General features: G+C 67.3%; 54 protein-coding genes, 3 tRNA genes, 1 other RNA gene and 2 pseudogenes (1 of these 60 only partly in view). 24 read left to right on the forward strand and 36 right to left on the reverse strand.

Annotated elements, in window-relative coordinates; genetic code table 11:
- The 10 genes from DI624_RS10530 to folK form a co-directional block, all read right to left on the reverse strand.
- A partial coding sequence (locus DI624_RS10530; RefSeq protein WP_291538336.1) for a GTPase occupies positions 1 to 88 on the reverse strand: 88 nt, incomplete at its 3' end.
- Positions 85 to 795 carry a ribonuclease III gene (gene rnc, locus DI624_RS10535; RefSeq protein WP_291538107.1) on the reverse strand — a complete coding sequence of 237 codons (711 nt, stop codon included), beginning with the start codon at positions 793 to 795 and terminating at the stop codon, positions 85 to 87. The genes rnc and DI624_RS10530, both read right to left, overlap by 4 nt.
- The gene (lepB, locus tag DI624_RS10540) at positions 795 to 1688 is read right to left on the reverse strand and encodes a signal peptidase I (RefSeq protein ID WP_291538110.1); all 894 of its coding nucleotides are present in this window, start codon (positions 1686 to 1688) and stop codon (positions 795 to 797) included. Before lepB ends, rnc begins: the two co-directional genes overlap by 1 nt.
- A 55-nt stretch (positions 1689 to 1743) precedes the next feature.
- The gene (gene acpS, locus DI624_RS10545) at positions 1744 to 2145 is read right to left on the reverse strand and encodes a holo-ACP synthase (protein ID WP_291538113.1); all 402 of its coding nucleotides are present in this window, start codon (positions 2143 to 2145) and stop codon (positions 1744 to 1746) included.
- Complete coding sequence (locus tag DI624_RS10550; RefSeq protein WP_291538116.1) at positions 2142 to 2882, reverse strand: pyridoxine 5'-phosphate synthase; 741 nt, start codon at positions 2880 to 2882, stop codon at positions 2142 to 2144. The genes acpS and DI624_RS10550 overlap by 4 nt, the downstream gene beginning before the upstream one ends.
- Before the next feature lie 4 nt (positions 2883 to 2886).
- A complete protein-coding gene (gene pyrE / locus DI624_RS10555; protein ID WP_291538118.1) occupies positions 2887 to 3471 on the reverse strand; it encodes an orotate phosphoribosyltransferase in 585 nt (194 codons plus the stop codon).
- A gap of 50 nt (positions 3472 to 3521) precedes the next feature.
- Positions 3522 to 4280: a TIGR00730 family Rossman fold protein gene (locus DI624_RS10560; RefSeq protein WP_291538120.1), complete on the reverse strand. Its 759-nt coding sequence runs from the start codon at positions 4278 to 4280 to the stop codon at positions 3522 to 3524.
- The gene (locus tag DI624_RS10565) at positions 4277 to 6436 is read right to left on the reverse strand and encodes a bifunctional (p)ppGpp synthetase/guanosine-3',5'-bis(diphosphate) 3'-pyrophosphohydrolase (RefSeq protein ID WP_291538338.1); all 2160 of its coding nucleotides are present in this window, start codon (positions 6434 to 6436) and stop codon (positions 4277 to 4279) included. Before DI624_RS10565 ends, DI624_RS10560 begins: the two co-directional genes overlap by 4 nt.
- Before the next feature lie 131 nt (positions 6437 to 6567).
- Positions 6568 to 6927: a DNA-directed RNA polymerase subunit omega gene (gene rpoZ / locus DI624_RS10570; protein ID WP_291538123.1), complete on the reverse strand. Its 360-nt coding sequence runs from the start codon at positions 6925 to 6927 to the stop codon at positions 6568 to 6570.
- 101 nt (positions 6928 to 7028) lie between these two features.
- Entirely contained in the window at positions 7029 to 7604 is a 576-nt protein-coding gene (gene folK / locus DI624_RS10575) for a 2-amino-4-hydroxy-6-hydroxymethyldihydropteridine diphosphokinase (RefSeq protein WP_291538125.1), read from the reverse strand.
- Between folK and DI624_RS10580 the strand changes: the two genes are divergently transcribed.
- The gene (locus DI624_RS10580) at positions 7603 to 8139 is read left to right on the forward strand and encodes an NYN domain-containing protein (protein WP_291538127.1); all 537 of its coding nucleotides are present in this window, start codon (positions 7603 to 7605) and stop codon (positions 8137 to 8139) included. The two genes, folK and DI624_RS10580, sit on opposite strands and share 2 nt — an antisense overlap.
- Positions 8136 to 8774, forward strand: a complete 639-nt coding sequence (locus DI624_RS10585) for a uracil-DNA glycosylase (protein ID WP_291538128.1) — start codon at positions 8136 to 8138, stop codon at positions 8772 to 8774. Before DI624_RS10580 ends, DI624_RS10585 begins: the two co-directional genes overlap by 4 nt.
- 2 nt (positions 8775 to 8776) lie before the next feature.
- On the opposite strand, the gene smpB is transcribed toward DI624_RS10585, so the two are convergent.
- The gene (gene smpB, locus DI624_RS10590; protein ID WP_291538131.1) at positions 8777 to 9250 is read right to left on the reverse strand and encodes an SsrA-binding protein SmpB; all 474 of its coding nucleotides are present in this window, start codon (positions 9248 to 9250) and stop codon (positions 8777 to 8779) included.
- The gene (dapA, locus tag DI624_RS10595) at positions 9250 to 10134 is read right to left on the reverse strand and encodes a 4-hydroxy-tetrahydrodipicolinate synthase (RefSeq protein WP_291538136.1); all 885 of its coding nucleotides are present in this window, start codon (positions 10132 to 10134) and stop codon (positions 9250 to 9252) included. Before dapA ends, smpB begins: the two co-directional genes overlap by 1 nt.
- 125 nt (positions 10135 to 10259) lie before the next feature.
- Between dapA and DI624_RS10600 the strand changes: the two genes are divergently transcribed.
- The gene (locus DI624_RS10600) at positions 10260 to 12320 is read left to right on the forward strand and encodes a lytic transglycosylase domain-containing protein (RefSeq protein WP_291538139.1); all 2061 of its coding nucleotides are present in this window, start codon (positions 10260 to 10262) and stop codon (positions 12318 to 12320) included.
- A 40-nt stretch (positions 12321 to 12360) separates the two neighbouring features.
- On the opposite strand, the gene DI624_RS10605 is transcribed toward DI624_RS10600, so the two are convergent.
- Entirely contained in the window at positions 12361 to 12990 is a 630-nt protein-coding gene (locus DI624_RS10605; protein WP_291538141.1) for a TetR/AcrR family transcriptional regulator, read from the reverse strand.
- Between the two features lie 111 nt (positions 12991 to 13101).
- Between DI624_RS10605 and DI624_RS10610 the strand changes: the two genes are divergently transcribed.
- From DI624_RS10610 to DI624_RS10620, 3 genes are read left to right on the forward strand one after another with little or no spacing between them, the layout of a single operon-like run.
- Positions 13102 to 14526: a glycosyltransferase family 2 protein gene (locus tag DI624_RS10610; RefSeq protein ID WP_291538143.1), complete on the forward strand. Its 1425-nt coding sequence runs from the start codon at positions 13102 to 13104 to the stop codon at positions 14524 to 14526.
- 18 nt (positions 14527 to 14544) lie between these two features.
- Positions 14545 to 15456: a class I SAM-dependent methyltransferase gene (locus tag DI624_RS10615; protein WP_291538146.1), complete on the forward strand. Its 912-nt coding sequence runs from the start codon at positions 14545 to 14547 to the stop codon at positions 15454 to 15456.
- Positions 15453 to 16262, forward strand: coding sequence for an RNA methyltransferase (locus DI624_RS10620; RefSeq protein ID WP_291538147.1), 810 nt, complete (start codon positions 15453 to 15455; stop codon positions 16260 to 16262). The genes DI624_RS10615 and DI624_RS10620 overlap by 4 nt, the downstream gene beginning before the upstream one ends.
- Here the strand turns inward: DI624_RS10620 and DI624_RS10625 are convergent.
- Together DI624_RS10625 and hrpB are read right to left on the reverse strand one after the other, a co-directional pair.
- Positions 16259 to 17536: an MFS transporter gene (locus DI624_RS10625; RefSeq protein ID WP_291538149.1), complete on the reverse strand. Its 1278-nt coding sequence runs from the start codon at positions 17534 to 17536 to the stop codon at positions 16259 to 16261. The genes DI624_RS10620 and DI624_RS10625 overlap by 4 nt on opposite strands.
- 59 nt (positions 17537 to 17595) lie before the next feature.
- Positions 17596 to 20028 carry an ATP-dependent helicase HrpB gene (hrpB, locus tag DI624_RS10630; protein WP_291538152.1) on the reverse strand — a complete coding sequence of 811 codons (2433 nt, stop codon included), beginning with the start codon at positions 20026 to 20028 and terminating at the stop codon, positions 17596 to 17598.
- Positions 20029 to 20174: 146 nt separating this feature from the next.
- On the opposite strand from hrpB, the gene DI624_RS10635 reads away from it, so the two are divergent.
- Complete coding sequence (locus tag DI624_RS10635; protein ID WP_291538155.1) at positions 20175 to 21749, forward strand: amino acid permease; 1575 nt, start codon at positions 20175 to 20177, stop codon at positions 21747 to 21749.
- Positions 21750 to 21787: 38 nt separating this feature from the next.
- On the opposite strand, the gene DI624_RS10640 is transcribed toward DI624_RS10635, so the two are convergent.
- The 12 genes and pseudogenes from DI624_RS10640 to DI624_RS10690 all read right to left on the reverse strand — a co-directional run bounded on the left by DI624_RS10640 (position 21788) and on the right by DI624_RS10690 (position 35470).
- Positions 21788 to 21872: transfer RNA gene (locus tag DI624_RS10640), tRNA-Leu, on the reverse strand.
- Between the two features lie 48 nt (positions 21873 to 21920).
- On the reverse strand, positions 21921 to 22280 hold the full coding sequence (locus tag DI624_RS10645) for a hypothetical protein (protein ID WP_291538158.1): 360 nt from the start codon (positions 22278 to 22280) through the stop codon (positions 21921 to 21923).
- A gap of 74 nt (positions 22281 to 22354) precedes the next feature.
- A complete protein-coding gene (locus DI624_RS10650) occupies positions 22355 to 22870 on the reverse strand; it encodes a DNA starvation/stationary phase protection protein (RefSeq protein ID WP_291538161.1) in 516 nt (171 codons plus the stop codon).
- 167 nt (positions 22871 to 23037) lie between these two features.
- Positions 23038 to 26268, reverse strand: a complete 3231-nt coding sequence (locus DI624_RS10655; RefSeq protein ID WP_291538164.1) for a S41 family peptidase — start codon at positions 26266 to 26268, stop codon at positions 23038 to 23040.
- An 87-nt stretch (positions 26269 to 26355) separates the two neighbouring features.
- A complete protein-coding gene (locus DI624_RS10660) occupies positions 26356 to 28575 on the reverse strand; it encodes a TonB-dependent receptor (RefSeq protein WP_291538167.1) in 2220 nt (739 codons plus the stop codon).
- Between the two features lie 328 nt (positions 28576 to 28903).
- Entirely contained in the window at positions 28904 to 29611 is a 708-nt protein-coding gene (locus DI624_RS10665; protein ID WP_291538170.1) for a FecR family protein, read from the reverse strand.
- A gap of 159 nt (positions 29612 to 29770) precedes the next feature.
- Positions 29771 to 29899 (reverse strand): annotated as a pseudogene (locus DI624_RS16160) (FecR/PupR family sigma factor regulator); the annotation flags it as partial.
- A complete protein-coding gene (locus DI624_RS10670) occupies positions 29896 to 30471 on the reverse strand; it encodes an RNA polymerase sigma factor (protein WP_291538174.1) in 576 nt (191 codons plus the stop codon). The gene DI624_RS10670 and the pseudogene DI624_RS16160, both read right to left, overlap by 4 nt.
- Before the next feature lie 213 nt (positions 30472 to 30684).
- Positions 30685 to 32001, reverse strand: a pseudogene (locus DI624_RS10675) (amidohydrolase family protein); the annotation flags it as partial.
- Between the two features lie 12 nt (positions 32002 to 32013).
- Positions 32014 to 33021 carry an ornithine cyclodeaminase family protein gene (locus DI624_RS10680; protein ID WP_367142115.1) on the reverse strand — a complete coding sequence of 336 codons (1008 nt, stop codon included), beginning with the start codon at positions 33019 to 33021 and terminating at the stop codon, positions 32014 to 32016.
- Between the two features lie 8 nt (positions 33022 to 33029).
- A complete protein-coding gene (locus tag DI624_RS10685) occupies positions 33030 to 33944 on the reverse strand; it encodes an aminotransferase class IV (RefSeq protein WP_291538180.1) in 915 nt (304 codons plus the stop codon).
- Between the two features lie 83 nt (positions 33945 to 34027).
- Positions 34028 to 35470 (reverse strand): sodium:solute symporter, encoded by a 1443-nt coding sequence (locus DI624_RS10690; RefSeq protein ID WP_291538183.1) that lies wholly within the window; start codon positions 35468 to 35470, stop codon positions 34028 to 34030.
- Between the two features lie 563 nt (positions 35471 to 36033).
- On the opposite strand from DI624_RS10690, the gene DI624_RS10695 reads away from it, so the two are divergent.
- On the forward strand, positions 36034 to 36780 hold the full coding sequence (locus tag DI624_RS10695; RefSeq protein WP_291538185.1) for a TolC family protein: 747 nt from the start codon (positions 36034 to 36036) through the stop codon (positions 36778 to 36780).
- A 2-nt stretch (positions 36781 to 36782) separates the two neighbouring features.
- Positions 36783 to 37232 (forward strand): hypothetical protein, encoded by a 450-nt coding sequence (locus DI624_RS10700; protein WP_291538188.1) that lies wholly within the window; start codon positions 36783 to 36785, stop codon positions 37230 to 37232.
- 801 nt (positions 37233 to 38033) lie between these two features.
- Here the strand turns inward: DI624_RS10700 and DI624_RS10705 are convergent.
- Positions 38034 to 38107, reverse strand: a tRNA-Gln gene (locus tag DI624_RS10705).
- A 199-nt stretch (positions 38108 to 38306) separates the two neighbouring features.
- Here DI624_RS10705 and DI624_RS10710 point away from each other — a divergent pair.
- Positions 38307 to 38383 (forward strand) — tRNA-Pro (locus DI624_RS10710).
- A 49-nt stretch (positions 38384 to 38432) separates the two neighbouring features.
- On the opposite strand, the gene ilvC is transcribed toward DI624_RS10710, so the two are convergent.
- Positions 38433 to 39467, reverse strand: a complete 1035-nt coding sequence (gene ilvC / locus DI624_RS10715; RefSeq protein WP_291538192.1) for a ketol-acid reductoisomerase — start codon at positions 39465 to 39467, stop codon at positions 38433 to 38435.
- On the opposite strand from ilvC, the gene DI624_RS10720 reads away from it, so the two are divergent.
- The 5 genes from DI624_RS10720 (at position 39466) to DI624_RS10740 (ending at position 42784) form a co-directional block, all read left to right on the forward strand.
- Positions 39466 to 40008: a DUF924 family protein gene (locus tag DI624_RS10720; RefSeq protein ID WP_291538195.1), complete on the forward strand. Its 543-nt coding sequence runs from the start codon at positions 39466 to 39468 to the stop codon at positions 40006 to 40008. The two genes, ilvC and DI624_RS10720, sit on opposite strands and share 2 nt — an antisense overlap.
- Positions 40009 to 40743: 735 nt before the next feature.
- Positions 40744 to 41601 (forward strand): thymidylate synthase, encoded by an 858-nt coding sequence (locus DI624_RS10725; protein WP_291538341.1) that lies wholly within the window; start codon positions 40744 to 40746, stop codon positions 41599 to 41601.
- Positions 41601 to 41912, forward strand: a complete 312-nt coding sequence (locus DI624_RS10730) for a phosphoribosyl-ATP pyrophosphohydrolase (protein ID WP_291538198.1) — start codon at positions 41601 to 41603, stop codon at positions 41910 to 41912. Before DI624_RS10725 ends, DI624_RS10730 begins: the two co-directional genes overlap by 1 nt.
- A complete protein-coding gene (locus DI624_RS10735; protein WP_291538201.1) occupies positions 41909 to 42436 on the forward strand; it encodes a dihydrofolate reductase in 528 nt (175 codons plus the stop codon). Before DI624_RS10730 ends, DI624_RS10735 begins: the two co-directional genes overlap by 4 nt.
- A gap of 27 nt (positions 42437 to 42463) precedes the next feature.
- Positions 42464 to 42784: a YbjQ family protein gene (locus DI624_RS10740; RefSeq protein WP_291538203.1), complete on the forward strand. Its 321-nt coding sequence runs from the start codon at positions 42464 to 42466 to the stop codon at positions 42782 to 42784.
- A 35-nt stretch (positions 42785 to 42819) separates the two neighbouring features.
- Here DI624_RS10740 and DI624_RS10745 read toward each other — a convergent pair whose 3' ends face one another.
- Entirely contained in the window at positions 42820 to 43887 is a 1068-nt protein-coding gene (locus tag DI624_RS10745) for an Mrp/NBP35 family ATP-binding protein (protein ID WP_291538205.1), read from the reverse strand.
- 75 nt (positions 43888 to 43962) lie between these two features.
- Between DI624_RS10745 and miaA the strand changes: the two genes are divergently transcribed.
- The 3 genes from miaA (at position 43963) to DI624_RS10760 (ending at position 46134) form a co-directional block, all read left to right on the forward strand.
- On the forward strand, positions 43963 to 44847 hold the full coding sequence (gene miaA / locus DI624_RS10750; RefSeq protein ID WP_291538207.1) for a tRNA (adenosine(37)-N6)-dimethylallyltransferase MiaA: 885 nt from the start codon (positions 43963 to 43965) through the stop codon (positions 44845 to 44847).
- Between the two features lie 377 nt (positions 44848 to 45224).
- Positions 45225 to 45592, forward strand: a transfer-messenger RNA (tmRNA) gene (ssrA, locus tag DI624_RS10755).
- A gap of 68 nt (positions 45593 to 45660) precedes the next feature.
- Complete coding sequence (locus DI624_RS10760; RefSeq protein ID WP_291538209.1) at positions 45661 to 46134, forward strand: SspB family protein; 474 nt, start codon at positions 45661 to 45663, stop codon at positions 46132 to 46134.
- A gap of 3 nt (positions 46135 to 46137) precedes the next feature.
- On the opposite strand, the gene DI624_RS10765 is transcribed toward DI624_RS10760, so the two are convergent.
- A complete protein-coding gene (locus DI624_RS10765; RefSeq protein ID WP_291538343.1) occupies positions 46138 to 46509 on the reverse strand; it encodes a RusA family crossover junction endodeoxyribonuclease in 372 nt (123 codons plus the stop codon).
- Positions 46510 to 46602: 93 nt separating this feature from the next.
- Here DI624_RS10765 and fumC point away from each other — a divergent pair, with 93 nt between their 5' ends.
- Entirely contained in the window at positions 46603 to 47994 is a 1392-nt protein-coding gene (fumC, locus tag DI624_RS10770; protein ID WP_291538211.1) for a class II fumarate hydratase, read from the forward strand.
- An 85-nt stretch (positions 47995 to 48079) separates the two neighbouring features.
- On the opposite strand, the gene DI624_RS10775 is transcribed toward fumC, so the two are convergent.
- On the reverse strand, positions 48080 to 48319 hold the full coding sequence (locus DI624_RS10775; RefSeq protein WP_291538213.1) for a DUF2171 domain-containing protein: 240 nt from the start codon (positions 48317 to 48319) through the stop codon (positions 48080 to 48082).
- A gap of 72 nt (positions 48320 to 48391) precedes the next feature.
- Here DI624_RS10775 and DI624_RS10780 point away from each other — a divergent pair, with 72 nt between their 5' ends.
- The 4 genes from DI624_RS10780 to DI624_RS10795 all read left to right on the forward strand — a co-directional run bounded on the left by DI624_RS10780 (position 48392) and on the right by DI624_RS10795 (position 50637).
- Positions 48392 to 49729 (forward strand): patatin-like phospholipase family protein, encoded by a 1338-nt coding sequence (locus tag DI624_RS10780; RefSeq protein ID WP_291538216.1) that lies wholly within the window; start codon positions 48392 to 48394, stop codon positions 49727 to 49729.
- Between the two features lie 2 nt (positions 49730 to 49731).
- Positions 49732 to 49923, forward strand: coding sequence for a DUF4169 family protein (locus DI624_RS10785; protein ID WP_291538219.1), 192 nt, complete (start codon positions 49732 to 49734; stop codon positions 49921 to 49923).
- Between the two features lie 73 nt (positions 49924 to 49996).
- On the forward strand, positions 49997 to 50416 hold the full coding sequence (locus DI624_RS10790; RefSeq protein WP_291538221.1) for a YbaY family lipoprotein: 420 nt from the start codon (positions 49997 to 49999) through the stop codon (positions 50414 to 50416).
- A complete protein-coding gene (locus DI624_RS10795; protein ID WP_291538224.1) occupies positions 50413 to 50637 on the forward strand; it encodes a ribbon-helix-helix domain-containing protein in 225 nt (74 codons plus the stop codon). Before DI624_RS10790 ends, DI624_RS10795 begins: the two co-directional genes overlap by 4 nt.
- Before the next feature lie 41 nt (positions 50638 to 50678).
- Here DI624_RS10795 and DI624_RS10800 read toward each other — a convergent pair whose 3' ends face one another.
- Positions 50679 to 50912 carry a hypothetical protein gene (locus DI624_RS10800; protein ID WP_291538226.1) on the reverse strand — a complete coding sequence of 78 codons (234 nt, stop codon included), beginning with the start codon at positions 50910 to 50912 and terminating at the stop codon, positions 50679 to 50681.
- A 146-nt stretch (positions 50913 to 51058) separates the two neighbouring features.
- Between DI624_RS10800 and DI624_RS10805 the strand changes: the two genes are divergently transcribed.
- Complete coding sequence (locus DI624_RS10805; protein ID WP_291538228.1) at positions 51059 to 53416, forward strand: ATP-dependent helicase; 2358 nt, start codon at positions 51059 to 51061, stop codon at positions 53414 to 53416.
- 5 nt (positions 53417 to 53421) lie between these two features.
- Here DI624_RS10805 and DI624_RS10810 read toward each other — a convergent pair whose 3' ends face one another.
- The 3 genes from DI624_RS10810 to DI624_RS10820 form a co-directional block, all read right to left on the reverse strand.
- Positions 53422 to 54588: a low temperature requirement protein A gene (locus tag DI624_RS10810; RefSeq protein WP_291538230.1), complete on the reverse strand. Its 1167-nt coding sequence runs from the start codon at positions 54586 to 54588 to the stop codon at positions 53422 to 53424.
- 82 nt (positions 54589 to 54670) lie between these two features.
- Positions 54671 to 56029 carry a dihydrolipoyl dehydrogenase gene (gene lpdA / locus DI624_RS10815; RefSeq protein ID WP_291538232.1) on the reverse strand — a complete coding sequence of 453 codons (1359 nt, stop codon included), beginning with the start codon at positions 56027 to 56029 and terminating at the stop codon, positions 54671 to 54673.
- 2 nt (positions 56030 to 56031) lie between these two features.
- A protein-coding gene (locus DI624_RS10820) for a glutathione peroxidase (protein WP_291538236.1) crosses the window boundary here: on the reverse strand, positions 56032 to 56142 show its 3' end. It continues 369 nt past the right edge of the window; 111 of the gene's 480 nt are visible here — the last part of the coding sequence; its start codon lies off the right edge, out of view; the stop codon is at positions 56032 to 56034.

A 56142-nucleotide genomic window follows, 5' to 3' on the forward strand; every position in this document is an offset into this window, starting at 1 on the left:
TCAGCCGGTTGACCAGCGTGGACTTGCCGGCGTTCGGCGCGCCGATGATGGCGGCGAAGCCCGCGCGCTGGTTTTCGATATCGGTCAAATGACGCCTTCACGTTTGAGCAGGGCCGTCGCGGCCGCCTTCTCCGCCTCCTGACGCGAACGCCCTTGCGCGGTCAAGGGCTGCACGTCCTGCACGGAGACTTCGACGGTGAATGTCGGCGCATGATCCGAACCCGTCCGATCCGCCACGCGATAGGTCGGCAGCGGCCGACCCTGGCCCTGCGCCCATTCCTGCAGCGCAGATTTGGGATTGGTCACGGTGCGCGACGGCGGCGCCGACAACTCCTCGGCCCAGGCGTGCTGGAAAAAGGTCCGCGCCGCGTCCAGGCCGCCGTCCAGATAGACCGCCGCCAGCAGGGCCTCGACCGCATCGGCGATGACGCCGGCCTTGCGACGGCCGCCGGTCTTGGTCTCGCCCGGCGACAGCCGCAGCGCGGGGCCGACGCCCAGCGCCTCGCCCACCCGGGCGCAGGCGGCCTTGTCGACCAGGGCGTGAAGGCTGGACGACAACTGCCCCTCGTCGGCGATGGGATAGTCGCTGTACAGCCGCTCGGCCACCAGCAGGCCCAAAACGCGGTCGCCCAGGAACTCCAGCCGCTCGTTGTCCCGCGGGCCATGGACACCCGCCGGCGCCCCCTCGCCCACGCTGGCGTGGGTCAGGGCGCGCTCCAGCAGAGCCTTGTCCCTGAACGGATGGCCGATCCGGCGTTCGAGCGCGGCGACCGCCTCGGCCCGCAGATTGGCCATCAGTGCAGGACGTTGAAGAACCGGTCCAGACGCACGTTGAACCAGCTGACCGGGTTCCACAGCGACGAGCCGGGCTTCCACGAGAACAGGATGATCTGCGCCTTGCCGACCAGGTTCTCGGCGGGCACCATGCCCACGCCGCTGGACTGTTCGACGCGACTGTCGATGGAATTGTCGCGGTTGTCGCCCATCATGAAGTAATGACCGGCTGGCACCTCATAGACCGGGGTGTCGTCCAGGTCGTTCCCGGGTCCGAAGTCCTGGGTCATGAAGCTCTTGCCCTCGGGCAGGGTCTCGCGGACCTCCGTGACCGGACGCGGGCCGAAGACGTCCTCGATCTCGGTGCGGCTGACCACCACGTCCTGAACGGGCCTGTCGTTGATATACAGTTTGTTGGCGATCATCTGGATGCGGTCGCCGGGCAGGCCGATCACGCGCTTGATGAAGTCGGTCTTGTCGTCGCGCGGCAGTTTGAACACGACGATGTCGCCGCGCTTTGGCGCCGAACCCATGATCCGGCCGTCGAACAGCGGAGGGCTGAACGGGATCGAATGCTTCGAGAAGCCGTACGACCATTTCGACACGACGATATAGTCGCCTTCGTACAGGTTCGGCTCCATCGAGGCCGACGGAATGGTGAAGGGCTGGAACAGGAATATCCGCAGCACCATGGCGATCAGCAGGGCGAAGACGATGGTCTTGAAGATTTCACCCGTCTCGTTCGCCGCCGAGGTCTTCTTGGCGCGGCCGCCCGGCGTGTCGGCGTAGACCTTATGGTTCGCCGTCGTCGGCTCCTGGACCGCCTCCACCGAGGCGTCGGCTTCCGAGGCGGCGAAGCGTTCTTCGGGGGTGGCGTCGCGGTTGGCGTCGTCGGGCTTTTGGTCTTCGCTCATGCGATCCGGCATCCTCGCCGCATATGCGCGGCCATCGCGCACGCCTATAACCTGATTACGACTGCGGCAAGGCTTCGATCACCACGAAGGCCAGCGCATAAGGATGCTCGTCGCTCAGCGTCAGGTGGATTTTCGCGACGTGCCCCGGCGGGGTCAGACGCGCCAGATGCTCGGCCGCGTGGCCGGTCAGCGCCATCGTCGGCTGGCCGGATTTCAGGTTCACCACCCCCATGTCCCGCCAATAGACATCGGCCCGCATGCCGGTGCCCAGGGCCTTGGCGCAGGCCTCCTTGGCGGCGAACCGCTTGGCGTAGCTCCAGGCCGGGTCAGGCTTGCGGTCCGATCGCGTGCGTTCCAGGTCGGTGAAGCACCGCTGCTTGAACCGTTCGCCGAACCGATCCAGCGACGCCTGGATGCGCCGAATATCCGACAGATCCGCTCCGACCCCGATGATCATGCCGCCGCATCCATCACCGCGCGCATTCGGCGGATGGTGGCGTCCAGGCCGATGAAGATCGATTCGCCGATCAGGAAATGGCCGATGTTCAGTTCACGGATTTCCGGGATGGCCAGCATCCGCGGCGCGGTGTCGTAATCCAGTCCGTGCCCCGCATGAACCTCCAAGCCCAGGATGTCGGCCTGGGCGGCGACGGCGGCCAGGCGCTCGAACTCCGCCTCGCGCTCGGCCGGATCGGTCAGGTGGCAATAGCGACCCGTGTGAAGCTCCACCACCTGGGCCCCGACGACGGCGGCGGCCTCCACCTGATCCTCGGACGGCTCGATGAACAGGGACACGCGCACGCCGGCGTCCGACAGGGCCTTCACGACGGGGGCGACGCGCCCCTCGCAGCCGGCGACCGCCAGGCCGCCTTCGGTCGTGACCTCCTCGCGCCGCTCGGGCACCAGACAGGCGGCGTGCGGCCGATGCCGCAGGGCGATGGCCAGCATCTCCTGCGTCACCGCCATTTCCAGGTTCAGCGGCTTTCCAGCCCGCGCGCACAGGGCGCTCAGAACCTCGATGTCGGCGTCGGTGATGTGACGCCGATCCTCGCGCAAATGGGCGGTGATTCCGTCCGCCCCGGCCGCCAGCGCCGCCTCGGCCGCCCGCGCCGGATCGGGATGCGCCCCGCCGCGCGCGTTCCGCACCGTGGCGACGTGGTCGATGTTTACGCCCAGCCTGACCCGTTCGCGCATGGCTCTACTTCGCCAACCGCCGACTGCCGGGGTCTTCGACCGGCAGCGCCGCCAGTTCCGGCGGCAGGGCGTCGGCCGGATAGGCCGGCACGTCCAGCGAAGCCAGGGCGATCAGGGGCACGCCGACATCCGCCTTGCCGCCCGAACGATCCACGATGCAGGCCGCCGCGATCACCTCGCCGCCCGCCGCCTGGATGGCCGCGATGCATTCGCGCGAGGACAGGCCCGTGGTGACGATGTCCTCGACCATGACGACCTTCTCGCCCGGCTCGACCGAGAAGCCGCGACGCAGCCTGAAGGCGCCGCCCTCGCGCTCGACGTACATCGAACGGACTTTCAGGTGCTTGGCCGTCTCGTAGCCGGGGATAATGCCGCCGACGGCCGGCGAGATGGCGACATCGACCGGGCCGACCGTCGCCACGATCTTCTCGGCCAGCGCCTTGCACAACCGCTCGCAGCGCGCGCCGTCCATGAAGACCAGGTTCTTCTGCAGGAAGACCGGGCTGTGCAGTCCCGACGACAGGACGAAATGGCCTTCGCGCAGGGCGCCGGCGTCGCGGAACTCGTTGAGGACGTCTTCGGTGTTCATGCCGGGTTCTTAGACCCGGATCGCGCGCGGATGAACCCTTGGGCCGCGCTTCAGTCGATGTTTTCGTTCGGCCGCAGGCCGCGCGACAGCAGTTCGGCCCAGACGCCCTCGGCGTCCTCGGCGAAACCGATCAGGTTCAGGTCGGACGGGGCGATCATCCCGTGTTCGACCAGGGCCTGGAAACCGATCACCGAGGTCCAATAGGCCCTGTCCACCAGCACGACCGGAACCGGCGGCGCCTTGCCCGTCTGACGCAACGTCAGGATCTCGAACATCTCGTCGAAGGTGCCGAACCCGCCCGGAAACACCACAAGCGCATTGGCCCGCATCGCCAGGTGCATCTTGCGCATGGCGAAATAGTGGAACCGGAACGTCAGTTCGGGCGTGGAATAGGCGTTTGGCTCCTGCTCGTGCGGCAGGGTGATGTTGAAGCCGATGGAGGGCGCGCCGGCGTCGACCGCCCCGCGGTTGGCCGCCTCCATGATGCCCGGCCCGCCGCCGGTGGCGATGACGTTGTCGCGCGGCTGGCCCACCGATCCGCGCAGCGCCCCGCCGCGTTCGGAAGCCAGGCGGCCGAAGGCGCGCGCCTGCTGGTACCAGCGCTGATCCTCGCGCACCCGCGCGCTGCCGAACACCACGATGGTCGAGCGCACGCCCCAGGCCCGCAACGCCTCCTCGGGCTTGGCGTATTCCATGAGAAAGCGCACGCCGCGCATGGAATCGCCCAGCAGGAAGTCCTGGTCCATCGCCGCCATGCGATAGGACGGCGCCGCCATCTGGGCGGCGTTCGGCTTGATCGTCTCGGTCATTCGCCCCGCGCGCGCTCGACGGAATCGACGGACGGATTGGCGCGCAGGGCGGCCATGATCATGGTCGCGTGCTTGGCGTCCTCGACCTCGACATCGACGTCCACGTCGAAGAAGTCCTGCTGGCGGTGCGCCATCGACAGATTGATGATGTTGCCGCCGGCCTCGCCGATCAGGGTCGTGACCTGCCCCAGCACCCCCGGCGCATTGCGGATGGTGGCGCGGATGCGGGCGGCGGCCACGGCGTCCGTCTCCGCCTGGGGCGTCCACTGCAGGTCGTGCCAGACCGAATCGTCGTCGGCGAAGGCGGCCAGGGTCTGGCAGTCGATGGTGTGCACCGTCAGCCCGGCCTCCGGCTCCAATATGCCCACGATCCGGTCGCCCGGAACCGGGGTGCAGCATTGGCCGAAATGCACCGACACGCCGGGCGTCAGACCGCCGCCGCGCACGAACAGCCGCGCCTTGTCGCCCTCGATCCGCTGCTTCTCCGGCCCGGCCTTCAGCCGTCCCTTCAGCGCGGGGAACAGGATTTCCGCCGTCGCGGTCGGCGACAGCCGCCCCCGGCCCAGCCCTTCGAACAGGTCTTCCTCGCTGGCCGTGGCCAAGGTTTCAAGCACGGGTTTCAGCGACACGTCGGCCAGCGACTTTTCGATCCGGCCCAGCGTCTGGTCCAGTGCGACCCGGCCCAGCTTGATGAATTCCTCCCGCTCGGAGGTGCGGATATGACGGCGGATGGCGGACCGAGCGCGGCCCGTCACCGTCAGGCTGCGCCAGTCGGCGGGCACCTCCCGCTTGGAGCCGCGAATGATCTCGATCACGTCGCCGTTCTGCAGCGGCGTGCGCATCGGCTTCAGCTCGCCGTTGACCTTGACTCCGACGGCCGTGTCCCCGACCTCGGTATGGACCGCATAGGCGAAGTCCAGCGGCATCCCGCCGCGCGGCAGCGTCACCAGCTGACCTTTGGGCGTAAAGACGAACACCTGGTCCAGATACATTTCCAGCTTGGCGTGTTCGACCCAGTCCTCGCCGCCCTCGCCGTGTTCGATCACCTGAACCAGGTGGCGCAGGTTCTGCAGCGGGTCGCGCCCGCCGCCCTGCTCCATCGCCTCGCGATCGAAGCCGTAGGACTGGTTCTTGTAGCGCCAGTGGGCGGCGACCCCGTCTTCTGCGACGCGGTCCATCTCCTCGGTGCGGATCTGCATCTCGATGCGCAGGCCGCGCGGGCCGACGACGGTCGTGTGCAGCGAACGATAGTTGTTCGACTTGGGCGTGGAGATGAAGTCCTTGAACCGCTCGGGCACCATGGGCCATTCGCGGTGGATCACGCCCAGGGCGCGGTAACAGTCGTCCTCGGCCTCCACGATGACGCGGAAGCCATAGATGTCCGACAAGGAGGAAAAGCCGACCGACTTGCGCTGCAGCTTGCGCCAGATCGAATAGGGCGTCTTCTGCCGGCCATAGACCTTGGCCTTCAGGCCGGCCTCGGAAAGCACCCGCTCCACCTCGCCCGCCACGCCCTCGATGGCGCGGCCATGTTCCAGCTTCAGCGCCTCCAGCCGCCGCTCGATGGCGGTCTTGGCCGTCGGGTTCAGATAGGTGAAGGCCAGTTCTTCCAGCTCGGACGCGATGGAGTGGATGCCGATGGATCGGCCCAGCGGCGCATAGACTTCCAACGTCTCGCGGCTGATCCGCTCGCGCTTCTCGGGCTTCACATATTGAAGCGTGCGCATATTGTGCAGCCGGTCGGCCAGCTTGACCAACAGCACCCGCACGTCCCGGCTGATGGCCAGGATGAATTTGCGCAGATTCTCGGCCTGGCGCGTGTGTTCGGCCTGAAGTTCGAGCCGCGACAGCTTGGTCACGCCCTCGACCAGGACCGCCACCTCCTCTCCGAACATGCCGGCGATGTCGTCGCGCGTCGCGGAAGTGTCCTCGACCACGTCGTGCAACAGGGCCGTGACGATGGTGGCGGTGTCGAGCTTGTAGTCGGTCAGTATGCCCGCGACCTGGATCGGGTGGGCGAAATAGGGATCGCCCGAGGCCCGCAGCTGCGAGCCGTGCATCTTCATCGCATAGACATAGGCGCGGTTCAGCAGCGCTTCGTCGGCGGTGGGGTCATAGGCCTTTACGGCCTCGATCAGCTCGAACTGGCGCAGGATGGGCGCGCGCTTCGGCGGCGCCGATTCGGCCGGCGCCGGCTGGGGGTCGTTTTTGTTTGCAGCTTGGGGCGCCGGCGGAACCGTCTCGGTCCGCGCCGGCAGGATAGTGACGCCAGGGGCTCCTTCGGGCGTCAGTACCGCTCCTCCTGACCGCCGTCACGGTCGCTTTGCAGCGCGCGGATCAGTTCGGCCTCGGCCATGTTCATGTGCTGCGGTTCAGCCAGCAGGGCGACCGTTTCCGCCTCGTCCTCGGCTTCCGTGCGCTCGTCTACGCGCTGCAGCGTGGTGATGATGGTCTCGCGCAGTTCGTCCGGGGCGACGGTGTCTTCGGCGATCTCGCGCAAGGCGACGACCGGATTCTTGTCGTTGTCGCGGTCGATCGTCAGGGCGGCGCCGTTGGCGATGCTGCGGGCGCGATGGCCGGCCATCAGCACCAGGCCAAAGCGGTTCGGAACCTTCTCGATGCAGTCTTCGACGGTGACGCGGGCCATGAAATTCCTCGAACGCGGGGGAGAACCGCGTCAAATACAGATGGGGACTGTGTTTTGCAACGCCACAGGGGCGAAAGTGCGGCGCACTCGCTCTGTCCGCATCACCGCGCAGGCCGCGCGTCCGGCCCGATCGACGCCGACGCCGCCAGCTCCCGGGCCGTCCGCCCCCCCGTCGGATGCCTCCAATCCGGCGCGATCTCGGCCAGCGGCCCCATGACGAAGCGGCGTTCGGCCGCGCGGGGATGCGGCAGGATCAACCCCTCAAGATCGCCGCTCGACCGGCCGTAGGCGATCAGGTCCAGGTCGAGGGTGCGCGGGGCGTTGCGAACCGAGCGCCGGCGCCCGAAGGCGTCCTCGATCCGGCCCAGCGCCGCCATCAGGGCGTGCGGCTCGTGATCGGTCCGCACAATCACGACCCCGTTGAGGAACGGCGGATCGGACGGGTCCGGCCAGGCCAGCGACGACCACCAGCCGGATCGGGCGACCACGTCGATCCCTTCGCTTCGAAACCGCGCCAGCGCGGCCTCCAGCGCCTCTCGGCAAGACGTCCATGCCCCCTTGTCATTGCACCCCAGCGCAACGATGACTGCCTGTTCCAGGTCCAGCGTCTCTTCGATTCCCACGTCGACGCGCGCCGGCACGTCATTTTCTTCATTCCTTTTGTCGGCTTCGTCCATGTTTCATTCCACCGACCGTCTGGCGATCTTCATCGACGGGTCCAACCTCTATTCCGCCGCCCGCGCGCTTCAGCACGACATGGACTTTCGACGGATGCTGGACTGGTTCCGCGAGAAATCCGTCCTGACCCGCGCCTACTATTACACGGCCATCGTCGAGGGCGAAGAGTTCTCGCCTGTGAAGCCCCTGGTCGACTGGCTGGACTACAACGGCTTTTCGGTCGTGACCAAGCCGGTGAAGCGGTTCACGGACGGCGCCGGCCACAGCCGGATCAAGGGAAACATGGACATAGAGATCGCGGTCGACATGCTGGAACTGGCCCCGCACATCGACCATGCGGTCCTGTTCTCGGGCGATGGGGACTTCCGCCGCCTGGTCCAGGCGATACAGGCGAAGGGCGTGCGCGTCACCGTCGTCTCGACGCAAAAGACCCAGCCGCCCCACATCGCCGACGAACTGCGCCGCCAGGCCGACAGCTTCCTGGACCTGAACGAGTTGATGGCCGACTTCGGCCGCCCGAAGGCCGCGCAATGAGCCTGACGCCCGAACCGCCCCGCGACTGCCCCCTGTGCCCGCGCCTGGTCGAATACCGGCGGGAGAACGCGCGCCAGAACCCGGACTGGTGGAACGGGCCGGCCCCCTCGTTCGGCGACCCGAACGCCCGCCTGCTGATCGCGGGCCTGGCGCCGGGCCGAACCGGGGCGAACCGCACGGGCCGCCCCTTCACCGGCGATCACGCCGGCTGGCTGCTTTACGACACCCTCAGGAAGACCGGCTTCGCCCACGGCCATTACGATCCGAACGGCGACGACGACCTGACGCTGACCGATTGCATGATCACCAACGCGGTGCGTTGCGCCCCGCCGGGCAACAAGCCGCTGCCGATCGAGGAGACGACCTGCCGGCCCTTTCTGATCGACCGGCTGAAGCTGCTGCCCAATCTGAAGGTGATCGTGACCCTGGGCGACGTCTCGCGCCGCAACATCCTGAAGGCCTTCGGGCGGCCGGCCTCGGCCATGCCGGCAGGGCACGGCGCCCAGGGCGAGGCGGGCGGCTATGCCATCCTGAACAGCTATCACTGCTCGCGGCTGAACACCAACACCGGCCGCCTGACGCCCGACATGTTCGAGGACATCTTCGCGCGGGTCCGCCGACTGATCGAGGCCTGAGCCTATCCCCTGTCGCGCATCAGCCGGGCCTTGTCGCGCTGCCAGTCGCGCTCGGCCGAGGCTTCGCGCTTGTCGTGCAGCTTCTTGCCCTTGGCCAGCGCGATCTCAAGCTTGGCCTTGCCCGCGTCGTTCAGATAGAGCTTCAGCGGAATGATGGTCTGGCCGTCGCGCTGGACCGCCCCCATCAGCCGGTCGATCTGCTTTCTGTGCAGCAGCAGCTTACGCGGGCGGCGCGGCTCGTGGTTGAAGCGATAGGCCTGTTTGTAGGGCGGGATGTCGGCGTTGATCAGCACGATCTCGCGCCCCTCCACCGCCGCATAGCTTTCGGCGATGTTGGCCCGGCCGTCGCGCAGCGCCTTGATCTCGGTGCCCAGCAGCTGGATTCCGGCCTCGACATTGTCTTCCAGGAAATAGTCGAAGCGCGCGCGGCGGTTCTCGGCGATCACCTTAGACTTGGATTGAGGTCGCGGCGCCATCAGCCGACGCCCGCGTCCGCCATGGCGCGGTCGATCAGCGGCTTGACCACGTCCGACGTCGGCGACAGCGGCAGACGCGCCTCCTCGCTGCACAGGCCCAGCTTGGCCAGGGCGTATTTGGTCGGCGCCGGGGAATTGTCGAGGAACAGCGCCTTGCACAGGCCGATCAGCCGGTTCTGCCAGTCCCGGGCCGCAGCATAGTCGCCCGCCGCCGCCGCATTGTGCAGGGCGACCATGGCTTCGGGCGCCACATTGGACGCCACCGAGATCAGCCCCGCCCCGCCGCAGGCGTGATAGCCCAGATAGCTCGAATCATCGCCCGAGATCAGGTCGAACTGGCCGCCGATATTGGCGCGCATCCAGCTGACGCGGCCCATGTCGCCCGTGGCGTCCTTGACGCCGACGATGTTCGGATGCGCCGCCAGCCGCGCCACCGTCTCATTGGCCAGATCGGCCCCGGTTCGCGCCGGCACGTTGTAGAGCAGGATCGGCAGCTGGACGGCGTCGGCGACGGCTTCGAAATGCGCCGCCATGCCCGCCTGGGAGGGCCGGATGTAATAGGGGGTGACGATCAGCGCCCCGTCCGCGCCCACCGTCTTGGCGTGCCGGGTCAGGTCGATGGCTTCCTTGGTGTAGGGCGACCCCGTGCCGGCGATGACGCTCACGCGCCCGGCCACGAGCCGCACGCACAGTTCGATGACATGCTTGTGCTCGTCCAGGTCCATGCTGGCGCCCTCGCCCGTCGTGCCCATCGGCACGACGCCGTGAACGCCTGCGGCGATCTGACGCTCAAGCAGTTTGGCGAATGCGGCTTCGTCCACGTTTCCGTCACGAAGTGGTGTGATCAGGGCGGTGATCACGCCCTTGAACAAGGGGGCGTTCATGAGACTAAGCTGGCCTGCGTGGGGAGCGACGATGGACGGATGTTCATCGCCTTTGCAATGAGCGCGGGACGTTAGGTCGCCAGCGGCTCCGCCGCAACCAGGATTGAATGGGAACAGGACAGATCATGATCGTGACCAGTCTGGCGGCGGCCCTCGCCGTCCTTGCGCCGAACCCGCAGGACGCCCTGCCCACCCAGCCTGTTCCCTATGCCGCCGCCACATCGTCCGTGCCCGGTTATTCGCCGACCTATCAGGCGCGCGTGCTGAACGATCAGGACACGGCGCTGTTTCGCCAGGGCCTGGCCGCCGCCCGCGCGCGGGACGTCTTCGGCGCCCAGTCCGCCATCGCCCAGATCCGGGACGCCTCGGCGCGCAAGCTGGTCGAATGGGCGCTGATCGACACGTCCGGCGAACAATTGCCCTATGCCGACCTGGCGCGCGGTCAGACCGACCTGGCCGGCTGGCCGCGCGGCGAATCGCGACGCGCGGCGGCTGAAAAGATTCTGGACCGTTCGGGCCAGGGGCCGGATGCGGCCCTGTCGCTTATCTCCGACGGTCAGCCGACCACGATCGAAGGCGTCATCGCCTACGCCTCCGCGCTGGAACAACGCGGCCGCCAGGATCAGGCCCGCACGCTCGTCCGCGACTGGTGGCGCACCCGCGTGTTCGACGAGGCGCCGCAGTCGCGCATCCTGTCCCGCTGGGGCGGCTGGCTGACGCAGGCCGATCACGAGGCGCGGCTGAACGTGCTGCTGCTCGGCCCCCATGGTCCGGCGACGCGCGGCATGATCAATCTGGTCTCGCCCGAGCGGGCGGCGATCGCCAACGCCGTCATGACGCTGCGTTCGGCCTACAGTCCCGACGCCGTCGTCGCCGCCCTGACGCCGGCCCAGGCCGCCGATCCGGCCGTGGCGCTGGAGCGCGTGCGCATCCTGCGCTCCCAGAACCGCCAGGCGGAAGGCTTCGCCCTTCTGGCCAGCCTGCCGCCGGCGCCCGCTCATACGACCGGCGACAACACCCTGTGGACCGAGCGGCGCAACTATTATCTGGACGCCCTGCTACAAGGGAACTGGCGCGCCGCATACGAGGCGATGAACGGTCATGGCTTCGCCTCGGGCGATCGGATGGTGGACGCAGAGTTCTTCGCCGGTTGGGTCGCCCTGACCAAGCTGAACCAGCCCGAGGTCGCCGCCCGCCATTTCGAGGCGCTGCGCACCGCCTCTTCCACCCCCATCACCCAGGGCCGCGCCTACTACTGGCTGGGTCGGGCCGCCGAGGCGCGCGGCGAACGCGACGCCGCCCTCGCCTATTATCGCAACGGCGCCCAGCACTGGCAGACCTTCTATGGCCAGCTCGCCGCCGAAAAGGCGGGCATGACCACGCTTCGGCTGCCGGGCGAACCCGTGCCGTCGCCGTCGGACATCGCCCGTTTCGAAGCCAATGAAATGGTCCGCGCCGCCCGCATTCTGGGCGAGACCGGCGAAATGAGCCTGCTGCGGGTCTTCGCCTATCAGTTGGACAACGACCTGCCGACGATCGACGACCTGGCCCTGCTGATGGACCTGGCGCGCGGCTATGGCGAAGGCTTCACCGCGATGATGGTCGGTCGCGCCGCCAGCCAGCGCGGCTTCGTCATGCCCGAGCGGATGTATCCAGTGCGCGTCCCGCCCCAGGTCCCCGGCGCGGCGCCCCTGGAGTTCACCCAGGCCATCACCCGCCAGGAATCCAGCTTCGATCCCCGCGCCCGCTCCGGCGCCGACGCGCGCGGCATGATGCAGTTCCTGCCTGCGACCGCGGCGGGCGTGGCGCGTCGCCTCGGCATGGGCTTTTCGGCCGAACAGCTGTGGGACCCGGACTACAACATGACGCTGGGCAGCTACCATCTCGGCGAACTGATGGCGGCCAACAACGGCTCGATGCTGCTGGCCACGGTAGGCTACAACGCCGGCCCGGCGCGGCCGAACCAGTGGATCGCGCGCTGCGGCGACCCCCGCGGCGACGCCGTCAAGGCCATCGACTTCATCGAATGCGCGCCCTTCACCGAGACGCGCAACTACATGATGCGGGTGATGGAGAACATGGCGGTCTACAAGGCGCGGCTGAACGGCGGCGTGGCGCCCTTGACCCCTTCAGCCGACATCTCCCGCGGCGCCGCCGCCGGTCCCCGTCCCTACGCCGCCTACTGACGCAAGGTGTTCGCCGGGCGCGGACGACCGGCGCAGCCCGTCAGGCGCGCGTCAGCCCCGCGAACAGGGCGTCCAGCGTCATGTCGACCAAGGCCTGACGCTCCGCCCACGGAAAATAGGGCTTGGTGATCATCAACGACACGACGCCGTGCGCGGCGGCCCATATGGCCTGGGCGATGGCGCGCGGCTCGCCCTGCATCCGCCCGACCGCCACCGCGTCGCCCACCGTCGCCTCCAGCGCCCCGAACAGGCTGGCGCCCAGTTCCTGCGCCATGTCCTCCGCGCCCTCGCGCGCCTCGACCGGCCGGGTCAGATAGATCAGGCGATAGGCGTTGGGATTGGCGAAGCCGAAGTCGATATAGCCCTCGATCATCCGCCGCAGCCGCAGTTCCGGCGGGCTGTCCTCGTCGGCCACCGCCGCATTGGCGGCGATCAGCCGGCCGAAGGCGTCGCGGCAGATTTCCTGAAGGATCGCGCCCTTGTCCGGGAAATGCATGTAGAGCGCCGTCGACGACAGGCCGACCTCGTCCGCGATCTTGCGGATGGTGGCCCCTTCATAGCCATGCTCGACGAAGATTCGTTCGGCCGCAGCCAGGATTTCGCCGCGCCGCGAATGGCCCTCGCCCTTGGGCTTGCGGGTCGTGCGCGAGGATGTCGAGGCGTCGGACAAACGGCTGCTCCAGATCGGGCGTCCTGAATAGCGACAATCCGTCCACGGCGCCAATCGGCCACGGCGCCAATCGGCTTGCCGAGCAGGATCGTTTGCCATAGCGATTGCAGGTTGCAGGCTTGGGGGCTGGCGGTGGCGAAAGGCTGGACGCATCCGGGGGTCGCGCCGCGCAGCAGCGGAGCGTGGCGACGTGCGCCCAGCGGATTTCAGGTCCTGGCCGCGACCATGATCGTCGGCGGCTACGCCTTCGCGGTCGTCCGGTGGCCCGGCGCGGCCTTCCTGACGGGATTGGTCATGGTTCAGGCGGCCTTCGTCGTGTCCGCCCTGTGGAAGGCGGTGATCGTCCTCGCCAGCATGGGACGACCCAGGCCCGCGCCCCGCCCGATCGAATGGCCTCGCTACACCATACTGGCGGCCCTGCATGACGAGGCGGCCGTGGCGCCGGAACTGATCGCCAATCTGGCGCGCATCGACTATCCGGCCCATCGCCTCGAAGCCTTCATCGTGCTGGAGGCGCACGACGCCGCGACCCTTGCGGCGGTTCAGGCCGCGCCTAAGCCGTCTTGGCTGAAGACGCTGGTCGTGCCGCCCGGCCAGCCGCTGACCAAGCCCCGCGCCCTGAACCACGCCCTGGCCCATGCGCGCGGCGATCTGATCACCATCTATGACGCGGAGGACCGGCCCCATCCGCAGCAGTTGCGCCAGGCCGCCGCCCGCTTCGTCGCCCAACCCCGACTGGGATGCCTGCAGGCGCCGCTGCGCATCCGTCCTTCCAGCCGGACCGGTTCGACCTTCCTGGATCGCCAGTTCGCCTTCGAATACGCCGCCCTGTTCGAAGTGACCCTGCCCGGCATGGCCCGGCTGGGCCTGCCCTTTCCGCTCGGCGGCACCAGCAACCACATCCGCATGACGGCCCTGCGCGCCGCCGGCGGCTGGGACGCCCATAATGTCACGGAGGACGCGGACCTGGGCTTCCGGCTGTGGTCGATGGGCTGGAAGCTGGACGTGATCGACCGCCCGACGTGGGAGACGCCGCCTGGCGGTCTGGACCGCTGGCTGCCCCAGCGCACCCGTTGGCTGAAAGGCTATATGCAGACCTGGGGCGTCCACACCCGTCGTCCGCGCCGGCTGGGCCGTCGCGGGCTGCTGTCGCTGATCATGACCCTGGGGACGGCGATCCTGGCGGCGGGCGCCCATGCCCCGGCCCTGGCCTGGCTGGCCTCGGCGGTTCTGGCCGGGCTGCACGCCGGGATCGCGCCCGCGACGCCGCTGGCCTCGATGGCCGTCCTGGCGACGGGCGTCATCGCGGCCTGGATGGGCTGCGCCGTCGGGGCGCGGCGAGCCGGGCTGGTCTACAGGCTAGGCGACATGCTGGCGGCCCCTGCCTATTGGTCCCTGCTCAGCCTGGCCTTCGTCCACGCCGCCTGGCGTTTGATCGTCGAGCCCCATGTCTGGGACAAGACCCCTCATGACGGCGAGGCGCAACCGCTGGAACTGGTCGTGATCGCTGACGACGCTGGACGTGAGGCCGCCTGAGCGCCTATCAGCCCGGCGATGGCGCCCGTTCTCTCCAAGACCCCCGAAACCCTCGTGACCTGCGGCTGGTCGGACTACGCCCTGCTCGATTCCGGCGACGGCAGGAAGCTGGAACGCTATGGCCGCTACACCGTGGTCCGGCCCGAGCCGCAGTGCTTCTGGTCGCCGCGCGATCCGGCCGCCTTCGAGGCCGCCAACGCCGTCTTCGACCCCCAGCAGGAAGAAGAGGATTCCGGCCGCTGGCGGTTCGACGAGCATGGCCCCATCGACGCCTTCCCCTTGAAATGGCGCGACGTGAAATTCACGGGCCGCTTCACCCCCTTCCGTCACCTGGCCTTCTTTCCCGAACAGGCCGCCAACTGGGAATGGCTGGACGGCCGGGTGCGCGCCTCCGCGCCATCGGCCGGCCGCGCACCCAAGATCCTGAACCTGTTCGGCTATACCGGCGTGGCCAGCCTGGCCTGCGCCGCTGCCGGGGCCGAAGTCACCCACGTCGACGCCTCCAAGAAGTCGGTCGCCTACGCTCGGGAGAACGCCGAGCAATCGGGTCTGGCCGACCGTCCGATCCGCTGGATCGTCGAGGATGCGCGCAAATACGTCGCGCGAGAGGTGCGTCGCGGCTCCCGCTACGACGGCGTGATCCTGGACCCGCCCAAATACGGCCGGGGCCCGACAGGGGAGGTCTGGCGCCTGTTCGAGGACATGCCCGGCCTCCTCAAGGACTGCGCCGCCCTGCTGGCCGACGACGCCGACTTCCTGCTGCTGAACGCCTATGCGGCGCGCGTTTCCGGCCTGTCTCTGGCCTTTCTGATGGCCGAGGCGGCCAAGGATCGCGGCGGCCGCATCGACTGGGGCGAACTGGCCCTGTCCGAGGACGGGCCGGGCGCCCGCGCCATCGGCCTGTCCTTCTTCGCCCGGTGGTCGCGATGAGCGAACGCGCCGAATACCGCGTCATCACCTCGCTGACGAACGACACCGTCAAGGCCGTGCGCGCGCTTCACATGCGCAAGGAACGCGACCAGACCGGAACCTTCCTGGCCGAAGGGCTGAAGTTCATCGGCGAAGCGCTGGACCAGGGCCGCGCGCCTCGGATGCTGCTGGTCGGCGAGGACGCCCGCCCCCATCCCCTGCTGAATCGCGCCAAGGCGGAAACGCGCAAGGCGGGCGGCGACATCGTCGTCGTCACCCACGCCATCCTGGAAAAGATCAGCCGCCGCGACAATCCGCAGACTGTGCTGGGCGTGTTCGATCAGGCCTACGCCCCGCTGGAAAGCCTCATTCCCACCTCCGCCCCCTGCTGGGTCGCGCTGGAGCAGGTGCGCGATCCGGGCAATCTGGGCGCCATCATCCGCACCGCCGATGCGGCCGGCTGCGGCGGGGTGATCCTGATCGGCGACTGCGTCGACCCCTATTCGGTCGAGGCCGTGCGCGCCACGATGGGTTCGGTGTTCGCCGTCTCGATCACCAAGACCACGGCGGAGGCCTTCGTCGCCTGGCGCCGTTCCTGGCCCGGCAGCGTCGTCGGCACGCGCCTCGACGCCACGGTCAGCCACCGCTCCGCCGTGATGCAGAAGCCGGTTCTGGTCCTGATGGGCAATGAACAGGCCGGCCTGACCGACCAGTTGGCCGCCGCCTGCGACGTCAACGTCAAAATTCCCATGCGCGGCCGCGCCGACAGCCTGAACCTGGCCATCGCGACCGGCGTCATGGTCTATGCGGCGACGGACGACGTCTAGCGCTTTTCTTCCGGTGCCACCCGCCCCATGCCCCACAGGGCGGCGATGGTGATCAGGGCCGAGATCGCCAGATAGCCGCCGACCGCCGCCGGCCCGAACCGCTCGGCCAGCTTCAGCGCGATATAGGGCGCCAGCGACGCGCCCAGGATGCCGGCCAGGTTAAAGGCCATCGACGCGCCGGTATAGCGCACGGCCGTCGGGAAGGGCCGCGCCATCGCCGCGCCGATGGGGCCATAGGTGCAGCCCATCAGGGCGAACCCCAGCGCGAAAAACACCATCAGCCCGGTCAGCCCGCCCCCGAACAGCGGCGCGAACAGGGCGCCGAACACGCCGATCCCGACCGAGGAGGCGATCAGCACCCGCACCTGCCCGTACCGGTCCGCCAGCAGCGCCGTCACCGGAATGAAGGCGGCGAAGAACAGCACCCCGATCAGCTGGATCGGCAGGACGTCGGCGCGCGCCAGCCCCATGCCCGTCGTCGCCCAGCCCAGGGCGAAAACCGTCATCAGATAGAAGAGGGTGAAGGTCGTCACCCCGCTGAACGTGCCCAGCGCCAGCGCCGCCTTGTGGCGCGCGAACAGGGTCACGGCCGGCGCCCTGACCCGTTCGTCGCGGTCCACGGCCTTCTGGAACTCGGGCGTCTCGGTGATCTTCAGCCGGACCCAAAGGCCGACGAACACCAGGATCGCGCTGGCCAGGAACGGAATGCGCCAGCCCCAGCCCTGGAACGCCGCTTCGCTCAGGGTCGAGGTCAAGATGATGAAGGCGGCGGTGGACAGGACGAAGCCGATGGGCGCGCCCAGCTGCGGGAACATGCCGAACCAGGCCTTCTTCCCGGGCGGCGCGTTCTCGGTCGCCAACAGCACCGCCCCGCCCCATTCGCCGCCCAGGCCCAGTCCCTGGCCGAACCGGCAAAGGGCCAGCAGCAGCGGCGCCAACAGGCCCACCTGCTGGTGCGTCGGCAATAGGCCGATGGCCACGGTCGACAGGCCCATGGTCATCAGGGCCGCCACCAGCGTCGCCTTGCGCCCCACCCGGTCCCCGAAATGGCCGAAAGCCAAGGCGCCGATGGGCCGGGCGAAGAAGGCGATGGAAAAGGTGGCGAACGACGACAGCAGCGCCGTGCCGGAATCCTCGCCCGGAAAGAACAGCGTCGGAAACACCAGCACCGCCGCCGTGGCGTAGATGTAGAAGTCGAAGAATTCGATGGTCGTGCCGATCAGGCTGGCGAACAGCACGCGGCCGGTGGAGTTCTTCGGCAGGACTTCGGACATGGTTTCAGGCTCCCAGCAGCCGTTGCGATGCCCGTTAGCCGGGGGCGCCGTCAAGCGGCTCAGGTTCCGCGCGGCTTCGCCCGGTTCGTGGCCTGGGCCTCGGCCGGGTTTTCCGGCCAGGGATGGCGCGGATAGCGCCCGCGCATCTCGGCCCGGACCGCCGCCCACGACCCGGCCCAGAATCGCGGCAGGTCCTTCGTCACCTGCACCGGCCTGCGCGCCGGCGACAGCAGTGCCAGGGTCAGGGGCGCGCCGTTCGCCACCGTCGGGTGGGTCGTGACGCCGAACAACTCCTGCACCCGAATATCCACGCGCGGCCCGCCCTCGGCCGCATAATCGATGGCCGCCGATCCCAGGGGCGTCACCAGCCGGGTCGGCGCCAGTTCGTCCAGCCGTCGCTGCAGATCCCAGGGGATCAAGCCGCGCAGGGCCTCCGCCAGCCGTCCGTCCCCGATCCCGCTCAGCGACCTCGCCCCGTCCAGCAACGGCCAGAGCCAGGCCTCGCGCGCAGCCAGCAAGGCCTCGTCCGACACGTCGGGCCAGACGGGATCGCGGTCGTGAAGGAAGGCCAGCCGCGCCCTCAGTCCCGACGCCTGTTCGCCCCATGTCAGCGCGCCCAGCCCTTCGGCCTCCACCTCGGCCCGCAGGGCCGCGGTCAGCGTCTTCGCATCCGGCGCGCCGACGACCTTTTCGTCCAGCACGATGGCTCCGATCCGGCGCGAGCGCCGAATCACCGAACGGCCGGACGGCTCGCGCGTCAGCCGATCCTCGACCGTGATCATCCGCGTCAGGTCGCCATCCACCGCGCCGGCGTCCAGGCTGGCGGCCAGCCGCACCCGGTCGCGCGCGTCCCCGCCGCCCAGCTCCGCCACCGCCAGCCAGGGCGCGCGCGCCAGATGGTCGGACGCGTCCACCGCCGCCCCCCGCCCGCTGGCCAGCAGGAACTCGCCCGCCTTGCCCCGCGCCCTGGCGATCCTTTCGGGAAAGGCCTCGGCCAGCAACAGGCCCGGATCGACGCTTTCGCCAGAGCCGCCGCCCGCCGCCCTGGCCCAGCGGTCCGCCAGCTTCATCGCATCGCGCGCGCGGGGCGAGCGATCCCGCCCAAGCCCGTTCAGGCGATCGGCCAGATCGACGCCCGATCCGCCCAGCCCCGGCTCGCTCAGGACCGCAGCGATCCTCGCGCCGAGCAAGGCGTCGCCCCGGTCGGAGGCGACCGCGACCATATGCGCCAGTCTCGGCGACAGGGGAATTCCCGCCAGCCGCATCCCATGCCTGGACAGGCCGCCGTCCGCCTCCAGCGCCCCCAGCCGCACCAGCACCTTGCGCGCCTCGGCCATCGCCCCGGCCGGCGGCGGGTCCAGCAGGGCCAGCCCCTCGGCCGACCGCGCGCCCCACCGCGCCAGGTCCAGCGCCAGCCCGGTCAGATCGGCCTCCTGGATTTCCGGTCGCTGGTGCGGAACCAGGCCCCGCGTCTGCGCCTCGTCCCACAGGCGATAGCAGACGCCCGGCTCCGTCCGCCCCGCCCGCCCGCGCCGCTGTTCGGCGGACGAACGGCTGACCCTGACGGTCGCCAGCCGCGTCAGGCCGCTGGACGGTTCGAATCGCGGCACGCGAGACAGACCGCCGTCGATCACCACCCGCACCCCTTCGATGGTCAGGCTGGTTTCCGCGACCGAGGTGGCCAGCACCAGCTTGCGCCTCCCCGGCGCGGCCGGTTCGATGGCGCGATCCTGTTCGGCCCGGTCCAGCCCGCCGTACAGGGGCGCGACATCCACATTCGCCAATCTCAGCTGCTCGGCGACCAGTCGGGCGACGCGGTGGATTTCCCCCTGTCCCGGCAGGAAGGCCAGGACCGACCCCGCCTCTTCGCCCAGAGCGGTCAGGCAGGCGCGCGCCATCGCCTCTTCGAACCGCTCGGCCGGATTGCGCCCCAGATAGCGGGTCTCGACCGGGAAGGCCCGCCCTTGCGCCTCTATGACCGGCGCCGGGTCGAGCAGGCGGGACACGCCGACCACGTCCAGCGTCGCCGACATGACCAGCAGTCGCAGATCGTCGCGCAGCAGCCCTTGCGTCTCGCGCGCCAGGGCCAGACCCAGATCGGCGTCCAGGCTGCGCTCGTGGAACTCGTCGAACAGCACCGCCCCCACGCCCTCCAGCCCCGGATCGTCCAGGATCATGCGCGTGAAGACGCCTTCCGTGATCACCTCGATGCGGGTGCCCGGACCGATCCGACTCTGCAGCCGCGTACGATAGCCGACGGCTCCGCCCGCCGTCTGGCCCAGCATCGCCGCCATCCGGTCCGCCGCCGCCCGCGCCGCCAGCCGGCGCGGCTCCAGCACCAGCACCTTGCCGTCGCCCAGCCACGGCTGATCCAGCAGGGCCAGGGGGACGACCGTTGTCTTGCCCGCACCGGGCGGCGCCGCCAGCACGGCCGTGTTCCCCTGGCTCAGGGCGGCCTTCAGCGGCTCAAGAACGGCGTGTATCGGCAGCATGACCGGCCTGTAGCCGACTGCGGGGCGATCACGAAAGCGTCGTCTGGTCTTTACTGCGCCGTCATGCGCGTTGCGCGCCGCGTCATCCGCCGCTAGCGTCCGGCCAAACCCAGCCGAGGGCGGGTTGTAACGTGGGGGTACTATCTATGTGGCGCGTTAAGTCGCTCGACGCGATTCTTGCCACGGCCGAGAAGAAGTCGCTTCATCGGTCGCTTGGTCCTGTTCAACTGACGCTTCTGGGCATAGGCGCCATCATCGGCACCGGCATCTTCGTTCTTACGGCCTCCGCCGCCCAGAAGGCCGGCCCTGGCATGATGATCAGCTTCGTCATCGCCGGCGCCGTCTGCGCCGTGGCCGCGCTGTGTTATTCCGAACTGGCGGCCATGGCCCCCGTATCGGGCTCGGCCTACACCTACACCTATGCGGTGATGGGCGAGCTGCTGGCCTGGACGGTCGGCTGGGCGCTGATCCTGGAGTACGCCGTCGCCGCCTCGGCCGTGTCGGTGGGCTGGTCCGGCTATGTGTTGGGGCTGATAGAACAGGGGCTTGGTTTCGACTTCCCCGACCTCCTGTCCGCCGGACCGACCTGGTCGATGAACGGCTTCATCCCGACGCCCGATTTCTCGGCCGGCGTCGTCAACATTCCCGCCATCGTGGTCGCCCTGCTGGTGACGGCGCTGCTGATGGTCGGCACGACGGAATCGGCGCGCGTCAACGCCGTGCTGGTGGCGATCAAGGTCGTGGCCCTGACCGTCTTCATCATCATCACCTTGCCCGCGATCAAGTCCGCCAACCTTTCGCCCTTCGCTCCCAATGGACTGTTCGGACAGTATTCGGGCATGGGCGTCGTCGGCGCTGCCGCCTCGATCTTCTTCGCCTATGTCGGATTCGACGCCGTCTCGACCGCCGCCGAAGAAACCAAGAACCCGCAGCGCAACGTGCCCATCGGCCTAATCGGCTCCCTGGCCATCTGCACCGTCTTCTATCTGCTGGTCGCCCTGGGCGCCGCCGGCGCCATCGGCGCGCAACCGGTCCTGGGCGCCGCCGGCGAAGCGGTCCAGCCGGGCTCGCCGGCCTTCGTCGCCGCCTGCGCCCTGCCCGCAAACGCCGATCGCCTGGTCTGCTCCAACGAGGCCCTCGCCCATGTGCTGCGCGTCGTCGGCCATCCGCAGATCGGCAACGCCCTGGGCACCGCCGCCCTGCTGGCGCTGCCCTCGGTCATCCTGATGATGATCTATGGCCAGACCCGCATCTTCTTCGTCATGGCGCGCGACGGCCTGCTGCCGGAAGGCCTGACCAAGATCCACTCGAAGTGGAAGACGCCCTATATCGTGACCCTGGCGACGGGCATCGCGGTGGCCATCGCCGGCGCCCTGTTCCCCGTCGGTCAGCTAGCCGACATCTCCAACTCCGGCACCCTGTTCGCCTTCTTCATGGTGTCGATCGCGGTGTTGGTGCTGCGGGTGAAGGATCCGAACCGCAAACGGCCTTTCCGCACCCCGCTGATCTGGGTTTTCGCGCCGCTGTCGGCCTTCGGTTGCGCCTTCCTGTTCTGGAACCTGCCGCATGACGCCAAGATGGTGCTGCCGATCTGGGGCGGCGTCGGCCTGGTGATCTACTTCCTGTACGGCTACCGCAAGAGCCACCTCGGTCGTGGCCGGGTCGAGGTTCACGAGACCGACGCCGACGCGCCGCCGCCGCCGGTTCCGCCGATCAGCTAAGAAGAAAGGCCCCGGATCGCTCCGGGGCCTTTTTTGCTTGGTGCGGATGAGAGGACTCGAACCTCCACGCCTCGCGGCGCTGGAACCTAAATCCAGTGCGTCTACCAGTTCCGCCACATCCGCGTCGGGCAGGCCGTCGCCTCTAGAGGCTGGCGGCGGCCAGGGCAAGGGTCAACGACGTCCCGCCACCAGTTCGTTGCGGATCGTGCGGCCCAGAGGATCGCGCGCCCGCCATGTCTCGCCCACCTCGACCTGCACCATCCGACTGCAGAAGCGCGGCAGGATTTGGCGAGGGCTGAAGCCGCTCAGGCAAATCCGCCCGTCCTCGGCCGTCCAGCGCGCGCTCAGCCGCCGACCGTCGGAAAACTGCGACGTGTATCGGCCGTCCGGCTCGAAGAAATGCTTCACCCACTGGCCGTTGGGATAATGGGACACGATGGTATTGCCGAAGGCGTTGGACATGTCCGCGCTGGCGGGCCATGCCGCGGCCATCGTCGCGGCCAGGCCGGCGATCAGGAACCCCTTGTTCATTCATCCCTCTTGCGCCGCCTCGGCATCGACTATCGACGATACATAAGCCGGCGCAAGCGGGACGGTTCCGCGCCTCAGCCGTTTCCGCGACGACCCGTTTCGAACAGGAACCAGACGCGCTTCTCTGTCTCGTCGATCCAGTTCTCGAGCAGGCTGGCGGTGGCGACATCGTTGTGCTCGTCGCACAGGTCGTGGACTTCGCGCATCCGATTGATCAGGTCGTGATTGTCGTCGCGAAGCTCGGCCAGCATGTCCAGCGGATCGACATAATCGGCGTCATTGTCCAGCACGCGCGATTCCCGGGCGATCTGTCCGATGGAGCGCAGGGTCGCCCCGCCGATCTTGCGCGCCCGTTCGGCCATCGGATCGGTCATGGCCAGGATTTCGGCCGACTGCTCGTCCAGCAGCAGGTGATAGTCGCGGAAATGCGGCCCCGACACGTGCCAGTGGAAATTCTTGGTCTTGATGTACAGGGCGAAAGTGTCCGCCAGCAGGGTCGTCAGCGCGGCGGAAATGCCCCGCGTCGCCTCTTCCGACAGACTGGTGGGCGTCCTCAGCGGCGCCAGGCGCTTTTCACGGGCAGTGACCATGGTCGTTCTCCTCAGCAACGGTCCGCCGTCAAGCTAAGCGCGCCCACGCCCAAGCGAAAGCCCTGGCTGCGATCAATAATGCTGACTCAATACGGCTCGATCGCATGGCCCGAACGGGCGGCGGTGGCTGGGGAACCAGGACTCGAACCTCCGCGTGGGCGCCGAGTTCAAGGCGCCGGCGTCAGCCCGGAATTGGCGGAGTCCCCTTCGATCAAACGTCGCATGACCTCCGCAACTGCGGCTTCGAGCTGAACGTCGCGGCCCTGGGCCATGTCACGCAGCGTAAGATCGATTGGCAGCGTTGGCTGGACAGCCTGCCCCTCCAGGGCATAGGCGCCCTGAACGTCGGTCATTGTGTATTGAGGCACATTGATCAGGCCGCCGTCCAGCAGGGTGGGCGCGCCGCCGCCGCCTGAGACCCCGCCCCAAGTCGGTGTCCCGACGATCGGCCCGACATTCTGCGCCTTGAAATAATAGGCGTAGGTGTCGCAGCCCGAGCCGCAGTAGGCGTTGGTGATCAGGACCTTGGGGCCGCCGAGATGCGGCGCCGGCGTGGTGGAGCTGCGCCCCTGCGGCATTATCCAGCGACTGAGTTCGGGCGCGGTCAGAGTCTGGATAAGATAGTCGGCGGCCATGCCGCCGCCGTTGTAGCGGACATCGACCACAAACCCCTCGCGCTCGTGCTGGGCGTAACGCGCCGCGTTGAACTCGGCCATGCCGCTTTCCATCGTGTCGGACGAGTGCAGATAGCCGACCCGGCCGCCGCCCAATCGGTCGACGATGGCCTGCCGCTCGTCGAGCCAGGCGGCGAACCTCAGCGGCGCGTCGTTCTCGACTGGCTTTATCCTGGCGCAGCGCTCGTCGCCTTTCCGGCCGGACGCCGACAAGCACAGCTGCGTCGGCTTGCCCGCCGCATCCTGAAGATACTCGGCGAGATCGCGCTCGGCCGTCACCGGCTGTCCGGCGATGCTGACGATGACATCGCCGACGGCCGCCCCCAGATCCAGGTCGTCAAGCGGAGCCGCCGGGCCGTCGCCGAACATGGGCGCGGAGTAGATGCGTTTGAGCCGGTAGCGCCCATGCTCGATCTCGACATCCGCTGCAAGCGATCCGGGAGCCGGCCTGCGATCTCCGCCGTTGTCGGTGAACGAGGGTGCGACATCGGCGTGGCTGAGATGAAGCTCCCCCATCATGTCCTCGAGAAGATAGGTCAGGTCAGCGCGGCTTCGGACGCGCTCGCTCAAGGGCAGATAGAGGGCGCGCCAGGCGGCGTAATTCGGCGTCGGGTGGGTCGGATCATGCAGGAGGTATTCGACCTGTCGGATCGCGTCACCTGCCATCTGACGCCATTCCCGTCGTGGTTCCACGACCGCAACGGCCTGATCCAGCGCGAGGGTGCGCGTCCTGGCCACCGCCCCCTCAGAGAGATCAGCCACCTTCCAGTCGTCGCCCGTCCGATACAGGGCCTTGCTGCGGTTCCGCGACATCCGGAAACTGGTCGTGAACCGTTCGAACAGATCGCCGGGATAGAAGCCGCCGATGTCCGTGATGAGCTCGACCGGAGCGGCCTCTTCGGAGTCTGCGTCGATGGACAAAAGCGCCTGCGTCGACGTCATCGAGAACACCTGCATTCCGGCGGGATTGCGGGTCTCGAGCAAATAAAGGCTCCCGGGGGCTTCGCCGGCGTAAACGCCCTCGTATCGCCGGGCGGGGACGGCCGAGGCGCGTGGCCTGCTCCATCCTTGGCCTTGAGGCCGGACGGAGAAGACTTTCCGCGTCGCGGGCTTGCGCACCTGACCGGTCTGATCGAGGTAGCCGTGTCCGGGCGGCGTATTGTTGCTGGCGCTGAACCACAGTCTTTCGCCGTCAGCGTCCCAGGCCGGATCGCGGGCGTCGACCTCGGAAGGCGAGACCTGAACCGAGCGTCCATCGTGCGCGGACCAAACGAACACCGCCGACAGTCCGCTTGAAAGACTCCGGCTATAGGCTAGACGGTCGCCGTTCTTCGACCAGACCGCTCCCCATCGCGACCAGGCCATCCTCGGGGTCGCGCGAGCTTCTCGATCGATCTGCCTGGGCTCCCGCCCCGGTTCCGCGACCCAGACATTGGCCATCAGGTCCAGATAGACCACCCGCCGGCCGTCCGAAGACCACACGGGCGCCTGATAGTAGGCCGAGGTCTCGAACGGAAGAAGCGTAGCCACATCCTCTCCCTCTCCGCCGATCCGAACGAGTTGATTGTGGCCGACCGCGTCTGAAAAGACCGACACCTGACCTTCGCGGATGAAGGCGGGCGCGCGCTCGACGTGATCGGAATCGCCATGGACTCGCAGTTGACCTGCCGCATCGATCAACAAGGTGCGGCCGCGCGCCTCTATCGCAACCTCGCCGACATCCGAGACGTCCGCGTCGATGACGGATTTGGAGAGATCGACGGTCGTCGGCCGCGCCCCCGGGTCATCTCCCACCGGGCGAATGGGCAGCCGCGCAGCGGTCCCAGTGGTCGGGTCAAAGACGCTGATCCCGTTCAACTGGGCGAAGATGATGCCGCCGGGCCCGGCGGATGCGCTCTTGATGTCGAGCGTGCCGGGATCAAACACCCTCACGATCGCCTCTGTCGCCGGATCGTATCTGTAAAGGCCTGTGCGGCCGTCCCGGTCCGACAGAAAATAGAGCGCGCCATCGATCCACATCGGGTCGTGGTCGTTACCCAAGGGTCCCGGAAGATCCCGCTGCGCCATCGTTTGGGGATCGACGAGCAGGATGCGCCGCTGATCGCCCCCGCGATACTGTTTCCAACTGATGTTGATCAGTTGTTGCGGTTCGACGGCCACCCGCAGACCGTCCTCCGAATAGGCCACGTTATAAGCGAGTGGATAGTCGAGGGCGGCCGAGGGCCCGCCCTCGACCGGCACGGCGAACACGCGCGGCAGACCATACATGGGATAGAAGGTGTCGCGGGTGGAGCGGAACCGGATCGTCCGTCCGTCCGCGCTCCAGCCAACGACCTCCTCGGCTTGACCGGCGAACGTCAGCCGCCGCGCCGCGCCGCCCTCGACAGGCATCACATAGACATCGGCGTCGCCGCCATAGGCGGCGGAATAGGCGATCTGGGTTCCGTCGGGTGAAAAGGCCACGCCCCCTGTCGGCGTCACGCCGGCGCCCGTCGTGAGGCGGACGGCCGAGCCTCCGGTCCTGTCGGTCAACCAGACTTCCCCGCCCATGGCAAAGGCGACACGGTCGCGGCTCAGCGCCGGGCTATAGGCGACGATCGGCTCAGCCTGGACCGAAGACGCCGCCCCAGCGACGCCATTGACGGCCGCTGCGGCCTGAACGGCGGAACCGGCTGAGACAAGCACGGCGATCGCGACGCTGGAAAGAAGGGCACGAGCGAACATGGGCGACTAATCCTCAGGATCCGAGACGCAAAGAGCGGATGGGAGACAAAGGAAGGGCGCCGCTGCAGGACGGCGCCCTTCGAACGATCAGAAGCCGCGGAACCGCAAGGTCGCGCCGACTGTGCGAGGCCGTTCAATCGACCGCACAAAGGACTCCGCGTCCACGAAGCCGCCGGACGTCCCGCGCTCATCGAAGATGTTGTCGGCATAAAGGGTGAGATCAAGCGTCGGCCGGATCGCCAACTCCAGACGGGCGCCGAATTTCGAGTAATCACCCTGCGGCGTTCCCCCGGTGGCCTCGAAATCACTGTAGGATTCCGAAACATACTGATGGGTCAGGACAAGGGTCGGCGAAAGCGGAGCCGCGGTCCAGTCGTAGGAGAGGATGTTCGAGACCTTCCATTTCGCCGCGCCTGGCAAGGTTGTCCCACTCGGGACGGTCGGCGCGCCGGCGCCCGGCTCGAAGCCTTCCGTCAGGCTGGCGTCGAGATAGGTCACGGCGGTGCGCAGGGACAGACCTTCGAAGGGGAAGAGCACCGACGAGACCTCCACGCCCTTGTTTTCGGCCCCTGCGGCATTGGTCCCGTATGCAAGCCCTGTCGGCGTACCTAGGCGGAGCTGAATATCCGACCAGTCGATGTAGAAGAGGCTGGCGTCGAGAAGCCAGCGTCCGTCCAGCAGAGTGCTGCGCACGCCGACCTCGTAATTGATCAGCGAGTCCGACGAGAAGGTCGGCGGAATATTCTCGCCCGGCAGGCCGGCGTTTACGTTCGGTCCGCCGAACCGGAAGCCCTTCGACACGGTCGCATAGGCCATCAGGTGGTCGTCGGGTGTCCAACTCAGGCTGACTTTCGGATTGAAGCCGTCCTCAGACTGCGAGCCGTCGAGTTCTTGGGCCAGAACGTCGCCGGAGAACAACAGGAAGAAGCCGGAGCTACGCGACGTGGTTTCCGACTCGGTCTTGAACAGGCGCCCCCCCAACGTCAGTTTCAGTTCCGGCGTCAGCTTGTAGGAGGCCTCGCCGAAAACCGCGCTTTCCGTGCCAACGAACGGCAGGTCGGAGGTGAAGAACACATCCTCCGGGGCTGCGGCCGCGCCGATACCGGGGCCGAAGGTGTCCGCCCAGGCGGTTTCGATCGAGGCTGCCGCGCCCTCGCCGAGATAGCGGTCCGTGAACCGTTCACGGGTCCGGTCGTACATGACGCCGACCAGATACTCGAACCGCCCCGGTTTGGAGACCAGTCGCACTTCGAAGGTTTCGCCCTTGGAGCCGTAGTCTTGAGTGGCGAGAAGCGGCGAGACGCCGGGGACGAAGGCGCCGTATGCCGCCGTGATGTCGGTGACGGCGGCGAGCGCCTTCTCGTGATGGGTCGCCGTAGCCGTCAGCGTTCCGAAGCCCAGATCCTGATCGAGCCTCAGGCTGTGGATCCGGGTCGCGAACTTGCTGCGGTTCGGTACGACCGTAGAATTGGCGAGTTCGCCGTACAGGGTCGGTCGATCCGAACTCGTGCCTTCGCTTCTCTGGGTCTGATCCAGATAGAGATAGCTGACCGTCGTGCCTTCCGCAGGAGACCACAGCGCCTGAAAGCGTCCGCCTTGCGTCACGCCGCGGTTCTCATCGGGCGTTCCCGTGCCGAGATTATCGATATAGCCCGCATCTTCGCGGTAGACGTATGTCCCGCGGACCGCCAGCCGCCCGTCGATCACGGGCAGGTTCAGCGCCGCCTTCGCCGTTCCGCCTGTAGCGCCTTCATGGACGCTTTCGAGCGCGGTTTCGCCGTGAAACTCCAGGACGTCGAGCTTGGGTGTCGCAGCCTTGTAGTTGATAGCGCCGCCGAGCGAGGCCGATCCGAACAGCGTGCCTTGCGGTCCCCGGAGAACCGCGATGGATTCGACGTCGAAGCCGTCGATGTTGGGCACGCCGACGGAATAGTAGGGGTCTGTGAGCGGCACGTCGTTGATGAAATAGCCGGTCGAGCCCTGCCCCTGATCCAGGCCTGTGGTGGTCGAAACCCCGCGTATGGTGACGGTTGAACTCTGCCGGTTGAACGTCACGCCCGGCACGAAGCCGATATACTCGTCCAATTCGTCGGCGCCGATCTGTTCGAGGGCGGCGTTGTTGAGCGCCGTCACCGACCCTGCGATCTGTCGCACGTTCTCGGACCTTTTGGTCGCAGTGACCACGACGTCGTCGAGACGGCTGGTCTGAGCGCCCCCTTCCGCAGGCGCCGCAGATCGTACGATCGCGACTGCGCCGGAACGATCACGGCGCGCTTCGAAGCCGGTGCCCGACAGTACGGCGCCCAAGGCCGCATCAGGCGACAGGGAGCCGCGGGCTCCGTCCGAGCGCACGGCCTCTACCTCCGCGCTTCGGTAGAGGACAGGCTTCCCGGACTGACGCGAGAACCTATCCAGCGCCGTCGCCAGCGGTCCGGCGGGGATGTCGAAGACGCGCGCCGGCGTCTGGGCTTCGGGCGGTCTGGATTGCGCCATAACGGCGGCCGGCGCCGCCGCCAAGGCCAAGGCGGCCAAGGAAATACCTGCTCGTCTGATCATGCTTCGGTCCCCGCGCCGCGGCCCCCGCCGCGACCTCTGTTCAGTAGGACAATCGAGATGTCGCGAAGCCGTAACTTCCTTATTCAGAAATCGTCACCGAATCTTTGTGAAACTGGACATCGAGCCCGTAGGCGTCCTTGAGAAGCCGGGCGAAGGCATCCGGATCGTTCGCCGGGAAGGCGCCTCCGATTCGGATTCCGGCCACCTCGTCCTGGACCTTGAGGGGGCGCTCGTTGTAGCGGTTGAACTGCGCCGCGGCCTCTCCGAGAGCCGTGTTGTCGAAGCGCAGCAGGCCCACGCGCCAAGCCAGGGCGTCTTCCACCGCCATCGGCGGTCGGGCCGCCACCAGAATGGCGTCCCCTGTGGCGAGACCGACCCCTCCGCCCGAGACTATGGCCGAACGATCGGGTCGTCCCTCGATGTGGTCCGAAATCTGGACGCGCCCCTCCAGGACGGCGACGGACACGCGCCCCCTGTCTCGTCGGACCGAGAATTTGGTGCCGAGCACCGTGATAAGATGGTTCCCGGCGTGGATGCGAAAGGGCCGGCCAGCCATGTGGCGGACATCGAAGAAAACCTCCCCCGCGTCGAGCCAGACTTCGCGGCGATCGCCGCCGATATCGGTCCTGAGGACCGACGCCGTGTTCAGCACGGCGGCGCTTCCATCGGGCAAGGCCACCGACTGACGACCGCCGAGCGCCGTCTCGAACTGCGCCGCTTGCTGAGGCTCGACGGGGCGAAAGACTGCGGCCAACCCCGCAAGACCTAACACTACGCCCGCGAGCATCGCGGCCGCAGCAGCCGGTCGGGGTCGCAGGCTCCACCCCAACCGGCCCCGTCTGAAAGCGCTGCGCCCGCGTCGCGCCTGAGGCGAGGCGGCCCCGGCGAGATTCAGCGCCTTGAGACGGTCGGCCTGGCGCCAACCGTGCTTCAGCCGCCAATAGGCGGCGCGGTGTCCGTCGGAAGCTTCGAGCCAGGCCTCCAGCGCCTCGCGGTCGCCGACGCTGAACTCGCCGCAGTCCTCGCGCACGATCCAGGCCGCCGCCTGATTCTGGGTTTCCTGGGCGTTTCTCAAGACTCTGTTCCCGAGGTCTTGGTACGGCGGGACGGCTTCTGCCGCACGATCTTGCCGCTGCCGCCCAGCATGAAATCCGTGAGCGCCTTGACGCCCATGGCCAGTTGGCGCTCGACCGCATCGACGCCTATGCCCAGGCGATCAGCAGTTTCTCGCGTATTCAGCTCCTCCACCTTTCTGAGCAGGACGATTTCTCGGACCCGCGGCGAGAGGAGATCGACGCCCCTGCCGACGCGACGCAGCATGTCACGCGCTGTCAGATGACGTTCGGTCGCGTCGAAATCGATGTCGCCGCCTATCCCTTCCAGATCCGCGACCAGATCGAACGACACGATGCGCGCACGCTTGGCGCAGTTGATCAGGTGGTTCCGCGCGACGGTCAGGACGAAGGCGCGTGTGTGGGCGGGCACGCCCTTGCGCGCGGCGGCGATGACAAGAGCATAGATATCGTGACGCATATCCGGGACATCGTCCGCAACCCGCCAGTTTCGCCGGATGTAGCGCGTCAGCATGCCTTCGAGAGGCAGAACCTCGTTGCAGAACCAGGCCTCAAGGGCGTCATTGTCCACCATGTATCGCGACACCGATCGATGTTTGGCCACCGCTACAGAGAGAGACAACCGGAGCGGGTCTTTCCGTAATGCAGGCGCGGATTCCCCGTCAACCGACCGCCATCATGATCCAAACCGTGACCGTGAACCAGCCCTGCATGGCCGTACAGGGTCTTTGAACGCCGGTCCTACGGGAGCCAGCCCGCATTCGGGCGGGGGGCGGCCCAGATCGACGACCACGCCGTCTTTCATCACAAAGCCCACCCGCTCGAGCGTGGAGACGTCAGCAAGGGGATCGGCCGCGACCGCGATCAGATCCGCCGTCCGGCCCGGCGCGATGCGACCGGCCTGCGCCTCGAGACCCAAATGTTCCGCCGCCCCGACCGTCGCGGTCTGAACCGCTTCGAGCGGGGTAAGGCCCGCCTCCACCAGAAGCCGGAACTCGCGCGCATTGTCGCCGTGGGCGGACACGCCCGAGTCGGTGCCGAACGCGATCCGCACGCCCGCCGCATGTGCGCGACGGACCATCGCCTGCAGTCTCGGACCGGCGGCGAGAGCCTTGGCGGCTTGGGCCGGCGTGAGGAAGTTGTCGGGGCCCGCCGCGATCGAGACCACATAGTCGCCCGCCATCAAGGTCGGCACCAGCCACGCCTTGCGGGCCTTGAACAGGGCCAAGGATTGGTCGTCGAGAAAACTGCCATGTTCGATCGAGTCTCCGCCGGCGCGCAGAACGCCGTTGATCCCGTCGACGCCATGGGCGTGCGCGGTCACCCGGCGCCCCATGCTGTGGGCCGCGTCCATGATGGCGTCGATTTCCTCGCGCGAGAACTGTTGCGCCAGGCCAGCGGCCGTATCCGACAAGACGCCGCCCGTGGCGGTGATCTTGATAAGGTCGGCTCCCGCCTGAATCTGACGACGCACGGCGCGACGGCATTCATCGGCTCCGGAGCAGACGCTTGCGGGCTGGAGAAGACGATTGATGTCCGCCCGGTAGCCGTTCGCGTCGCCATGGCCGCCGTGCACCGAAATCGGCGATCCGGAGGCGAGCACATGGGGACCTTCCACGTCGCCGCGGGCGATGGCGTCGCGCAGCGCAAAGATCGAGTCGTTGCGACCGCCGAGATCGGCGACGGTGGTGAAGCCGGCGCGCAGGGTCTTTCGCGCATTGGCCGCGCCGATCAGGGCCTGATCGGCGTCCGACTGCACGACTTCATCCAAGGCGGAGTGGGCGCTCTGCTGACCCGTTAGATGAACGTGGCTGTCGATCAGTCCCGGGAGTACGAACCGTTCCCGCAGGTCGATCACCCGACCGAGGGACGGGTCTCCGACAAAGCCCGGCAGAAGCGCGGCGACCCGGCCGTCCTCGACGAGGATCGTCACTTCGCGCTCAACACGGCCAGATCCAGGATCGGCCAGCAACCGCCCCGCTTCGACGTAAATCCTCGCCGGCGTTTCCGCCGGATCGACCCCGCCTACGGCCGCTGCAGACGCCGCCCCGGCTTGGAAGGCGAGCAACAGGCAGAAAGCCACGATCAATCGCAAACGCCTCATCAATCACCCAGTTCAGACTTGAGAAACAACAGACGACACAGCGAACCCGCCCAGGTTCCGCGCGGCGTCCAGAACGGCGGCGGCGATGGCAATATCGGCCAAACCCAAGCCGACCGTCCTGAACAGAACCGGTCTCTCGCCGGTGGGCCGGTCGGCGCGTTTCGTCAACAACTCGGGCAAATCGCCCCTGATCCTTTCGACGGACCAATCTCCGGATGCCGATGCGAGAACCATTTCACCGGCGACCGAGGGACAGGTCGGGCGGTAATCGCAATACACGTCCATATCCTTCAGGACCGCCGGCGGCACCTCGTGCGCCTGCGGGGCATTCGTGCTGATCGACGCGACGAAGGCGACCCGGTCGAGTCGGGTCGGATCCAGCACCGTGCGGGCCGAGGAGGTGCACAGCAGGATGACGTCCGCATCTTGCGCGGCTTCAGCGACATCGGAGAACCATTGGATCGAAGGATCGGCAGCCCGCATGGCCGCCACCTCCGGGCGGTCTGCGCCTGACGGCGAGCAAAGACGAATGGAACGCCAGGGCCGCATGGACTTTGCCAGCCGCAAATGCGCCAGTCCGACGGGGCCCGCGCCGACGACACACAGAACGTCCGCCTGGCGCGGTGCGAGCAGGTCGAGCGCCAGCACCGTCGTGGCGGCCGTCCTCTCCGTGGTCAACGCCTTGGCGTCGCACAGCAACAGGGGCGCTCCCGTCTCCATCGACATCAGCACCGACCAGGCCGTGACGACGCCGCCCGCCTCTCCCGAAATATAGGGCGAGAGTTTCGCACCGAAGACGCCGCGCGAAGCCAGGCACCCGAGATAGGTGATGAAATCCCCATCCCCCTTTGGAAAGAGGGTCAGGGTCTGGGGCGGTTGAACCGCCTCGCCGCGCCCCAAGGCTTCGTAGGCCTGGCTTACGGCGTTCATCACGGACACCCGAGGCAGCAACCGTTGGACGTCTGCAGAGTCGAGAACGAGCGGAAGATCGGACATGGCGGCCTGCGGGCTGGGGAGCATGGCGCGTTTCAGGCGCCGTGGGTCGGAAAGGCCCGCCCGATGTGTCGGAAAGGTTGCGGGTGCAGCAGTGCGGGTGGGAAATGGTCTGACGGCGCCCGCACGGCCTGCTGATAGGCCGCATGGAGCTCGAGACTGACCGCGCCAGGCACGAAACAGATGCCGGCGATCTCGACCACGGTCGTGACCTCCGCTGCCGTTCCCGTCAGGAAACACTCGCTGAACCCGCGCAAATCTTCGGGCCGAATCTTGGTCTGATGAATCCGAATCCCGCGGTCCAGGGCAAGTTGGATCATGGTCTGACGCGTGACGCCGTCGAGGAAGTCCCCCCGTTCGGGCGTGAAGAGCTCTCCATCGCGAACAAAGAAGACGTTCGCGCCTGTCGCGTCGGCGATGTCTCCGTCCCCGTCAAGCATCAGGGCGTCGTCATATCCCTCCCGTTGGGCTTCGTCCTTCGCGAGGGAGGCGATCACATAGAGCCCCCCGGCCTTGGCGTCGACCGGCGCCGCCGATCTTGGCGGGCGACGCCAATGCGCCAGGGTCATGCGGATACCGACGCGGGGGTGGGGCGTGGGTTCGTCCCACGGCCAGGCCGCAATGGCGCAATGGACATCCGCGCCCTGCGTGGCCAGGTCCATCAGGCGGCTCCCCCGCCAAACCACCGGGCGGACATAGGCGTCCGAAAGCCCGCTGCGGGCGAGAGTTTCAGCCTTGGCCGCCTCCAGAGCGTCCACGTCGAAGGGAATGTCCATTACCAGACGCGCCGCCGAGTGAAGCAGTCTGCGGCTGTGATCCCTGGATCGGAAGATGCGCCCCTCATAGGCGCGCTCGCCTTCGAACACGCTTGCCCCGTAATGGAGGCCCTGAGTGAGAACGGGAAGGCGCACCCGTTTCCACGGCAGGAATTCGCCGTTAAGCCAGATCACGCCGGACCGATCACCGTAGTCTAGTATTGTGGTCCGGGCCCGACGCCTGCGGCTGGACCGGCCCGTCGCTTCAGCCGGCGCGTTCATTGATCCGCCCCCGCAGACAGGCGCGCATTCCAGGCGGCGAGGCGGTCGGCCGATGTCCTTGGCGTGAGCAGACTGACGACAACAAAGGCGGCGAAACTGGCCCCCACGCCGATCAAAAGCGGCGCGCTGGCGTAGATGTCTCCGCCGACCACCATGGCGATCACGGTGCAGGCGACGCCAGCCGCCATCGCCGCCAAGGCGCCGGCCAGCGTCGCGCGACGCCAGAGGATGCCACCGACGATGGCGACGAGCAGTCCGCCGACCAGTATGCCGTAGGCTATGGTCAGGGCCGCGATGATGTCTTGCACCACGAGGGCCAGGCCGATGCCGATCAAGCCGAGTACGAGCAGATAGATTCGATTGTCCGCGAGACTATGAGCCTTCGCGATCTGCGGATGCGTCGCCGGCCGGCGACGACGCTTGAGGAGATCGACGATGTCGCGTTGGGCGACCGTAGCGGCCGCGATCAGGGCGCCGCTGCAGGTCGACATGATCGCCGCGAGCGCGGCGGCGACGACGAGGCCGGACAGCCCCGGCGGCAGAGCCAGATGGACGATCGCCGGGAAGGCGTCGTCCCGATGGTTCAGATTCGGCAGGATGGCCTTGGCGCACATCCCGACAAGGGCTCCGGCGACGCCGTAGGCGATGCAATAGACGCCGGTGGCTATGCCGGCGGTCCGGGCGACGCGCTCGTTCCGCGCCGTGGCGATCCGTTGCCATATGTCCTGACCGATGACCAGGCCGAGGACATAGGTGACGAAGTAGGCGAGGATCGCGTCGCCGCCGACATGGGTGAGGGAAAAGGCGCTGGCGGGAAGGCGTTCGGCGAGACCTGAGAAGCCCCCGGCCTGAATCAGGGCCGCGGGGACCAGGATCAGGAAGATTCCGACCGTCTTGATCACGAACTGAACGATGTCGGTCAGGGTCACTGACCACATTCCCCCCATCATCGAATAGAGAAGGACGACCACGCCGCCGGCGCCCATGGCGGCGAATCGGCTGATGCCGAAGACGCTGGATAGGACCGCCCCGCAGGCGATGGTCGAGACGACGCAGATCAGCAGCGTATAGGCGCACATGACGAGGCCGGTCATCAGGCGAGCGTCGGCGCCGTAGCGGAGCTCGAGCATCTCCCCCACGGTATAGATGCGCAGCCGTCTGATTCGGGCGGCGAAGACCGCGCTGACCAGAATCACGCCGCACCCGATCGCCACGACCAACCACATGCCGGAGAGGCCATAGGCGTAGCCCAGGCCGACGCCCCCCACTGTAGAGGCGCCGCCGAGCACCACTGCGGCGAGGGTGCCGCCATACATCCAGAACCCGAGCCGGCGCCCCGCGACGGTGAAGTCCTCATCGTCGCCGACGCGGGATTTCGCGTACCAGCCGATCCCGATCTGAGCCAGGAAGTAGACGGCGATTACGACCACGTCGATCATGATCCGTACGCCCCGATCGACGCCGCCCCGCCCATGAGGCAGCCTGTCGCCCCCCTACCCCTCGTCCGCCCCATAACCTCGTCCCCTCGCCCGAAATCAGCATCCCGGAATTTGGTATGACAATCGGCAGGCGGGGCGCCGTAACGCCCTGGACCGGTTTTTCGGCCCGACCCGGCAAAAGACACAGGTCGCTGAATTGCCGCCCTCGAAGCCTCGACGGCAGCCTCTCGACGGGCGGTCTCGCGCAAGATGTCGGAGATCGTCATGCTCTCGACCGCCGCCGGCGCAAAAGGCGGCCACGCAACCTAGGGAGCGACCGGCCGCCCCCATCGCCGGCCAGGCCTCTCAAGGCCCTCGACCAAATTTACACACCCAAGGCCGTGTGCTCGAGAGGCGGCCCCTGGCGCGCCGCACGGCTTAGAGTTTTCCACCCGCGACCTCGGTGACGGCCATAGGCGCCCGGAATCGATGCGGAGCCGCCAACGGCGTGCATCCCGTGCCGCTGGCGCAATTCCGCGAATCTTGGGCGCCGCGCAGAGTCCGGATACGCCCCGCGATTGGAGTTGAGCCAGGCCGAGGCCGAATACCGCGCGACCGAGCAGTTGGTCCCACAGCTCGAACTCGCCGTTCGCCGCCAGGAGCATGGCTTGACCCTGCTGCTCGGCGTGTCTCCCGGCCCGGTCCCTCGCGGCGCGGCGCTGGCGGAGATGCGCCTGCCCGCCCTGTCCGCAGGCCTTCCCGCCGACCTGCTGAGGCGGCGCCCCGACATCGCCCAGGCCGAACAATCCCTGGCCGCCACGGACCATGCGCTCCAGGCCGCGCGGGCGGCCTTCATGCCCAGCGTGCAGCTCAACGCCGCCACGGGCTATGTCGGCTCCAGCCTGCTGGACGACCCCGTCAGCGTCTTCTCGATCGGGGCCAGCATCCTTGCGCCATTGTTCGACAGCGGTCGGCTCGACGCCCAGGCCCGGGGCGCCGCCGCCCGTCGGGACCAGGCCGCCTTCGCCTATCGCAAGGCGGTGCTGACGGCCTTTCGCGAGGTCGAGGACGGCCTGGCGGCGGTGGCCTGGACGACACGTCAGGAGGCCGCCCTCGACGCCCAGCACGACGCTCTGCAGCGGGTGTTCGACCAGGCCGCGCGGCGTCACGCCGAAGGCTATTCGCCCTATCTGGAGCAACTGGACGCGCAACGGACGCTGCTCCAGGCGGACCTGGCGCTGATCCAGATCCGCAACGATCGTCTGCTGGCCGTCGTCGCCCTCTATCAGGCGCTCGGCGGCGGCTGGAGCCTGTCCGAGAAGGGCGGCTGAGCATGGACGGCGCCTATCTCAGCGGTCTGATAGGCTTGGCCGGCGCGGCCATCGGCGGCCTCAGTTCTTTCGGCACCACATGGCTATCCCAGAGGTCTACGGCGCGCGAGACGCTGCGCAAGGAATCCCAGGCGGTGCGTCAGACCCTCTATACCGAATTCATCTCGGAGGCCTCGCGCCTGTTCGGCGATGCGATCAGCCATCAAAGAGAAGATGTCTGCAATCTGGTGACCCTCTACGCCCTGGTCGCCAGGATGCGCCTCGTCGCCTCCACGCCCGTGGTCGAAGCCGCCCAAGGCGTGATGAATTCGATCATCGCCATGTACGGCTCGCCGAACCGCTCCCTTCACGACCTCCATCTTTTCCATCGGGAAGGGCGCTTGGATCCCTTACTGGATTTCAGCGAGACCTGCCGTGAGGAACTGATCCGGATCGCGCGCTCGCTGAAGTAAGATCGCGAACGAGCGCCCGTCTTGCGGCGCTGCGAAACCCTCGAGTTTCGCCAACACGGAGATGGTCCTGGCGCGTGTTCGGGGGGCGTGCGCGCCGGGACCGAGAGTTGACCGGACAAGGCCCGGTCGCGAGCGCAGGGAGGCACTCGCGAACCCAAGCTAGACGCACGCCCTGGCTCGTGTGAGTGAGTGGAGGTGAGGCCGTCGGCCGCTAACGTCGCGATCTGCAGCCACAGAATCTTTCCGAAGAGACGCGATTGAAACCGCTCGCAGGTCTGGGTCATCCTCATCCATGACCTTCTCTGGGGCGATCCGCCGATTTGCGTGGTTAGCGCGATCTTGAGGGCGTCGAGGATGCGGTTCGCCTGAGAACGTTATCGGAAACGTGGTTGCGGTAGAGCTTCAGGAGATCGTAGACGAGGCATTCAAGCGCATGCGCAACTCAAGACAGGCATAGCGCGCCTCGGCGAGCGCGCCGCTCTCAAGAACACCGTAGCCAACGGCGACACACCGCACGCGCTGATCACGCGCTGCGGTTCCATGACCTGCGGGGGCACCGCCGCGACCAGCTACATCCTGGCGGGCCTGCCGCTGATGATGTGGCGACGATTCTCGGTTGGGAACTGAAGCGGGTGGAGGAGATCGCGCGCCGCTACGTCACCGGCGAGGCGATCGGCATGGGCATGATCGCACGGCTCCAGGACGCCCAGAACAGAAGGCCAACTGTAAAACCCCCTGTAAAACCCCACGCCAAAAGGGCGTCCGAAGACGTCCGAAACGGCTCAAATGCAGTGAGGGCGGTGGCTGGGGAACTAGGACTCGAACCTAGAATGACGGTACCAAAAACCGTAGTGTTACCATTACACCATTCCCCAGCAGGATCGGCGTTTCCGCAGCGCTTGTGCGGCGGAGGCGGTCAGATAGGCCAAACCGATTTGGGATGCAACACCCTCTTTCGGGACTATTTCCGGTCCGTGCGAACAAGGTCGAAATGGGTGCTTGCGGCCTCTCGAAGCCATGGTTATAAGCCGCGTCCTCACTTCGGGGCGACGCCTTGCGGCCCGTCCCCACGGTCGGAGTGTGGCTCAGCCTGGTAGAGCACTGCGTTCGGGACGCAGGGGTCGGAGGTTCGAATCCTCTCACTCCGACCATCTTCTCCCTCTGAAATGGACAGCGGACGACGGGCGTGCAGCGGCGCGCTCAATCGTCGTTCGCGGCGGTCTCCATCGCCTGGCGCGCAACGGCGTTCAGATGCGCCCCGACCGACTCGATGGTTCGCAGCCCCAGCGCCTCGCGTCGGGCCGCCAGGTCGGGCGAACCGGCGTCGTAGTCGGCCATCAGCCGGCGCACGAAACTTCCGTCCCGCACCTCGGCGAGCACCTGGTCCATCGCCTCGCGCGAAGCGGCGCCGACGACGCGCGGCCCGGTCAGATAGGCGCCGTATTCCGCCGTGTTGGAAATCTTGGCGAAGGCGCCGGCGACGCCGCGTTCGTACATCAGGTCCGTCACCAGTTTGGTCTCGTAGAAACACTCGAACCAGGCGACCTCGGGCGGATAGCCGGCCTCGACCAGCTTCATGAACGCCGCGTCGATCAGTTCGGCGATCCCGCCGCACAGCACCACCTGTTCGCCGAACAGGTCGCTTTCGCATTCGTCCCGCATCGTCGTCTCAAATATGCCCTTGCGTCCGCACCCCAGGGCCGCCGCATAGGACAGCCCCAGGGCGTGGGCGCCGCCCGTTGCGTCCTGATGGACTCCGAACAGGCAGAACACCCCCTCTCCCGCCTGGTACAGGTCACGGATGCGCGGCCCGATCCCCTTGGGCGAGGCCAGGATCACGTCCAGATCGGCGCGCGGCTGCACCAGGCCGAACCGCACCGACAGACCGTGGGCGAAGATCAGGGCCGCGCCCGGCCGCACGTTCGGCTCCAGTTCGTCGCGCCATAGGTCGCGGTGCGCCTCGTCGGACGTCATGACGGCGATCACGTCCGCGCCGACCGCCGCCTCGGCCGCCGTCATCACTTCGAACCCCTCCGCGCACGCCAGATCGCGGGTCTTCGACCCCGCCTTCAGCCCCACGACGATGTCGACCGCCCCCGAATCGCGCAGGTTCAGCGCATGGGTGCGCCCCTGGCTGCCATAGCCGATCATGGCGATGCGCTTGCCGCGAATGATCGAAAGGTCGCAATCCCGATCGTGGAAGACGGGCAAGGGATGATCTAGGGTCTGGGTCATGGCCGCCTTCATAACCCCTTCCTCCGTCGTCGCCTTCTGGAAAGAGGCCGGACCCGAAAAGTGGTTCGCCAAGGACGAGGCGTTCGACGCCCTGTTCCGCGACCGGGGCCGGGCGGCCCACTGGGCGGCGGCGCGGCGGGAGCTGGACGGCTGGATGAACTCGGCCGAGGACGCCCTGGCCCTGCTGATTCTGTTGGACCAGTATCCCCGCAACAGTTTTCGCGGCACGGCGCACCAGTTCGCCACCGACCCCCTGGCCCTGATGTTCGCCAACCAGGCCGTGGCGCGCGACCTGCACCTGGCGGTCGCGCCCGCGTTGAGGAACTTCCTGCTGCTGCCCTTCGAACATTCCGAGCGGATCGAGGACCAGGACCGCTACATGGCCCTGGTCGCCGGCGACGAAGAACTGGAGAAATGGGGCAGGCTGCACCGCGACATCATCGTCCGCTTCGGCCGGTTCCCCCACCGCAACCGCGTCCTGGGCCGCGAAACCACGCCCGAGGAACAGGCCTTCCTCGACGACGGCGGCTTCGGCGGCTGACAACCCACGGCCTTCTCCCGCTTGTGGGGACGGGCCGCGACGGGGTGGAGGGCCTCTTGAAGTCCAGACGCTTGCGATGCCGCGCAAAGTCCCGCCGTCACGACCAGGCCGTCCATTTACCCTCGTCATCCTCGGCCTTGTGCCGAGGATCCATAATCCCGGTGTCCGTCGCCGTGCCCCCGACCTTTGAGACCGAGCGTATGGATCCTCGGCACAAGGCCGAGGATGACGGGTCTTGAGAGGCGCGATTGCCCCCAGCCATCACAATGCGGCTGGTTGATTCCTTTCGATTCCAACCGCTTGCCGAAATATCTCCCCCATCAACCATCCCCCCTCCGAAACGCGCGTATTCTTGCTTCGTCTCGTCGCATCGGAGGGCTCGTAAGGCCTGCGACCTTGCGGCGGCGGGAGCGGATGGAACGGGAGCGGGTCCGAAACGGCCCGCGCCGGCGGCGACNNAGGCTTATGGGGTTAGGCGATAAGACCGCCACCGCTCGGCGCCCCGAGCTTGCAGGCCAACCAACCGCGCGGAGCGTCATACCCTTCGTCGAAACGGTAACTCAAACTCACACTCCGGGCGAAGGCCCGGCGCTCCGCCCAGCCCTCCATCCCACTTCGCAGCGAAAGCGCGAGGGCGCTTTCGCATGTCCGCCCGAATCAAATTCTGTGGACGACGCCGATTTGCCGCGACCCCGAATCGCAATTCTGAGTCACCTTGAAGCCATGACCGTCCAGATGATCCATGCCACGCTTCGGGCCGACGTCCAGGCCCGCATCGCCGCCGCGCCCGCCGATCATCCCGAGCGGCAGTATCTGGCCCTGCTGCGCGACATCCTGGACAATGGCGTGCGCCGCGACGACCGCACCGGCACCGGCACCCTGGGCGTCTTCGGCCGCCAGATGCGGTTCGACCTGTCCAAGGGCTTTCCGATCCTGACGACCAAGAAGCTGCATCTGCGCTCGATCATCGTCGAACTGCTGTGGTTCCTGCGCGGCGAGACCAACATCCGCTGGCTGAAGGACAACGGCGTCCGCATCTGGGACGAATGGGCCGACGCCGAGGGCGAGCTGGGGCCGGTCTATGGCAAGCAATGGCGGTCGTGGACCGCGCCCGACGGCCGGGTCATCGACCAGATCGAAAGGCTGGTCCACGGGCTGAAGACCAATCCCAACAGCCGCCGCCACATCGTCACCGCCTGGAACCCGGCCGATGTCGACGACATGGCCCTGCCGCCCTGCCACTGCCTGTTCCAGTTCTTCGTCGCGGACGGAAAGCTGAGCTGTCAGCTGTACCAACGCAGCGCCGACGTCTTCCTGGGCGTGCCGTTCAACATCGCCTCCTACGCCCTGCTGACCCTGATGCTGGCCCAGGTGGTCGGGTTGGAGCCGGGCGACTTCGTCCACACCTTCGGCGACGCCCACCTGTATCTGAACCATCTGGAACAGGCCGAGCTTCAGCTGACGCGCGAGCCGCTGGCCCTGCCGACCATGCGGATCGCGCCCAGGACCGACCTGTTCGCCTTCGAGCTGTCGGACTTCGCGCTTGAGGGCTACGAAGCCTGGCCGCACATCAAGGCGGCCGTGGCGGTCTGATGAAGCTTGAGGAATTGCAGGCCGACGTCCTGCGCATCTCCGACATCTATGCGGCCGAGCATGCGATCGACCGGGATCGCGATTGGGCGCTGCTGAAACTTCAGGAGGAGCTTGGCGAACTGACGGCCGAGCATCTGCGCCTGACCGGCCGGGCGCGCGGCGCGCCGGACGCCCGGGCCCTGGGCGACGAGGCGGCGGACGTGCTGGGGATGCTGCTGATCTACTGCGCGCGCTCCGGCGTCGATCTGGAACAGGCGATGCGGCGCAAATGGCTGAAATGGCTGGAGCCGCGCGAAGGAGACGCGGCATGAGCGCGCCCGTCGTCGCCTTGGTCGTGGCGCGCGGGCGCAACGGCGTCATCGGCCGCGACGGCGACCTGCCTTGGCGGCTGCGGTCGGACCTGCAGCGGTTCAAGGCCGTCACCATGGGAAAACCCTGCCTGATGGGGCGCAAGACCTGGGAAAGCCTGCCGTTGAAGCCCCTGCCCGGGCGGCTGAACATCGTGCTGACGCGCGACGAATCCTACGAGGCCGACGGTATGTCCAAGGGCGCCCTGGTCTGCTCCACCCTGGACGAGGCCATCGAGATCGCTCGCGAGACGGCCCAGGACGACGGCGTCGAGGAAATCTGCGTCATCGGCGGCACGGCCGTCTTCGAGGCCGCCCTGCCCCGCGCGCGGCGGCTCTACATCACCGAGGTCGAGGCCGCGCCCGAAGGCGACGCCGTCTTTCCGGCCTTCGACCCGGCCGCCTGGGTCGAGGTGTCGGCCGAACATCACCCGGCCGGAGAGAAGGACGATCACGCCTTCACCTTCCGCGTGCTGGAACGCCTTTAGGACCTGATTCAAACGAGAGCGACGACCATGTATGTGACCACCACCAACGACCTGCCCGGCTTTCGCGTCACCCGCCATATCGGCCTGGTGCGCGGCGTGACGGTGCGCTCGCGCAACGCCATCTCCGACGCCATCGGCGGGGTCCAGTCGATGCTGGGCGGCCGCGTCGGCGCCTATGTCAAACTGGCCGAGGCCGGTCGGCAGGAAGCCTATGACGAACTGGTCAATCACGCCCAGGCCCACGGCGCCAACGCCATCCTGGCCGTGCGCTACGACGCCACAGAAATCATGCCCGGCGTGACCGAGGTTCTGGCCTATGGCACGGCGGTCATCGTCGAACCGACCTGACCGGCCTGCGTTCGAAACCGCCCTAGCCGTTTCTTCTAAAGGCCCAGCCCGGACGCGGCCGCGGCGGCGATGGCGTCGAAGCGTCCGGCGATTTCGCCCGATGGATCGGCGGCCGCCAAGGGCCTTCCCGCATCGCCCGCCTGCCGCAGGGCCGCATCCAGCGGCAGATCGCCGAGGAAGGGAATGGACAGACGCTCGGCCTCGGCCCTGCCGCCGCCGCGTCCGAAGACGTCGCCGCTCATGTTCTCGATCAGCCCGAGGGTCGGCACATTGACCTTCTGGAACAGGGTGTGCGCCCGGCGCGCGTCGGCCAGGGCCGCCTCCTGCGGCGTGGAGACGATCACGGCCCCGTCCAGCGGCGTCTTCTGGATCAGGGTCAGTTGGACGTCGCCCGTGCCCGGCGGCAGGTCGACGACCAGCACGTCCAGCGGCGCCTCGGCCGCGCCCCAGCGGGTCTGGCTCAACATCTGGGTGATGGCCTGGGACGCCATCGGACCGCGCCAGATCATGGCGTCGTCCATCCTGGTGAGCAGCCCCACCGACATGGCTTTCAGCCCGTGGGCCACATGGGGCGTGATCGCGCCGTCCTCGTAGGCCGGCTGGCCGGCGATCCCCAGCATCGTGGGCAGGGACGGTCCATAGACATCGGCGTCCAGCACCCCGACCGACAGGCCGCGCCTGGACAGCGCAACGGCCAGGTTGACGGCGACGGTCGACTTGCCGACCCCGCCCTTGCCGCTGGCCACGGCCAGGACGCGGCGCACATGGGCGGGACGGTCGGTCGGGACCGGCGCCTTGGGCCGCCCTTGATCGGCGGCGGCCTTGGACAGGGCGGCGGTGCGCGGCGCCGGCGCCGGCGCCGCCTCCGTGGTCAGGATGACCGACACCCGCGCCATGCCGGGAACGGCCTTCAGCGCCGCCTCGGCCGCATCGCGGACGGGGGCGTAGGCGGCGGCGCGGCTGCGGTCGACCTCCAGGGCGAACCCGGCGCGGTCCTCGGCGACGACCAGCCCCTGAACCAGACCTGCGGCGATCAGGCCCTGGCCCGAGAGGGGGTCGATGACGGCGTCCAAGGCGGCGATGACAGCGGCGCGTTCGACCAAGGCGCTCTCCCGGAAGGCTTGCAGGCGACTAGGCGCGCGTTCTATCGCCGTCGCAGCCCCGCCGCGAGCCTCGATTTGTCCAAAGCGCCATCAGTCACCCTGCTCGCCGGCCCGACCGCCTCGGGCAAGTCCGCCCTCGCCCTGAAAATGGCGCGCGAAACCGGGGCGGTGATCGTCAACGCCGACAGCCAGCAACTGTATGCCGACCTGCGAATCCTGACCGCCCGGCCTTCGCCGGAAGACGAGGCCATGGCCGATCATCGGCTCTATGGCGTGGTCGATGCGGCCGAGGCCTGGTCCGTCGGCAAATGGAGCCGGGCCGTCCTGGAGCTGCTGGCCGAACTCCGGGCCCAGGGCCGGCCCGCCGTCCTCGTTGGCGGCACAGGCCTCTATTTCATGGCCCTGACGCGGGGGCTGGCCGACATTCCCGATGTTTCCTTAGAGGTGCGCGAGGCCGTTGAGCGAGACTATGAGACGCGGGGGGAAAACGCCTTCCGCGCCCGTCTGGCCGAGGCCGACCCCGATACGGCGGCCGCGATTGAGCGCGGCGACCGGCAAAGGCTGATCCGCGCCATGAGCGTGCTGACCGCCAGCGGCCGCCCGCTCAGCGCCTGGCGCGCGCAAACCCGCCCGCTGCTGGCCCCCGAGACTTGGAAAGGCGTATTGATCGCGCCCGAACGTCCTATTCTCTATGACAACTGCGATCGACGCGTGGACCAGATGCTGGAAGAAGGCGCCCTGAGCGAGGTCGAAAGATTGCTGGCGCGAGGCCTTGCCTCGTCGCTGCCGGCCATGAAGGCCGTGGGTGTGCGCGAACTGGCGGATTTCCTGAAAGGTCGGATCTCGCGGGAAGCAGCGACGGCCGCGCTGAAACAGGCGACCCGCAACTACGCCAAACGGCAATCGACCTGGTTTCGCAACCAGACGCTGGAATGGAAGCGCATTGCAGACGCGCCGTGATAATCGCACCTTATATTTACTGTTCCGCCCCTCGGACTGATTTCATGTCTCAGTGGACAACCGAATCGCAATTCCCAATGGAGATACCAATGCTCAGTGCGCTTTATTTCGCTTTTGTCGTGACGGCCTCCGTTCAGGAAACGCCCCCTTCGACGCCGTCCGCCATGCCCGCGCCACCCTCAGCTACCCGTGCTGACGCCTCGTCTCAAACCCCGCAGACGCCTGACGTCACTTGTCGGAGAGAGCGTGTCGTTGGTTCCAACCGGCCCGTCAGAGTGTGCAGAACGACAGAGCAGCGCCGCGCAAGTCGGGACGCAGCTCAACGTGACATTCAAGCGCTCGATCAAAACATCCAACGCGATACCTCACCCGAGCAGTAGCTTGCCCTTTACCGACAGGATTTCTATATTGAGCCTGTCCGGTTTCGGCTGGACTATGGCGATAAACGCGCCTGTAATAAGCGGACCGGACCCGGGTGCGATTCCCGGCGGCTCCACCATCTTCTTCCTCGCGTTATCGGCGGAGGCGACATGGGGCCGACTAGCATCGACGGACGTGTAAAGAGGATTGCTTTCGCTCGTCTTGGCCCACCGTATCGGGCCATTTTCTAACTGCGAACGATAACTTCGCTGGAGAAGTCGCTCTCGCCGCGTAATGCGGTTCGGGTGATTTCGAACCTTAAGTCCTAGGGGTTCAGATCCTTGGGCGGGGCCTGTCGGGAGCCTGGCAACAGAATCCCGGCGCTTTACCGTGATGACATCTTTCGTCCGCGTCTCCGCGCCGCTATCAGTCACGCTCTGTTGCGAGGTGACGATGAGCGACCAGACCCCTCCGGTCGATGAGATGCAGTACGAGCGGCTCGCGCACGAGGCTCTTCGCGGGGTCCTGCGCGCGGCGCTTGAACGGGTTTTGGCCGAAGGCCTGCCCGGGGCGCACCATTTCTACATCACCTTCAAGACCCGCGCCGCCGGGGTCAGCGTCGCGCCCGACATCCTGGCGAAATACCCGGACGAGATGACGGTGGTTCTGCAGCACCAGTATGAGGACCTGCGCGTCGAGGCCGATCGCTTTTCGGTCAAGCTGCGCTTCGGCGGCATGCCCAAGAGCCTGGTCATCCCCTATACCGCCGTGACGCGCTTCTATGATCCCAGCGTCCAGTTCCTCCTGCAGTTCGAGGAACCCGAAGTCACGACGCCGGTGGAGGAAGACCCCGAGACGCCGCAGGATCCCTCGCCCGCATCGGACGGCCCCAAGGTCGTTTCGCTGGATCAGTTCCGCAAGAAATAGGCGTCAGTCGCGCGGATAGGAGCGGATCACGATCCGCTCGCGCTCGCCTTCGTGTCGCTCCACCAGCAGCCGGGCGACCTGAGCGTCGTCGTGGAACAGATAGCCCTTGATCGAATCCAAGAGGGCCTTGGCCAGGTTGTCCAGGTCCATCCACGGCGGTTCGCCGACGTGTTCCATGCGGATTTCGACGACATGGTCGCCCCAGGACGGCCGCGCGCCGCGCCACTCCTTGCGCATGAACTCATAGACCAGAGGCTTGTAATATTTGGCCTGGGTGGTCAGGCCGTCGATGACGATCTCGACGGCGTCGCCGTCCTCGCGCGCCCGGACCTTTCCGGTCCCGATCCAGCCGATGGTCACGCCAAGCCCGCTGATGGGGGGATGTTCGCGCTCTTCTTGCCCTGCATGAATGCCGTGCTACACCCCCGCGCAACCCATCGCCACGCTTGACAGACGAGATTTCCGCCTATGAGCAATGTCCGCACCGAAACCGACACATTCGGCCCGATCGAGGTCGCCGCCGATCGCTACTGGGGCGCCCAGGCGCAGCGGTCGCTGGGCAATTTCAAGATCGGCTGGGAGAAACAGCCCCTGCCGGTCGTGCGAGCGCTGGGGATCGTCAAACGGGCGGCCGCAGAGACCAACCGCGACCTGGGCAAGCTGGACCCCGTCCTGGCCGACGCCATCATCAAGGCCGCCAACGAGGTCATCGAGGGCAAGCTGAACGACCACTTCCCGCTGGTCGTCTGGCAGACCGGCTCGGGGACCCAGTCGAACATGAACGCCAACGAAGTGATCTCGAACCGCGCCATCGAGATCCTGGGCGGCGAGATGGGCTCCAAGACGCCGGTCCACCCGAACGACCACGTCAACATGAGCCAGTCGTCCAACGACACCTATCCCACGGCCATGCACGTCGCCTGCGCCGAGCAGGTGGTCAACGACCTGATCCCGGCGCTGAAGCATCTGCACGCCGCCCTTGACGCCAAGTCCAAGGCCTGGGCCCACATCATCAAGATCGGCCGCACCCATACCCAGGACGCCACGCCCCTCACCCTGGGCCAGGAGTTCGGCGGCTATGCTCAGCAGGTGGCCAACGGCATCGAGCGGATCGAACAGACCCTGCCCAAGCTGATGGAACTGGCCCAGGGCGGCACCGCCGTCGGCACCGGCCTGAACGCCCCCATCGGCTTCGCAGAGAAGGTCGCGGCCCAGATCGCCGAGATCACCGGCCTGCCCTTCACCACGGCCCCGAACAAGTTCGAGGCCCTGGCCGCCCACGACGCCATGGTCTTCAGCCACGGCGCGATCAACACCGTCGCCGCCTCGCTGTTCAAGATCGCCAACGACATCCGCTTCCTGGGCTCCGGCCCGCGTTCGGGCCTGGGCGAACTGGCCCTGCCGGAGAACGAGCCCGGCTCGTCGATCATGCCGGGCAAGGTCAATCCGACCCAGTGCGAGGCCCTGACCCAGGTCTGCGTCCAGGTGTTCGGCAACAACGCCGCCCTGACCTTCGCCGGTTCGCAGGGGCATTTCGAACTGAACGTCTACAACCCGGTGATGGCCTACAACTTCCTGCAGTCGGTGCGTCTGGTCGCCGATGCGGCCATCAGCTTCACCGACAACTGCGTCGTCGGCATCGAGGCGCGCGAGGACAATATCGCGCGCGGGCTGAACAACTCCCTGATGCTGGTCACGGCGCTGAACGGCAAGCTGGGTTATGACCTCTGCGCCAAGATCGCCAAGACGGCGCACAGGAACGGCACCACCCTGCGCGAGGAAGCCGTCGGCGGCGGCTATCTGACCGACGCCGAGTTCGACGAGGCGGTGCGTCCCGAAAAGATGATCGCACCGGGCTGACCTCCGGCCCTGGCCCATATGACGAAAGCGCCGACGTCCATCGACATCGGCGCTTTTTCTTCCTCTGAAGCTGTCCGGCTAGACGCTAGTGGGGCTTCTCGGACCAGCGGGCCTTGGCGTCGTCCTGGGTCAGATTCAGGTGAACGTGTTTGTCGTCCACGCTGGCGACCCAGCTGACCGGGATCAGGTGGTGCTTGAACCCGCCGGCGAAATCCAGCTTGGCCAGTTCGATCTGGTCGCCCAGCACGTGATCGACGCGACCGACATGGCCGCCGTCCGAACCGACGACTTCCAGATGTTCCTTGATGAGCGATACGTCGACCATGATGTCTCCAATGCGGTTTGTCGCTGTCCCTGAAAACGTGAGCCCCATCGTCGGGTTTCAAACGGCGCCGCTTTGAACTCCGCGTTTGATCTGGCGGCCATTGCGGCGAGCCTGTATGTGACGGGCGTTCATCTGGATGGAACTGAACGAATGCGGCGAATCGGTTCGGGGCTTTTCGGCATCGTCATGGCCTTGGCGCTGACCGCATGCGGCACGCTGGAGCGGCCGACCGGCCCGCTCAGGATCGCCGACGGCACGCTGATCAAGGCCCAGGACCCCCGCATCCAAAGCAACGACAGCGCGCGCCTGCAAGAATTCACCCAGGAGATCGCCGGGCGCCTTCGGCCCGATCACCCGACCACCATCCTGGCCTTGTCGGGCGGGGGGGCCAACGGGGCGTATGGCGCGGGGCTTCTGACGGGTTGGAGCGAGCGCGGCGATCGCCCGACGTTCGACGTGGTCACAGGCGTCAGCACCGGCGCCCTTGCCGCGCCCTTCGCCTTCCTAGGATCGGACTGGGACGACGAACTGCGCCACGCCTACACCAGCGGCGGAGCCAACAATATCCTGAGCTGGCGCAGCTTCGCCGCCTTCCTGAACCCCAGCGTGTTCTCATCCCAGGTTCTGCGCAAGCTGGTCGACGACAATGTAACGCCCGAATTGTTGCGCGCCGTGGCGCGCGAACACGCCAACGGCCGACGCCTTCTGGTCGCCACGACGAACCTGGACAGCGAACAGACCGTCATCTGGGACATGGGCCTGTTGGCCAGTCAGGGCGACGAGAATGCGCGCGAACTGTTCAAGGAGGTCCTGGTCGCCTCGGCCAGCATCCCGGGCGTCTTTCCGCCCGCCCTGATCGCGGGCCTTCAGGACGACGACAAGGTCGTGCTGGAAATGCACGTGGACGGCGGGGTCAACACGCCGTTCCTGGCCATTCCCGAAGATCTGATGCTGTGGACCCGGCCCAGGGACGAAGGCCGCGTCGGGGCGCTCTACGTCATCGTCAACGGCCAGACCGGGCGCAACGACGGCGTCACGCCGGGGCGTTTGTCGGGCATCCTGTCGCGCACCTACGACAGCATGAGCAAGGCCTCGCTTCGCACCCATCTGGCCATCACCACCGCCTTCGCCCAGCGCAACGGCCTGGACATGTCGCTGTCGGCCATTCCCGATAATGTCGAGGCCTCCAGCCTGAAGTTCGACCAGGAAACCATGTCGGCCATGTTCGAACTGGGTCGCCAGCGCGGACGCGGGCCCGACGCCTGGACCCGCCTCGATCGCAAGCAGGCCGATCAGCCCTTCATCCCCCAGACCCGCGTCGACGAAGCCCAGGTGCCTGCCGTCCTCGCGCCGGCGCCATCGTCCACCGCGTCCGACACGCCGGCCCACACCGACACGCCGAAGCGCTGACCATGGGCGAGATCGTCAATCTGAACCGCGCCCGGAAATCCCGGTCGAAAGCGGACCGCAAGGCCGAGGCCGTCGCCAATCGCCTCGCTCACGGCCGCACCAGGGCCGATAAGCAGGCGGCCCGGCTGGACCAGGCGCGCGAGGCCCGCCTGCTTGACGGCAAGAAACGGGATAGGCCGCAGGGCGACGGCTGAACCGTCGAACCTTGGCCCGCCTCTCACGTCTCGCGCCCAAGTGTGACACACTGGCGCCAAAGAGGAGATCGCCATGCGACACGCCGCCTTCGTTCCGCCCGCCGCCCTGGTCCTGGCCGCTTGCGCCATGCCGGGAGAGACGCCGCCGACCGTGACGGCCGGCACGACGGTCGTGACCGTCACCGCCCTATATCGCGAACGGATCATGCTGCCGCCGGGCCATGTGCTGACCGTTCGGGTCGAGGACGTCAGCTTGGCGGACGCCCAGGCCCGGGTCCTGGCCGAAAGCAGCGAAACCCTGGCGGGCGCCCCGCCCTATGCGGTGACGCTGGGCTTTCCCACAGCCCAGATCGATCCACGTCATACCTACGCCGTCCGCGCCGAGATACGCGATCCGGCGGGCGCCCTGGTCTTCACCACCGACACGCGCCACGCCGTCCTGACCCAGGGCGCGCCCGCCTCGGCCGAGATCGTGCTGAAGTCCGTGCGTTGAACGGTCTGGCCAAACGCTCGGTCGCCTTGGCGGGCCATGCGACATCGGTGGCGCTGGAGCCGGAGTTCTGGGCTGTCCTGGACCGGATCGCGGCGAAGCGGAATCTCAGCAAGGCCGGATTGCTGGCCGAAATCGACGCCGGACGCGGCCGGCGCCCCCTGGCCTCGGCCTGTCGCCTGCTGGCGCTGGACTGGGTGGCGGACAACGGCCGGGTGGTCTGATTGGAGATTCGTCGGCCTACATCCTAGGCTGATGACGACCGTCACCGACAGCCGGACTCCGTACCTTCTCGGCAGCGATCAGACTGCGCGGGCGCCTGCGCCTGCGGCGTCTCCAGGGCGATGAAGGCGTCCGACCTGCGTTCGCCGTCCATCTCCACCAACACGATCCAGATCGCCAGCAGCACGAACATCGCGCCCATGCCCACGGCGAAAGCGATCCAGCCGGAACGGCCGCGCTTCGGTGGACGGTCCGCCGTCCTGTCGGTCTGGGGCATGCCTTGCATCGTGACTGGAACCGGCCGCCGAGCCGGCAGGTTCCGCGTTTCATTTCGGCGTCGGCCCTGACATTGCCTTGCGGTCCCCTTATGTTCCGCGCTCGATTCTGCCAGACATCCTCTGAACCACGGATAGTCCCTCGCCTGTGACCGATCTTCCCGCCCCCCGCATTTCCGACCTCGCCCGCGCCCGCGCGCCCGAGGGGGCCCAAGCGCGCGACTATCTGGCCGGGCTGAACCCCGAACAGCGCGAGGCCGTGGAGACGACCGAGGGGCCGGTCCTGGTGCTGGCCGGCGCGGGAACGGGCAAGACGCGGGTGCTGACCACTCGACTGGCCCACATCCTGGCGACCGGACGCGCCAAACCGTGGGAGCTGCTGGCCGTCACCTTCACCAACAAGGCCGCGCGCGAGATGCGCGAGCGGATCACCCATCTGATCGGCCCGTCGGCCGAGGGCCTTCGCTGGCTGGGCACCTTCCACTCCATCGCCGCCCAGATTCTGCGCCGCCACGCCGAACTGGTCGGCCTGAAATCCACCTTCGCCATCCTGGATGCGGACGACCAGGAACGAGTGCTGAAACAGCTGCTGGAAGCCGCCAATATCGACACGAAACGCTGGACGCCCAAGTCGCTCAACAGCCTGATCGACCATTGGAAGAACCGAGGCTGGACGCCCGAAAAGCTGCCCCCCGGCGAGGACTTCGCCAACGGCAAGGGCCAGGGTCTGTACGCCGCCTACCAGGCGCGGCTGCGCAGCCTGAACGCCTGCGACTTCGGCGACCTTCTGCTGCACAACATCACCATCCTGTCGCAGCACGCGGACTTGGCCGAGGAGTACCGCCGCCGCTTCCGCTACATCCTGGTCGACGAGTATCAGGACACAAACGTCGCCCAGTATCTTTGGCTGAGGCTGCTGACCGCCTCCACCGGCAACGTCTGCTGCGTCGGCGACGACGACCAGTCGATCTATGGCTGGCGCGGCGCGGAAGTGGACAACATCCTGCGTTTCGAGCGCGACTTCCCCGGCGCCAAGATCGTCAAGCTGGAGCGAAACTATCGCTCGACCCGCCACATCCTGGGCGCGGCCTCGGGCCTGATCGCCGCGAACCGCGACCGGCTGGGCAAGACCCTGTGGACCGAGGACGACGGCGGCGACAAGGTCAGGGTGCGCGGCGTCTGGGACGGCGAGGCCGAGGCCCGGCTGATCGCCGACGAGATCGAGACGGCCCGCCGCCCCCACGCCGGCGAACCGGGGCTGAAATACAAGGACATGGCCATTCTGGTCCGCGCCTCCTTCCAGATGCGGGCCTTCGAGGAGCGGCTGGTCATGCTGGCCATCCCCTACGCCGTCATCGGCGGGCCGCGCTTCTTCGAGCGCGCCGAGATCCGCGACGCCCACGCCTATCTACGGCTGATCCTGTCCGAGGACGACGACCTGGCGTTCGAACGCATCGTCAACGTGCCAAAGCGCGGCGTCGGAGCGACCAGCGTTCAGAAAATTCTCCAGATCGCCCGCCAGCACGACATATCCGCCCTGACCGCCGTGCGCGGCCTGATCAACACCGACGAGCTTCAGGCCCGCACCCGCACCGCCCTGTCCAACTTCGTGCGCGACATCGACCGCTGGCGCGCCCTGTCCGCAGACATGCCCCACTGGCAGGTCATGGAGACGGTGTTGGAGGAGAGCGGTTACACCGACATGCAGAAAGCCGACAGAACCTCGGGCCAGACGCGGCTGGAGAACCTGAAGGAACTGACCCAGTCGATGCAGCAGTTCGAGACGCTTCAGGCCTATCTGGAGCACGTCTCCCTGGTCATGGACCTGGAGCGCAACGCCGGTGACGATCCCAATGGCGACGGGGCGGTTCAGATCATGACCCTGCACGGCGCCAAGGGGCTGGAGTTCCCGCTGGTCTTCCTGCCCGGCTGGGAGGAAGGCGTCTTCCCCTCGCAGCGCAGCATCGACGAGAAGGGCGAGAAGGGCCTGGAGGAGGAACGCCGCCTGGCCTACGTCGGCGTCACCCGGGCCAAACAGGACGCGCGGATTTCCTTCGCCGCCAATCGTCTGGTCTACGGCCGCTGGACGTCGCAACTGCCCAGCCGCTTCGTCGACGAACTGCCCATCGCCCACGTCGAACCCCAATCCGACACCGGCTATTACGGCGCCTCGACCGGCATGAAGGAGGCCAAGAGCCGTTGGGACGACGCGCCCTCCTTCGGCAGCGGCTATTCCTCGCCCGGCTGGAAACGCGCCCAGAGTTTCACCGCCGCCCAGACGCCGAACAGAATTCCGGCCCGCAAGGCCGTCATCGAGGGCGATGGCCGCCTGGTCGCCACGGCCGATCCCAAATCCGGTTCAGGCTGGCAAAAAGGCCAGCGCGTCTTTCATCAGAAGTTCGGTTACGGAACCGTGCGCGTGATCGAGGGCAACAAGCTGGTGGTCGAGTTCGAAAAGGCCGGCGAAAAGCGGGTGATCGACAGCTTCGTCGAAAAGGCGGACTGACCGGTTCAGACCGGCGCCGCCGCGCCGCGCAGCCGCCAAGTCTCCCATATGCCGACGGCCATCAGAACCGCCGTCGAGGCGATGCTGAGCGCCAGGGGCGTGGTCCAGGGCAGGGCGAACCATCCTGCCGCCAGCACGGCGCAACCCACCAGCCGCGTCCAGGCCACCTTGCGCCAGATCGCCCAACTGGCCACCGCCGTCCCCCACAGGAACAGGATCGGTCCGCCCAGCAGCGTCAGCGCCGCCGCCGTCGAAACGTGACCGCCAGGATGGGCCAGGACCAGTTCGTCGCTCACCGCCACCACGATGACCCCGGCGATCACCAGAATCGGCGAATAGGTATAGGCGCGGCGCGCGATCCGTCCGGGATCAGATGCGTGCATGATGGCGTGAGAGGCGGACTCGTGCGCCTGGCTGAAGAACAGACGCCACATGGCCACGGTGGACAGGACCGCCGATACGAAGGCGGCCCATACCTCGCCCGACGTCCAGTCCAGCTCGCCGAACGTGGCGCCCGAGATCAACAGGGTCTCGCCCAGACAGATGATGAAGAACAGCCCCACCCGCTCGGCCATGTGGCCGCCCTCGATGTTCCAGTCCTCGGTGCGAGAACGGCCAAGGCCGGGGACGAAGAAATTTAGGGCAGGCGACGCATATTCGACAGCCAGGGCGGCCAGCCAGAACCAAAGCCGGCGTTCCGGCTCGGCCAGGCCGCCCGCGATCCACAATACGCCTGAGGCCGTCAACCAGGTCAGGATGCGCAGGGCGTTGCGACGCAAGCTGGCGTCCTCGCGCATGGCCCAGAGCATGAACGCCGTACGCCCGACCTGAATGCCGACGAAGGCCAGGGCGAAGACGAGCCCGTATTCCTGAAAGGCGTGCGGCAGCGCCGCCGACATCACCAGCCCGACGCCCATCAGTACAAACAATGCGACCTGAACAGCCCCGCGTTCGGGGTCCAGCCAGTTCGTCATCCACGAGGTGAATATCCAGGCCCACCAGACTGCGGCGAGGAGCATGGCCGCCTGAAGCGCGCCCAGGGGCGTCAGGTGCGCCAGAAGACCGTGACTGACCTGGGTGATGGCGAAGACGAAGACCAGGTCGAAGAACAGCTCGACAAAGCCCACGCGGGCGGCTTCGCCCTCCACCCGCTCACGCAACAACGACCGCATCGACGCCCTCCTCGCCACAGTGCGAGGTTAGCGCGACATTCCGCCGCTGTCGTGCCCGATCAACAGCGCAGCCAGACCCGTATCAGAGGTGGATCACCCGCCCATAGGCGTCCAGAGCCGCTTCGTGCATGGCCTCCGACATGGTCGGGTGCGGATAGACGATGCCGTGGATGTCTTCCTCAGTCGCCTCCATGGCGATGGCCGTGACGAAGCCCTGGATCATTTCGGTGACTTCGTGACCCATCATGTGGGCGCCGATCAGGGCGCCGGTCTTGGCGTCGAAGATCACCTTGACGAAGCCGTCCGGCTCGCCCGCCGCCACCGCCTTGCCGTTCACCCGGAACGGGAAGCGGCCGATCTTGACGTCGCGCTTGGCTTCGCGGGCCGCCTGTTCGGTCACGCCGACCGAGGCGACCTGCGGCTGGGCGTAGGTGCAGCCGGCGATGGGCGAATGGACGTTCGGGCTCTTGTAGCCGGCGATGTACTCTGCGGCGTGGATGCCTTCATGGCTGGCCTTGTGCGCCAGCCAGGGCGCGCCGGCGCAGTCGCCGATGGCGAACAGGCCCTTGACGTTGGTCTGGCAGTGGCCGTCGGTCTTGATGTGGCCGCGGTCCAGTTCGACGCCCAGCGCCTCCAGGCCGATGCCGTCGGTGTTGGCGGTGATGCCCACGGCCGAGATGCAGACCTCGGCCTCCAGCGTCTCGGCCTTGCCGCCGATCTCGACATCGACCTTCACGCCGTTCGCGTTCTTTGCGACCTTCGTCACCTTGGCGCCGACCTTGAACTTGATGCCGCGCTTCTCGAACGCCTTCTGCGCGGCCTTGGAGACCTCCTCGTCCTCGACCGGCATGATGCCCTCGACCGCCTCGACGACCGTCACCTCGGCGCCCAGGGCGCGATAGAAGCTGGCGAACTCGATGCCGATGGCGCCCGAGCCGATGACCACGAAGGACTTGGGCAGCGTCTTCGGCGCCAGGGCGTCGCGATAGGCCCAGATCTTGTCCCCGTCGGCCTCCAGGCCGATCTGAGGCAAGGATCGCGCGCGGGCGCCCACCGCCAGCATCACCGACTTGGCCTCGACGGTGCGCGAACCGCCGGCCTTCAGCGCGATGACCACCTTGGGCGCCGCGCCGCCCTTTTCCAGCTTGGCCGAGCCTTCGATCACCTCGATCTTGTTCTTCTTCATCAGGAAGGCGACGCCCTTGTTCATCGTCGCCGCGACGCCGCGCGAGCGCTGGATGATGGCGTCGAAGTCGCTCTCGAACTTCTCGCCCGACTTCAGCAGGGCCTTGGTCGGAATACAGCCCCAGTTCAGACAGATGCCGCCCAGATTCTCGCGCTCGACGATGGCGACCTTCTGGCCCAATTGGCTGGCGCGGATCGCCGCGACATAGCCGCCGGGGCCCGAGCCGATGACGACGAGATCGAATTCTTGGGCCATGATCAGATCAACTTCTCGATGTCGGCCTTTATGGCCTCGGGTTCTGTCTGCGGGGCGTAGCGGGCGACCACCCTGCCCTCGCGGTCGGTCAGGAATTTGGTGAAGTTCCACTT

This window comes from Brevundimonas sp., assembly GCF_003248455.1.
Classification (GTDB): Bacteria; Pseudomonadota; Alphaproteobacteria; order Caulobacterales; family Caulobacteraceae; genus Brevundimonas.

Bases quoted from the DNA above. Each gene is read 5' to 3' on its own strand.
- rnc (WP_291538107.1), bottom strand. From the start codon at position 795: ATGGCCAATCTGCGGGCCGAGGCGGTCGCCGCGCTCGAACGCCGGATC.
- lepB (WP_291538110.1), bottom strand. From the start codon at position 1,688: ATGAGCGAAGACCAAAAGCCCGACGACGCCAACCGCGACGCCACCCCC.
- acpS (WP_291538113.1), bottom strand. From the start codon at position 2,145: ATGATCATCGGGGTCGGAGCGGATCTGTCGGATATTCGGCGCATCCAG.
- DI624_RS10550 (WP_291538116.1), bottom strand. From the start codon at position 2,882: ATGCGCGAACGGGTCAGGCTGGGCGTAAACATCGACCACGTCGCCACG.
- pyrE (WP_291538118.1), bottom strand. From the start codon at position 3,471: ATGAACACCGAAGACGTCCTCAACGAGTTCCGCGACGCCGGCGCCCTG.
- DI624_RS10560 (WP_291538120.1), bottom strand. From the start codon at position 4,280: ATGACCGAGACGATCAAGCCGAACGCCGCCCAGATGGCGGCGCCGTCC.
- rpoZ (WP_291538123.1), bottom strand. From the start codon at position 6,927: ATGGCCCGCGTCACCGTCGAAGACTGCATCGAGAAGGTTCCGAACCGC.
- DI624_RS10580 (WP_291538127.1), top strand. From the start codon at position 7,603: ATGTTTCATTCCACCGACCGTCTGGCGATCTTCATCGACGGGTCCAAC.
- folK (WP_291538125.1), bottom strand. From the start codon at position 7,604: ATGGACGAAGCCGACAAAAGGAATGAAGAAAATGACGTGCCGGCGCGC.
- DI624_RS10585 (WP_291538128.1), top strand. From the start codon at position 8,136: ATGAGCCTGACGCCCGAACCGCCCCGCGACTGCCCCCTGTGCCCGCGC.
- smpB (WP_291538131.1), bottom strand. From the start codon at position 9,250: ATGGCGCCGCGACCTCAATCCAAGTCTAAGGTGATCGCCGAGAACCGC.
- dapA (WP_291538136.1), bottom strand. From the start codon at position 10,134: ATGAACGCCCCCTTGTTCAAGGGCGTGATCACCGCCCTGATCACACCA.
- DI624_RS10600 (WP_291538139.1), top strand. From the start codon at position 10,260: ATGATCGTGACCAGTCTGGCGGCGGCCCTCGCCGTCCTTGCGCCGAAC.
- DI624_RS10615 (WP_291538146.1), top strand. From the start codon at position 14,545: ATGGCGCCCGTTCTCTCCAAGACCCCCGAAACCCTCGTGACCTGCGGC.
- DI624_RS10620 (WP_291538147.1), top strand. From the start codon at position 15,453: ATGAGCGAACGCGCCGAATACCGCGTCATCACCTCGCTGACGAACGAC.
- DI624_RS10625 (WP_291538149.1), bottom strand. From the start codon at position 17,536: ATGTCCGAAGTCCTGCCGAAGAACTCCACCGGCCGCGTGCTGTTCGCC.
- hrpB (WP_291538152.1), bottom strand. From the start codon at position 20,028: ATGCTGCCGATACACGCCGTTCTTGAGCCGCTGAAGGCCGCCCTGAGC.
- DI624_RS10635 (WP_291538155.1), top strand. From the start codon at position 20,175: ATGTGGCGCGTTAAGTCGCTCGACGCGATTCTTGCCACGGCCGAGAAG.
- DI624_RS10645 (WP_291538158.1), bottom strand. From the start codon at position 22,280: ATGAACAAGGGGTTCCTGATCGCCGGCCTGGCCGCGACGATGGCCGCG.
- DI624_RS10650 (WP_291538161.1), bottom strand. From the start codon at position 22,870: ATGGTCACTGCCCGTGAAAAGCGCCTGGCGCCGCTGAGGACGCCCACC.
- DI624_RS10655 (WP_291538164.1), bottom strand. From the start codon at position 26,268: ATGTTCGCTCGTGCCCTTCTTTCCAGCGTCGCGATCGCCGTGCTTGTC.
- DI624_RS10665 (WP_291538170.1), bottom strand. From the start codon at position 29,611: ATGCTCGCGGGCGTAGTGTTAGGTCTTGCGGGGTTGGCCGCAGTCTTT.
- DI624_RS10670 (WP_291538174.1), bottom strand. From the start codon at position 30,471: ATGGTGGACAATGACGCCCTTGAGGCCTGGTTCTGCAACGAGGTTCTG.
- DI624_RS10680 (WP_367142115.1), bottom strand. From the start codon at position 33,021: ATGCTCCCCAGCCCGCAGGCCGCCATGTCCGATCTTCCGCTCGTTCTC.
- DI624_RS10690 (WP_291538183.1), bottom strand. From the start codon at position 35,470: ATGATCGACGTGGTCGTAATCGCCGTCTACTTCCTGGCTCAGATCGGG.
- DI624_RS10700 (WP_291538188.1), top strand. From the start codon at position 36,783: ATGGACGGCGCCTATCTCAGCGGTCTGATAGGCTTGGCCGGCGCGGCC.
- DI624_RS10720 (WP_291538195.1), top strand. From the start codon at position 39,466: ATGGCCGCCTTCATAACCCCTTCCTCCGTCGTCGCCTTCTGGAAAGAG.
- ilvC (WP_291538192.1), bottom strand. From the start codon at position 39,467: ATGACCCAGACCCTAGATCATCCCTTGCCCGTCTTCCACGATCGGGAT.
- DI624_RS10725 (WP_291538341.1), top strand. From the start codon at position 40,744: ATGATCCATGCCACGCTTCGGGCCGACGTCCAGGCCCGCATCGCCGCC.
- DI624_RS10730 (WP_291538198.1), top strand. From the start codon at position 41,601: ATGAAGCTTGAGGAATTGCAGGCCGACGTCCTGCGCATCTCCGACATC.
- DI624_RS10735 (WP_291538201.1), top strand. From the start codon at position 41,909: ATGAGCGCGCCCGTCGTCGCCTTGGTCGTGGCGCGCGGGCGCAACGGC.
- DI624_RS10740 (WP_291538203.1), top strand. From the start codon at position 42,464: ATGTATGTGACCACCACCAACGACCTGCCCGGCTTTCGCGTCACCCGC.
- DI624_RS10760 (WP_291538209.1), top strand. From the start codon at position 45,661: ATGAGCGACCAGACCCCTCCGGTCGATGAGATGCAGTACGAGCGGCTC.
- fumC (WP_291538211.1), top strand. From the start codon at position 46,603: ATGAGCAATGTCCGCACCGAAACCGACACATTCGGCCCGATCGAGGTC.
- DI624_RS10775 (WP_291538213.1), bottom strand. From the start codon at position 48,319: ATGGTCGACGTATCGCTCATCAAGGAACATCTGGAAGTCGTCGGTTCG.
- DI624_RS10785 (WP_291538219.1), top strand. From the start codon at position 49,732: ATGGGCGAGATCGTCAATCTGAACCGCGCCCGGAAATCCCGGTCGAAA.
- DI624_RS10790 (WP_291538221.1), top strand. From the start codon at position 49,997: ATGCGACACGCCGCCTTCGTTCCGCCCGCCGCCCTGGTCCTGGCCGCT.
- DI624_RS10800 (WP_291538226.1), bottom strand. From the start codon at position 50,912: ATGCCCCAGACCGACAGGACGGCGGACCGTCCACCGAAGCGCGGCCGT.
- DI624_RS10810 (WP_291538230.1), bottom strand. From the start codon at position 54,588: ATGCGGTCGTTGTTGCGTGAGCGGGTGGAGGGCGAAGCCGCCCGCGTG.
- lpdA (WP_291538232.1), bottom strand. From the start codon at position 56,029: ATGGCCCAAGAATTCGATCTCGTCGTCATCGGCTCGGGCCCCGGCGGC.